Genomic DNA, 57671 nt, shown 5'->3' on the forward strand with positions numbered 1-57671 from the left:
GAAGAAACCTACAACATCGTTGCAGCCCACGGCTACTTCGGTCGGTTAATCTTCCAATACGCATCATTCAACAACAGCCGCAGCTTGCACTTCTTGTTGGGTGCATGGCCAGTCATCGGCATCTGGTTCACCGCGCTGGGGATCAGCACGATGGCATTCAACCTGAACGGATTCAACTTCAACCAGAGTGTAATCGACTCACAAGGTCGTGTAATCAACACCTGGGCAGATGTAATCAACCGCGCCAACCTGGGTATGGAAGTAATGCACGAGCGTAATGCTCACAACTTCCCTCTCGACTTGGCAGCAGGTGAGTCTACTCCAGTTGCTTTGGTTGCTCCTAGCATCAATGGTTAATCGCTAGTTTTTCTAGCTAAATAAAAAACGCTCTTCCGTTAGGGAGGGCGTTTTTTGTTTTAGGAGACAGAGGAAGCAAAGGAAGCGATCGCTCCAAAACCCGATTTCGACTATCATTCACTATCGGCTGTCCCGTCCATATCATCAGAAGAGCTAGATTGGTCGAGAAAGCGATCGCGAGCAACCTCCAAAGATTATGAAGCCGGGAAATCAAAAGCGCGTTTTTGCCTCTAGTACAGTCTTATTTAGCTTTTTACTGGCAAGTACGAGTGTTGCCCAAAATCCAAAACCACCCGCAGCCAGTCCAGTCGCCTCACCTACTGCGAAATCTTCTCCCGCACTAAAGCCTACTGCTACAACGAAACCAGCTACCTCACCCACGCAAACGCCCCCGCCTTCATCCTCATCCAATTTGGGTGCTTCACAAACAACGAACTCCCCTCAATCCACAACACCCACTTGGAACTTTTGGGAAGCAACTGCTGGTAATTGGGTTGCAATTCTTGGCGTGCTATTAGGAGCGACTATAGCTGGGCTTATAGCTATTTACGCTCCGCGAGCTTTGGAGCGGTATAAGCTGCGGTTACAGGCAGAACAAAAAAAGAAAGAAGAAGAAGAACAAGCAACTGCAAAGGTAGCAGCAGAGGCAAAAAGCGTTAAAGCCTACTACGAAAAACTGAAGCACGAACTCTGTCATCTGAGTATTTCCGATTTGCCCAACGTGCCGTCTTCTCTAAACTTGGAGAACATCTATGTGCAATTGCAAGTGCGGGAAGAAAAAACCCTGCGCTATGCCAAAGACGAAGAAATGGCAGCACTGGCTGCGGAAGAACCCAGCGAACAGCTGCGACGCTCCCAGGTACATATAGCAAAACTGGCAGAAGTTGCCCTCTCACCAGAAGATGCCTTGGTGAAATTCCGCCGTATGGTAGTGGTGGGCGATCCGGGGGCTGGCAAAACTACGATGGAGCGGTATTTAGCGCTCCAAATGGTTAAACAAACTGAACCAAAATTGCCCTTTTTGCCTGTTTATGCGGAACTTAAGAAATTTGTAGAAAGCAAGAAAAATGATTTACTGGATTTCATCGCCGCTAACTTGGAGGAGCGCTACGGCTTTAGCAATGCTCGCCCTTACCTAGAGCAACAGCTGAACGATGGCAAAGCCGCGTTGTTGTTAGATGGACTCGACGAGGTGCTGGGTGGCGGAACTCAGGAAGAGGCTCAAGCCGCTTACAAGCGGGTGGCTGATGAAATTAATCGACTAGCGACGCTGTTTTCTGCTGCTCCCATTGCGGTAACTTGCCGAAAAGCTGGCTGGCGCGGAGGATTGAAAGGATTTCAGACGCTGGAAGTTCTGGATTTCAGTTGGGAGCAGATTCAGGAGTTTGTCAATCTTTGGTTTAAATCAAACCCCAATAACGCCAAAGGGCTACGACAAGCACTGGAAAATAACTTGCGAATAGCACTGGAAAATAACTTGCGAATGCAGATGCTGGCAGCGAACCCGCTGATCCTGTCTCTGATTGCAATTGTTTACCAAGAAAAGTTGGAATTGCCAGAGCGTCGCGCTGAGTTATACAAACGTTGCCTAACAGTGTTACTGAAAGAGTGGGATTCCCATCGAGACATCAAGCGATTCAGCCAGTTTAGTACAGATGGCAAACGCGATCTCTTGCAGGGGGTGGCTTGGCATTTCCACAAGTCAGGAAAACGCTACTTCCCAGAAGATGAGTTGCTGGAGTTGATTGCCGATTTCTTGCCAACGATAAATATCCCGCGAGAAGACAACAAAGCCATCTTGGATGAAATTGCTGCTCAACATGGGCTGCTGAAGATGCAAGCGCATGGGTGGTATGGGTTTGTGCATTTGACATTTCAAGAATATTTTGCAGCCCTAGCAGTTAAGGACAAAGGCGCAACTGCGTTGTCAGAGGTTATTGTTCATCGCTACGAACCTTGGTGGGAAGAAGTTATCCTGCTGCTGTCTGAGATGTTAAACGATGCCACACCCCTGCTGCTGGGTATCTTGGGACATTCGACAAGCCTGCTAGAGTTACCAGAAGGGAACTTAGCGGCGAACGATGACCTTTTTGACAGCGATTTGCTCTTAGCAGCATACTGTCTGGCATATACCCGCCGAATTACGATGGTGGGTTTGAAAGAGCGCATCATTGCGGATGCCAAACATCTGCTTCTCACCTCAAGCTACCATCTAGACTGGGAACGGACAGCGAGAGTCTTAGTAGAAATTGGTGGTAATTCCTTGTATGACGAACTGCTAGCGATGCTACTAAAAGATAACGGGGTTGAGCTAGGAAAGCAAATAAACATTGTGATAGCCTTCAGAAAATTTGGCGATCGGAGCGTAGCTGGGCGCTTCCTAGAACTTTTGGACACCAAGGCAGAGCTGCATGGGCAGGTGCTCGGAAAAATCTTATACGCCTTATCTGAACGGAGAGCTATCCACGCTCTTCCTAAGTTGCTGGCTATGTTCAAAGCTGAGACATATCAATGGATTCAGTTAGAGTTAGCTACAACTTTGATTGAGCTAGGCGAAAAATCCGTAGTTCCTGAGCTGATAGATATGCTGATAAACGAGAAATGCTTGGAGCGGCATAAAATTTCCCTCCTTAACTTAGTCGGTAGTTCAGGTGATAAGTCTGTTGCTCCTCAGCTTCTACAAATGCTGCTGGCAGAAACTACAAACACTGAGATAAAGCCAGCGATCGCTCAAGCCTTGAGAGACTTAAAAGATACATCCTTGGTGAGTGACCTGTTGGCATCGCTTACAGATGAAACCATTGACTGGCAGATCAGGTGGTTGTTAACAGAAGCCTTAGAAGGTCTGCACGAAATTGCCAGAGAGCCATTAAGGGCTATGCTGGAAAATCAGAACATCGATCTGCGCGTTCGGGTGGGCATAGCTGCAACCCTTGGAACCTGGAGAGTAAGGGAGAGCATTCCTTATCTGGGTGAGGCAATAGAAAGTAAAGTTGTCCCTCCTAACTGGTGTTTGAGAAACACTAACTGGGTTGGCTATATATGGCAAAGGATAACGCGCACTCTCAAAAGTTTGGGTGACAACTCTGTAGTTCCAATGCTGCTCAAGGCATTGGAACAGATTAGAGCTACCGAGAACGAAGAGGATTTGTCAGATCCCTGGTTTATACGTGATGAAGTAAACAGATCATTCATTCGGACAAGACAATATAGGACATCTGTCTATGAAGCGATGGGCATTATCTATGCTGCCTCTGAGTATGAGCCTAGTGGGATCGCTCAGCAAGTGCTATGGATGTTGCGTCAACCGGAGTGGCACTCATCTCAAGGTGAACTTCTACGCACCCTGCCAAAACTTGCTACCAAGTCGTTGGTGCCTGAATTAGTGTGTCTACTGGAAGAGCGCAGGATGTACAGAACCTTTGCTGTCAAAGGACTTTCTGTAGTCAACGCAATTGGCGAAGTCGCCGATGACTGTAAAACAGTTAGAGCCTTGCTGAAAATTGGATCGTCACTAAACAGCGAAGAGGAAGAGTATTTAGCAGAGCCAATCTACTCAGCACTCTATTCAGTCAGCCGACGAGCTGGAGTGCGTGTGAGTGCTGATGGGCAGATAGAGGAATTAAAAAATTAAGCGTGGTAAAAGCGATCGCATACTTCCCCTCTTACCTCTGCGTTTTTTGCGCCCTTGGCGGTTCGTTTAAATAAGCAACAGTTGCAGCGAGAAGCGCGATCGCTCCCCATCTGAATAGCGATCGCTGTTAAAATCAAAATTTCTAGCCGACTCTGCAAGTATTATGGGCAACACTTTTGGTCATCTATTTCGGATTACCACCTTTGGCGAATCCCACGGCGGCGGTGTCGGGGTTGTTGTTGATGGGTGTCCACCGCAACTGGAAATTTCCGCTGAAGAAATCCAAGTAGAATTAGATCGGCGGCGACCGGGACAAAGTAAGATCGTCACACCTCGCAAGGAAGCTGACACCTGCGAAATTCTGTCTGGCGTGTTTGAAGGGAAAACACTGGGAACGCCAATTGCGATGTTGGTGAGAAACAAGGACACTCGCTCCCAGGATTATGATGAGATGGCGCAAACCTATCGCCCCTCTCATGCCGATGCTACCTACGATGCTAAATATGGGATTCGCAACTGGCAGGGTGGCGGCAGATCCTCGGCGCGTGAGACAATTGGAAGAGTAGCAGCAGGCGCGATCGCTAAAAAAATCCTTAAAACAGTCGCCGGAGTCGAAATTATCGGTTACGTTAAGCGCATCAAAGACTTAGAAGGTGTCATCGATCCCAACAACGTTACCCTAGAACAAGTAGAAAGTAACATTGTCCGCTGTCCTGATGCAGAATGTGCCGAACGAATGATCGAAAAAATTGAGCAGGTCGGGCGTGTTGGCGACTCCATCGGCGGCGTTGTTGAATGTGTTGCCCGTCATCTACCCAAAGGGCTAGGTTCTCCAGTATTTGATAAACTAGAAGCAGACCTGGCTAAGGGTGTCATGTCCTTACCCGCAAGTAAAGGATTTGAAATAGGATCAGGTTTTGCCGGGACATTGCTGACTGGCAGCGAACATAATGATGAATTCTCTATCGCCGAAGACGGGGAAATTCGTACTAGTACGAATCGCTCCGGCGGAATCCAGGGGGGCATCTCTAACGGAGAGAATATCATTCTCCGCGTGGCGTTCAAACCAACAGCGACGATTCGCAAAGAACAGCGCACCGTGACCCGCGATCGCGTTGAGACTAGGCTAGCAGCTAAGGGGCGGCACGATCCTTGCGTTTTGCCCAGAGCGGTGCCTATGGTTGAAGCAATGGTCGCTTTAGTGCTGTGCGATCATCTGCTGCGCCATCAGGGTCAGTGCGGTACTTTAAAGCCTTGAGAGTGAAATGGAAATCAGCCCTTCTTCAGAGTTTGTGGTTCAGTTTTGGGGTGTGCGAGGCAGTATCCCCTCCCCTGGAAAAGATACAGTTCGCTACGGTGGTAATACCTCCTGCGTGGAAATGCGCGTTGGCGGGAAACGCTTGATTTTTGATGGCGGCACCGGATTAAGAATGCTCTCCAAAGATTTGCTCAAAGCTAAGTCAGTGGAAGCTTATATGTTTTTTACACATTACCACTGGGATCATATTCAAGGAGTGCCGTTTTTTGCTCCCGCCTATCTGGAAGGCAATTGCTTCCACATTCACGGGGCAGTCCCACCGGATGCGGACTCAATGAAACAGCATTTCTGCGATCGCGTGCTACACTCAAATTCCCCAGTCCCGCTCCAAGAGTTAGCGGCTGACCTGAAGTTCTACGAATTGGTCTGTGGTGATACTTTCAAGGTGGATGATATCACGATTGAGACTGCCCCGCTCAATCATCCCAACGGGGCAATGGGATATCGAGTGACGTGGCAGGGACACACTGTTTTCTACTGCACGGATACGGAACATTTGCCGGATCGCCCAGATGAAAATGTGCTGCACCTAGCCCGTGAAGCCGATGTCTTGATTTACGATGCGATGTACACCGACGAGGAATATCACAACCCCAAATCTCCGAAAGTCGGCTGGGGACACTCCACTTGGCAAGAAGGAGTGAAAGTAGCCGAGGCTGCTGGTGTCAAGCGTCTCGCTATCTTTCACCATGAACCAAACCATAGCGATGACTTTCTAGATCAGATTGAAACGCAAGTCCAAGAAGTCTCTCCAGGTGGGTTTCTGGCGCGTGAAGGGATGATTGTGCAAGTAAATTAAAGAGTTATGAATTAGGAGGCGAGGAGTTATGAGTTAATAATTCCTTGCCTCCTAAGTTTTTAGCGCGATCGCTCCCAACTTGAAATTTCGACTTAGGATGAAAATTGACTTCTAAGTTCGTAGGAGGTAATCTATGCGATTACAGTATAAAGTCTTGGGAGCGATTCTCACCATCGGGACATTGGCAATGCCCGCCTTGTCGCAAACTGATGCCCAAGTAGGGGCCTTAGTAGAAGCGCTACGCAAGGCAGCACCCCAAACCGGAAAAGTAGACGATGGACTCTACAGCGATTGGCAAATTAAACCAGCCAACATTCCCCGGTGGTCGAAACAATGTATTGGGCGATCGCTCTCCACCGCAGAATTTGAAGCCAGCCCCTCGACAGCAAGGACAATCCTCGTGTGCGTCATGCGCGATATCTTCCGAGAACAGTATCGCGCCAGCGGCAACAATGAATCTCTAGCAGTGCGACGCGCCGCCGCCTGGTGGATGACTGGCGACCCCAACCGTCACAACAGTAAAGACATCGCCCCTTATATCCAGAAAGTTTCGGGTTTCTACCAGCAGCAGCGCTCTAATCCATCCTCTGTGCCGCCTGCTTCTACCCCCTCTAAACCCCCAGCCCAACAATCTCCCTCACCAAGGCCTACACCTTCACCAAGTCCCACACCCTCACCAAGTCCCACACCTTCACCTTCACCAACCCCAAGTCCCACACCTTCACCTTCACCAACCCCAAGTCCCACACCTTCACCTTCACCAACCCCAAGTCCCACACCCTCACCATCGCCAGCCCCAAGTCCCGCACCCTCACCTACCTCTAGCCAGCCATCAGCAAAACCCCCAGCCCCGGCTGCTACTGCCCAACCTGCCCAGGTAACGGACATTCAGATAGGGGCGCTGGTGGAAGCGCTACGACGAGCAGCGCCGCAAACCGCAACCCCTGACGATGGACTCTTCAGCGAGTGGCAAGTTAAGCCAGACAACATCACCCGCTGGTCGAAACAATGTATCAACCGGGAACTGACACCAACGCAATTTGAAGCCAGCCCAGTCACAGCACGGGGCATCCTAGTGTGTGTCATGGGCGATGTGTTGCAAGACGAATATAAGGTTAGTGGCAACAATGAGGCTGTAGCTGTGCAACGTGCTGCTGCTTGGTGGATGACTGGCGACCCCACCCGCTACAGTAGCAACCCTACTGCCCCTTATACGGAACAAGTTCTGGGCTTCTATCAGCAGTTGCGCTCAAATCCATCTGCTACAGCGCCTGCTTCTACTCCGTCAGCCGCAAAACCAACCGTTGAGTTGAAGTTACTTCCGCATCGCTAAAGGAATGAAAAAGTAAAAAGTAAAAATGAGCAATCCTGCAATTTTTACTTTTTACTTTTTCAAACTACAGCGCTTAAAAGATCCTTAAAGTTTGATATCACTTAATTGCCATTTCCAGGCAGGAAGTAACGCAACCGCCATTGTCCTTTTGTACGCACAAAACTAACGCGGTAATCTGTTTCTTGATCGTAGACATAGCGATTGAGAATCCAGCCTTGCTGACCATTTTGCAGCTTCACTGGTGTCCAACCATCGACAACCTTTTCTTTAACTGCCTTCTGCATACCCTCAGGCAAACTGTTAAAGGTGTTGCTGTCAAATGCTACAAATTCGTGAGACACTACCCCAACAATTTTACCACCCGCTCCCGGCTCAGAACGAACATTAACGTCTTGTCCTAATATTGCTAGTTGCCCAACATTGGGTTTATTTGGTCTAATAGACTCCAACGCTTTTTTGACATCTGGACAAATCCAAACATCAGAATCAGGTTCTTTGTTAGCAACTTTAGCCTGATTGTCGATGGCACAATCTAAACCGACTGCCTTATCCATGTACGCCCAAAACTCAGAGTTCTTGTCGTCAATATTGTAAGAATCTAAAGTTAGCGTACCGCCATAATTCCATTCAGTTTCTGGTGTTACAAGGGAGCGAATAAAGCTAGCATCCCGCCGATTAACGGCATCTACAAGACGCAGGCGAAATTGGAAAAATGTACTTTTGTCAGGTTGATTATTTTTAATTACACTTGGTTCTGTGGTTGGTAGATTTGGTTCTGTAGTTGGCGGTGTAGACGGTGAGGGAGATACGACTGTAGTTGGCGGCGTAGGATTCTCGGTTGTCGGTGTTGGGGAAGGTAGAATGTCAGCTGTGGGTAGAGGTGAGTGGCTGTTGCGATAGCCAATTGTTGCTAAAGTAGAACCAGCGATCGCGCCCATTGCGATCGCGCATATTATTATAATGTTATAAAACTTCATTGTTACCCTCCTGTTACTTATCCCAACTTCCTAAAATTCAACCTCTCTGATACCGGGGAATGTGAGTTAGTCTTTTTTTCGCATAACAAAACCTCACCATTTGTTTTTGGTCTGGTAAGTTATTTCTAATGTTTATTCAAGTTCTCAAGAGAATCTAGCTTACAAAATTAAGCGCAATTTTTTATTTGACGCGATTCATAGCTCTTTTACGGCAATAAAACTATTTTATTGCTGGACAATCCAAACAATAAGCTTAGCTTTTAGCTTTGACCATGAATTACTACATTTAAACCAAATAAAACTAGGATTGTTTTAATTTTTATAAGAATTTAGACGTTGCTCTCAGATGCAGGTTCCCCAATGATGGCGTTGACAACATTAGAGTAGCAGCCGAGAAAAATTAGTTAAGATGATGTAGCAAAATAAAGAATAAGGTTTAAGCATATAAACTGGCTACTGGTAGGGTGGGCAATGCCCACTCTACTTGCTAGGTGGTTGAATTAACCCATGAGAATCACGGTATCAATAACGTGAATGACACCGTTATCAGCTTCAATATCTGCTGCTAGAACTGTGGCATTTTTTACCTCAAACCCATCAGAGCAATCAATCCTAATGGGTGAACCTTCAACTGAGGTGACAGAATTAAGTTTTGCTAAATCAGCCTTCATTAACTTGCCGGGGACGACATGATAGGTGAGAATCCTGGTTAACTGGGGAATATTTTGTACTAGGGTTTGTATAGTTCCCGGTGGCAGCTTAGCAAAAGCATCGTCATTGGGTGCAAAGACAGTGAAAGGGCCAGGGCTTTTCAGCGTGTCTACCAACCCAGCAGCTTGGACAGCCGTTACTAGGGTTTTGAAAGAATCGGCGCTAACTGCAATATCAACAATGTCAGCCATGTGTTTCAACTCATCAGTCGTAAAAACTCTAGTAACAGTTTAGAGTGGAGAATGCCCACCCTGACTTGAAAAAGTGTTGAGTGCTGATTTGGAGAGTTATTGAGAGGTGAGAAGAGGAATAGCGATCGCGTCTTTCTGGCAAATCTTAAAGCAGCTTAACGTGGGCGCAAAGACTATCCTGAATCTGGGAAGGCAGTTAAATCAAAGCTACCAGGCATCTCCTGGCAAGATTTTAGCTGCTGCATCGGGTTCCCCATCATGCTTGCAGCAACCCAGATTACTTCCAGCCAAGTGACTCCAGAGGATTAGTATAGAAGCGATCGCTTCACCGTCCGCAGCCCCTATCTAAAATCATCGGAGTCCGAGAAATTCCGATCTCCCAAAATCTAAAATTCAAAATCCTATCCTCAAGCCTCGTACAATTAACATATTGTTTGCTTTGATTCAGGAACTGATTCTATGCCCCAGGCCGTGGGAACGATTGAAACATTGGGTTTTCCGGCTGTACTAGCAGCCGCAGACGCAATGGTTAAAGCTGGCTCAGTCACGCTAGTTTATTATGGACTCGCGGAAAAAGGTAACTTTATAGTTTCCATCCGAGGAAGAATATCCGAGGTAAATATCGCCGTTGCAGCCGGAATTCAAGCAGCCGAAAAAGTCTACGGCGGCGAAGTTATCACCCACTACATCATTCCCAATCCGACTGAAAATATTGAAACTGTGATGCCCATCAACTTTTCGCCGAAAGTTGAACAGTTCCGTATGTTGTAGTTATATAGCAGTCCTAAATGATTCTTGAAGGCAAGATACCCGACTTCTGTAAGAAGTCGGGTATTTGAAGGGCTGGTATCTCACCCCACGAAAGCCAGCGATAATTAAACCCGTTTTTCCAGATACTGACCAATCATCTGCTGTTCGCCAGCACGAGAAATGATGGTTTGGCGGGTGCGATAATTGTCACCAATCAGTTTTAATTCTTCTTCAAACACCGAGCCGTTGTACTCAGTCCGCAAGCACAAAGTTTTAGGATTGGTGAAGGAATACTGGGCTGTCACTGGCTTGGGGGTGGCAAAGCCGCGATCGCGATACAATATTTTTCCCAAAGCACCAAATATTGTTGAACCCTTAGATTCTTTGCGGCCTGTCACTGAGTTTGTACTGTTCCATTCAACGTAAGAACCGCAAATCATTGCCCCTGGATCTTCCATTTCGTGCATCTTGCCTAAACGCACGAGTTCGGGACAACCTTGTTCCAAAAACCGGATGGCGATCATACTTACCATCTCTTTAGTTTCTCCATCCGGTAGCGTGTAGTAGCGTCGTTCAGAACGCCAGTTCCCTTCGGATTCCCGAAAAAAGGCTGTGATTAGGGATTCCTCGGCTGTTTGGGTAAATTGTATCAGTGATGTCACCAGTACCAGTCCTCACCAAAATGAAATGAACGGTTGTGCATAGTGTCTAGTTGAAGATAAGTGATTTGTTGTAGCATTTGCTACCTCTATAACGTACTTACCCTAACTTTTTTCACCCTAGCTAGAGGCATTTGACTTATAGCTCTAGCTACTTTTACTCGCTTTTAGTTGCTAGTCGCTTTTTCTAGTTACACGTAATCTAGGTAACTCAGTTTAGTGGCACCCGATCGCATTCCTTTCTGGCACCGCCCTATGAAGAGACGACCTCTAAGCTAAAAGGCAAGTTTCTGTTAACATTCTTAATATAGCTAAAAATACCTAATCTAAGCTCTACCATCCGGAATAATGTTAAGATTCGATCAGCACTAGCTTGCGAATAGGTATTTGTGTGCTGTGGAGTTGAGTTAATAGGACAACTTTAAGTAGAAGCTTCCAGGCCGCTAGCGAAAACACAGATGGAAACGCCATCTGTATTGCCATTAATATTTTTCCTTGTTGGAAAGAAAAAATGGCACCACGCAGTTCTAAATAAGCTTGTAAATCCTGAAGCTTAGGAATAGAAGACTTGCGCTTTTCACTGACTAACAGATAAAGGAATAAAGTATTGATATCCATCTGTTTTTGGTAAGAGCGGTTTTTGCGGGGATTGAGTAAAGCAACTGTAGCCAAAAGCTTCTGTGTAACCTGCGAAAACACAGTGTCGAAGACAAGTTTAATGGCGCTGAAAATTTTTCGTTGGTTGAAAGCTGCCATTCCACCAAATTTAAAATTAATCGGCAATTCTTGGCTGTAGGCTGGGTTGGGTTGATAATTTTCATGGATGACGTCACCAAGCCTTTCAGAAAATAAAATTTGCTTTTTTAGATTTTTTTGTTGAGAATAAGATTGATTTTTTGATAGTAAGTGATTTCTGGTTAAAAGCTTCCAGGCAAAGGGATTTAAGACCGCCGCGCCAGCAATTTCGCAAGCAGTTAAAATCTTTTTTTGCTTAAGAGCTACCAGACTCCAATGGAGTTTTAGATAAGTTTTAATATTTTGAAATGATGGAAGATTAGCCTGATGTTCTTGACTGACAAGAGCATAGATTTTTTCTTTCATTAAGATATTGATATCTAGCCGCCTTTGCAGGGCAGACTTTTGATTATTTCCTCCAGTCCAAATCGTGCGATAGGCAAGACATTGATTAAGAAAAACGGCATCGCCAAATTGGGCGATTCTAATCCAAGAATCAATATCATCGCAGACATCTAAAGTAGTATCCCAACCCCCGGATTTGAGGAAAGCATCGCGACGAAAGGCAACTTGAATAGGGGTGCCAAAAGGGACAAGTTCCAGCAGCATCCCATAATGAATGTCTTCTTGAGGAATATAAAAAGCTTTTCCTGGGCCAGCTGGTTTGGTTATGCTGATTTCAACTTCATTGACATCAACCTGAGCAGCCTGACAAGAACAGATTACTGCGTTTGGGCACAACGCGATCGCATTGTACATCTCCTCTAAACAATTTGGTGCCAGATAGTCATCATCATCAACTGGCTTAACCCACTCACCTTGGGACAGCTGCACCCCAGCATTCATCGTTGCGGAGTGACCGAGATTCACTGAGTTGCGGTGGTAAACCAGACGTTCGTCACCTGACTCACGCAGCTTTTTCGCCAAACTGCTGACATAAGCTTCGGTTTCATCCGAGGAGCAGTCATCAGCAACAATTACTTCACAGGGTAATGTTTGGGCAAGAGCAGTGTCAATTGCCCGCCGCAGCAAGGAGAGACGGTTATAAGTCGTAATAACGATGCTAAATTTCATCCCAGTTCCACTTGGGATACTTCAGCTAACTTAGCCTGTCTTGATGAAAAAAGAAAACGTGGAAAGTACCAGTTTCTCAAATTTTTCAAGCCCATTTCTTTGTCTCGCTCCCAGACTCGCGCCTGGGAATGCTGTCTCTAGAGGCTTCCGCCTCCAGTTCAGTTAGAAATTATAACCCTTCGATTGATACTGAAAATGACCAAAGCAGAGCCTCTGTTTAGGCGTTCCTAGCTAGAGACTCTTAACGAGGAAGGGTATTATTTACTCGGTGCAAAACATTGGGACGTGAAATTGCCATGCAACCCGTAAGGGACATGATGCTTCAAGTGCAGCCGCGCCACTGGCCCTTTATTCAAGTCGCCAGCATCCAAAATTACTACATCAGAACGGTGATGAGTGGAGTCGTAAACAAAAGCCAGCAGCCAGCCTTCATCTTCAGCTGATGTACCCGGACGGGGAACAAATACAGGTTCGCTGACAAAGCCTTGCGGTGCAACACTCCAGAGTTGACGATTGCCCGTTTCTAAATCAGCCTTGAGAATAGCTTGTAGAGGCGCATTGCCAGTAGCATTATGGGCAGCACCCATATATAGGTAGCGATACGGTCGTCCGACTCGTTCCGGATGAACGCTGGGAAACTCACAGCAACGACCTTCCAAAAGTTTACGCTGTACCGTTTTATCATTCAGATTGAGCGTAAATCGCCACATCTGCCCTGGTGCAAGTTCCTCAAACTTCACCTCACGATAATCGGAATCCGCTTCCACAGACGGAAAAGACTCATAGCAAATCGAGTCAATGCAAATCTTATCGTCTTGCTCAAAAGCATTGGCATGGTGAAAGACAAAACCAGACTGGGTTTCTAAGATTTGCACCTTGCCTTGTTGGGGGTTGCGGGGAATTACTAAAATCTTGGTGGGTTGGTCAGGCTGAAACTGCACACACTCGCCAGCACCGCGAACTCCAAACACAAAAGGTAGGGGATTGAAGCTTACCGGGTTTTGAAAGAACAGGCAGTAGTTAGGCGTAATGGCGAAATCGTGGATAAAGGCGAAGCCAGGAACGCTGTGAGCGTGACGCTGTACAACTTTGCCAGTCGAATCTAACTCATAGATAGTAATAGTAGTGGAAAGACCCGGTTTAATCGCAAAGTTTACCAGTGTTTCGCCGTCAATTCTGGGGTGGGCGGCGAAAGCATCACCGTTGTGTAAAACGCCATCCAGGTAATCTTTCCCAAGCGTTTCTAGAGTTTGGGGATCTAATTGATGGGGTTCAGCGGCTTCCCACAAAGCTAAGAGTTTGTCACCCCAGTAAATTACGTTAGTGTTGGCAATGTTTTTGAGTTTCAGGTCAAAAGCATTTGCCAGCCAACCACCCGGCTTTTGGGTGCCGAAGACACCGCGATAGAGGATCTTACCAGATGCTTGTTCTTCCACATAGCCCTGTGTGCGGACAAAGCGGTTACAAAAATGGGCGCGACCGTTGGAGAAGGCAACTCTACATATCATCCCATCCCCATCAAAGGGGTGATGGATACGTTGCCCGTTTACATCCAGCAATCCAGGGCCATTCCGGAAAAGTGTCCCTTCTAATTCTGCGGGAATCTGTCCTTCAATATCATCAATCCAGTAGTCAAACTCTTGTGGCAAGGATTCATAACCTTTTTGCCACTGTTTAATGTGGTAGGGAAGTTCATCAAGCGCCTCTGTTGGCACTGGAAAACGTTCTTGAGTGGGCAAGTTCTGCATAAAAAAGGCAAAAGGCAAAAGTTAGCTTCTAGGTTGGTTTGAGCGATCGCGTCCAACGAATGTAGGATTAATCTTGGGTAAGGTTCCTCAAACCAACCTACTGAGTTTATTCGGCTGGTTCTTCTACTGTGGGGATGAGTTCGGGCATAAAGTCGGGAATAAAAGGTATGTCCCGATGATGATTGGGAATTGATTGGCTACGCATAACCGATGCTGTTGCAGGTTGCAAGGCTGGCACCTCTCCAGATGCTGGTGCCTCGTGGACTTTTGCTGCTGGTAGCCAACCGATTAGTGGCAGGGGCAGCAGCGTTGATAAATTTGTAATTACTACCAGCTGCCAGAGATTTTCAAAGTTGGTTTCGGTGACACCTAGCCAATAGGTAAGGACTGCTCCTAGTTCGTGGGACAAAAGCCCTGCTAAATTTGTCACCGACATGAGAAGGGCAAATAAGGTGGCTTCTACACCAGGGGGACACAGTCGTGCTGCGAGTACCAACACGGGCATATAAGCAATTTGTCCCATAACTGTCAAAATCAGGCTGTCTCCCAAGCTGAACCAGCGATCATCGATGCCGAGACTGCGGTTAGCATGAGTTACCAAAATCAGCATAGTCATGCCAAGGACGGCTGATATGACAGTTGTCCAGGCGAAAATGGTACGAAAGGGAACGGCTTTGAGAAAGCGTTGGAAAATGAAAACCCCTATTAGGGAGGCGATACTGGTAACTAGGCGCACCCGTCCTAGAAACTCTGGCTCAAATCCTAGTTCGTTAGTGGTGAAGAAGAAGAAGGCGCTATCTGCCGAGGGTGTGGCTTGCCAGAGGAACAGAAAGACGGTTGGTAGCCAGATGGCTTTTTGGCTAACGGCTTGCCGTAGTTGCTTTATCTGGTGCCAGACGGTGGAAGCGTCTCTTGCCTCGCTTACGGGTTCTTCTGCAATTAACCACGCCACTGCTGACACAATTAGGGGGAAACAGCCAGTAATCGCAAATATGGTATGGTTGCCGAAGTGTTGCAGCAGCGAACCGCTGAAGTAAGCTGTTAGCAAGCCTCCGAATGATGATGCTCCCCAGCACAAAGATTGCAGGGAACCAGCTTCGCTCTGAGACTCGGCTCTGGCTCGTTCTACTACTAGGGAGTCTACAATTACGTCACTGACAGCAACCGACAGGGAGGAAAGCGCGATCGCAGCTGTTGCTGCCCAAGCTGTGTGAACTATTGTTGCTAAACTTACCCAGGACATCGTTCCCAATATCCCCGATAAAATTAGGTAAGGTCGCCGCCTATAGCCAAAAATCGGCAAGCCATCCGAAAGAAAACCAAATAACGGCTTTACCACCCACGGGATGGCGGCAATACCCATTAAAGCTGAAACCTGAGCCGGAGAAAGCGCTAGTTCATCTTTGAGAAAAAAGCTGATTGCCAAACGCGCCAGCCCCAAGATTCCCTGCACCAAATACACTACTAAAATCGCAGTTAACTCAGGAGTAGGCTCGTGACCAAAAAACACCTTTTTCAAGAAGGAGTCTTTTTTGTGAGACATACCAGAGGTGGAAAGCTGCATTGATTAAGTTATCTTAAGATATTTCAACATTTATATAATGATAGCTTCCTATCCTGGGGGCTGTAGCGAAGTAGGGAAAGTTATAAGTTGTACGAGTGGGTGAGAAACCCGCCCCTATTGAGTTAAAAGTTATTTTTGGGAGTCCGGGAGTGAAACGAGAAATTCTCCCGATCACCCAATTTCTTGAAGTTTAGGGGCGTCGCCCATCATTCCCCAAATGCCATAATGTGGTGAGCAAAAATAATTCAGATGTAAACGGCTTTTTAGAATCCAAGATATCTGTGCTATCCAAGCTGGCTGATGACGTTAAGAGTATATTTCCAGACATTGGTGGCGTGCGAGTAGTAGCGATCGCGTGCCTTACCGTCAGCAGCGTCATCCTAGGAGTGCGCGAAGCAGGCTGGTTACAACCCGTAGAAATTGCGGCATTTGACAAGCAGATGCGCCTGCGTCCAGATGTAAGCCCCGACCCCCGCCTGCTAATTGTTGGCATTACAGAATCCGACATCCGCGCTCAAAATCAATGGCCTTTAGCTGACCGAGTTTTGGCGCAGCTCTTGACAAAAGTGCAATCATTAGAACCAAAACTCATTGGTCTAGATATACATCGCAGCACCCCCCAAGAGCCAGGAAATGCTGAACTCAGGGCTAGACTCCAAGACCAAAACATTATCGTTATTAAAAAATTTGGTGACACAAATCTCGATTTTGTGCCGCCGCCACCGGGAATCCCCGATAAGCGCGTTGGTTTTAACGACTTTGTACTCGACCCTGATGGTGTCATCCGCCGTAACCTGTTGTTTGTCTCCGACGGTAAAAAAACTTCTTTCTCGTTTTCCCTACGTTTGGCTCTTGCCTATTTAAAGAGTCAAGGCATCTCATCGCAGCAAAGCCAGCAGAATCCTGAATATATGCAGCTAGGGTCATCGGTATTTGTCCCTATAAAGGCAGATTCTGGTGGGTATAAAAAGATTGATGATCGAGGCTACCAAGTTCTGCTCAATTACAGATCGCGGATTATTGCACGGCAAGTTACTCTTACCCAAGTATTGCAAGGGGAAATTGACCCCAGTTGGGTAAAAGATAAGATTGTCCTAATTGGTACAACTGCACCCAGCGCTAAAGACGTTTTCGGCACTCCCTACAGCCCAGCCGAACAGCAGAACGCAAAGATGGCGGGAGTTGTGGTTCATGCGGCGCTGGTGAGCCAGTTTCTCGACGCGGCAACTGGCGCAAGACCCCTATTTGGGTTTTGGTCTGAGAGGAGGGAAGTGCTGTGGATTGTCGGCTGGACGTTGTTCGGTGCTGGCCTGGCTTGGTGGTGCCGTCATCCCCTAGTGTTGATTTTGGGCTGCGGCGTTGGTGTAGGAATTTTGTTAGGTAGCTGCTTTTATTGGTTTAGCCAGATGTCTCTCTGGGTACCTTTTTCGTCTCCAGTGCTAGGATTTATCCTGGCTAGTGGCATAGTTATTACCTACCGCTCTTATGATGCACAGCAACAGCAAAAAATCGTCATGAAGTTGTTGGGGCAGAATACTTCGCCGGAGGTTGCTAAGGCTCTGTGGAGAGGACGCGATCGCCTACTCAAATCCGGTAAACTACCCGGTATCAAGCTAACTGCGACAATGATGTTTGCTGACATCAAAAATTTCAGCACCATCTCTGAACAAATGCCGCCAGAAGCTTTGCTGGAATGGCTAAATGAAATGCTGGATGTGTTCACCCACCAAGTGCTTAGCCACCAGGGGATTATCAACAAGTTTACGGGCGATGGCTTTATGGCTGTGTTTGGAGTGCCAATGAATCGCGTTCACAAAGAGGAGATTGCAGAGGATGCGATTCGGTCGGTAAAATGTGCTTTAGCAATAAGCGATCGCCTAGAAGAACTGAACCAAAATTGGAAATCTCGCGGTTTGCCAGTCATTCAAATGCGACTCGGAATTTATACTGGCCCCGTCGTCGTAGGGAGTCTAGGCGGCAAAGACCGCTTGGAGTACGGTGTCATTGGCGACAGCGTTAATATTGCCTCCCGCCTTGAAAGTTGTGAAAAAGACCGGCAAGAAAGTAACTGCCGCATTCTCATCGGTCACGAAACCTTCGTTCACCTTCACGAACAGTTTCTCGTTGAATCCTGGGGGCCATTGCCACTTAAGGGTAAGCAACAAATGGTTGATGTCTATCGAGTGGTAGGACTCGACAGAGCGGGAGAGTCGGAGAGTGGAAGAAGGAAATAAATATTAACAAAAATATTAATTCCTTCATTGATAAATTTTGTTAGATGGGTTGAGGAACCAAACTCAGCATACAGATTATCTGAAAATTTAACATTAATTCATTAATAATTTTTGCATTAATCTAAGCTGTGTCATAAATCGTTAAGTTTTTACTGCGATATCAGCAGTATGCTTAATTATGAAAAGCCAGTCAGTAAATAAAACGACTGCTATAAATTGCAGTTATCATACCCTCATTAATTACCTAATTAATTGGGCATGAAATCTATAAAAGCAAAGAGATTTTTCTGAAAAAGAGGCACTTCAATGATTGAAAAAATTTTATTAGCCGACTCTGGAACCGGACAATCTAAAGAAATGCTCAAGGCTTTGATGGAACTGCCTTCAATCCAACGAGCCTCAGTCAGCATATTACACGTTGTTCCTTCCCAAGTTACCAGTGAAGCCTTGACCGAAAAATGGGAAGAAGGGGGCAGAGTTCTCGCTACTTCCATGCAGACATTGAACCTCGACCCAAGTCGCGTTTCTACCATGCTACAACAGGGCGACCCAAAGACTACAGTTTGCCAGGTAGCTGAAGACATTAATGCTGATTTAATTATTATGGGTTCGCGAGGGCTGAAGCGCCTGGAGTCCATTTTAGAAAATTCCGTCAGCCAATATGTTTTCCAGTTGTCCTCTCGTCCGATGTTGTTGGTTAAAGACGATATTTACGTCAAAAAAATTAACCGCATCATGGTAGCAATGGATGGCTCTGACTCGGCAAAACAATGCTTAAGTCTGGCTATGTTCCTGTTGCGAGATATTAAGGGAGGAATGCTGATTTTGGCTCACGTCAATAAGGCGCGGACAGCCTTTGCTGAAGAATCACAAGCTAACCCAGAAAAAGATCCCGTCCTTGCACCAGCGATCGCAGAAGCCAAAAAACAAGGCATCGCTTACAAGTGTGTCACGGGTACTGGTAAGCCGGGGCCAGAAATCTGTCGGTTGGCAGAGGAATTGAATATCGATCTACTAATGCTAGGTTCCCCAGACCGTCGTCCCTCCATCGCCAAGGGTTTACCGGATTTGGATCGGCTGCTGGGAACTTCCCTATCCGACTATGTACGGGTTTATGCGAATTGTCCCGTACTCCTAGGGCGCACAGCTACTGCTTAAAGCGCTCGCCTAAAAAATAGCAAAACCCCCCTCTAGCTAAGGCTATGGGGGGATTTTGTTTTACGCAGACTATTAAGGATTCTTGTTGCTTTCGCGGCTAGCAGTTTGGATGTACAGAATCAACAAGAAAACTGTGGGAACCAGCACAAACAGGATGCTGGCGACAAAACCAAGATCGTTAACTTGCATTGAACCCAGCCTTTAATTAACTTCTAAAGCACCACCTTTAAGAATATCTCATTTCAATCCCTAATAGGGATCTTAAGTAAGATAAAACTGCCACTAGATTCAAATACACGCCCTAGCCGACGTGGGTAAACCCAGTTCGCCAGCAACCGACTAAACAAAACGCCAATCTCGCTAGAATCAATATCTGACAGCCCCATAACCTTATTCCTATTTTTGGGACTCGTTTTTGTCTAGACATAGTTAGCTGGTCTTAATAACTTGGTTTTCAACCATTCTATGGTTCGTCAATCCAGGTAGGGAAGTTATTGTCATGTTGAGCCTATTAGCTTTGAAAAGAAAACAGCCTGTAACTTAAGGTTGCCTTTTTGCGATCCGCCCGTAAGTTAACTGACTGGTTTCTCTGGAAATTTTCCAGTGTGATAGGGCGTTTCTGAAAGCAAATGGCTAACCAGGAGTTTGAGAAAGAAGAACGGCAGAAACCATTCCAGACCAAGAGTGGGGGTAACGACGTAGCGATCGCCTAGCAGAGATAATCCGTAAAGCCCCAGAGCAACCGGGCGTTGGAGATACAGAGGCGATCGCAAAATCAAAATTGATGCTGCCAACAGGTAGCCAGATGTACCAAGCCAAAACCCCCAATCTCCTTCCCGAAACAGCACCGCTACGAGTAAAACATGGATGAGATGGAGGGACACAAATGCCAGATGCTGCCGCCAACCCTGTCCAGGGCGATGATACCAGCGTTTACCAGTAGATGTGGCATTGGTCAGGATACCCCCGACTAAATCGAGCGCCAAAAGCGCGATCAGTCCTAATTGCAGGGGTGTCCACTGGGCGGGGAGGGTTAACGCATAGACAGGAGCCGCAACCATCGCTACCAAGGGCGGCACAAATTGCAACAGCAACTCAGCTTTTGTCGCCCCTGGCCCAGTCAAGCGATCCACCAGACCGCCCAAGCCGTTGCGGGGCGAGACATCTCTCCAATCGGAGTCCATAGGACAACCTCATAACACTTGTTATGCTCAAAAAAATAACAACTGTTATGATAATGTGTCAATAGGATTGCCCCCTGTTTCAGTTCCCTTGATTGTCATGTCCCAACGCGATCGCCGTCTTGAAGTCTCTGAAGCCGCCTGGCGGGTCATTGTCCGAGAGGGGTTAGATCGCACCAGTATGCGGGCGATCGCTCAGGAGCTTGGTTGCACCACAGGAGTCGTCACCCACTATTTCCGAGATAAGCAAGAGTTAATTCTCTTTGCTCTCAATCAAGTCACTCAGTCCCTTCTCAAGGCAATGCAGTCCCAGAGAGCGCAGGAGCTTGGAGTTGATCGCCTCCTAAAGATGGTGTCAGCATTTTTGCCCCTTGATGTTGAACGGCAAGCTATTCTCAAGGTCTGGTTAGCCTTTTTGGGATACGCCGTTGGACGAGATTCCCTGATGGCTGAACACCAACGGAGTGCTGCCCAACTCCGTGAGGTAATTATGCAAGAGTTACAAACTCTTCAGTCAGCCAAACTGATTCGAGATGATGTAGACCTTGAGTTAGAAGCCAACGCCCTCTTAGCCCTTGCCAATGGAGTTAGCCTAGACTTCCTCATTCAAGCCAAACATCTCAGCCCGGAGCAACAGCAACAGGTTATCCGACGCTACGTTGATGAGTTGCTGTCTACTCATATCAAGTAATGGTTATGCCGATGCAAAGCAGTATGACATTTAGCAGCATTGTTGCATTATTCAGTGCCATGATTATTCTGGCTTCTATTCCCAGCATCAGTGTATTAGCTGTCACCACAAGAGCGGCTACATCTGGATTTATTCATGGTGTTTTCACAACCGTAGGGATAGTGCTTGGTGACATCATTTTCATAATAATAGCTATTTGGGGGTTGTCGTTTCTTGCTGAAGCGATGGGAAGCTTATTTGTCCTTATAAAATACCTGGGTGCGGCTTATCTTATATTGTTGGGAATAGGGTTATGCAGGTCAAAATCGAAGAATGTTGAGACACAAGAGGTTATAAAATCCTCTTTGCTTTCCAGTTTTCTGACTGGATTGTTGATTACATTGGGCGACCAAAAAGCAACTTTATTTTATCTTGGCTTTTTTCCTGCTTTTCTTGATATTTCTAAAATATCTTATTGGGATACGCTCATCATTATTGCAATTACTACAGTAGCCGTAGGCGGTGTAAAACTTGGTTATGCGTTCCTGGCGGATAGAGCTAGATTTTTTATTAGTTCCAAAATAAGAAAAAGAATAAATATTGCGGCTGGCTGTGTAATGATTGCAGTTGGAGTGTTTTTACTAACAAAAACTTAATTATCGCTGTTCTCTGACTCTGGGTAAGGGACAATTGGTAATTGACCGGTCTAGTGGAATATTGAATAAAATTCTCGAAGTAATAAGCCTTGGAAATTAAAATAATTGGGGAATTGGAAATATTTTTAGCCAAGGGAGAATGAGATTAAAACAAATAAATGGCAAACTAATTAAAGAGAATTTATTTAAAAGGTTTAATTGCCGCAAGTATCCCCAATTTATGGGAAAATTGGCTCAAAGTCCCACAATTTATGGCGTATTTAGTGGTATATCGACCGTCTAAGCGTCTCGATTATCACTTTTGGGATATTTTAGAAATGCCCCTAGTGGTCTTTTCATCATATTTTGAACAGGTGTAGAGACGTTGTATAAAACGTCTCTACATTGCTGTGGAAATTAAGAACAAGCCTATCGTGGCTTTGTTTTCACACTTACTGGGCCATTTACCACCACTTGACAAGCTAAACGGTAGGTTTCTGGTTTTTTCTTCAGTTTCCGGGTTTCAAAATCAGTCCGAGGCGAAAGATTCTCCATACCTTCCTGAATTTCTACAATACACGTAGCGCATTGACCGTAGCCCCCGCAGTTCATCATCTTTCCCCTAAGGGTATAGATATCAATGCCATTCTCTAAGGCTTTTTCTCTTAAGTTAGCCCCATCAGCTGCGATCGCTTCCCGATTTTCGTTGACAAACGTAATATTAGCCATCAGCCCTTTTCACTCACATCGTTCCTATTAAGAAATCTTAAAAAATTTTACGAAGTTAGCAAAGGTGATATGTACTGAAACTGAGAACAACGTTTTGAGACACAGTAGGGGCAATTCATAAATCATCCGATTTAGTTTAGGCTGGCACGGTCGGCAAATCCAGAAATTTTCTTGTAAGCATTGCCCCTACCCTTCTTGTCTCACCCTCTTGCAAACTGCAACAAAACCTAAGCAATGCTAACCACAGAGGCGATTTATCGCCTCTAGAAAAAGTCAGCTCAGAATGACATAATTACCTGGTTTGACAGAATCGGTCTACAAGGGGTTATCAGAAAGTTCACTGCCTGGGAGGTTGCTAATATTGCGTTGGAGAGCTGCCAACGAACGATTGTAATCCAGAACAGCTCTGAGTCGGTTGACTCTAGCGCGGGTCAGCTCAGTTTGAGCGCTAATTACATCAGTCTGGGTACCGACACCCGATCTAAACCGTAACTCAGCCAAACGCAAGCTTTCTTCTGCCTGAGTAACGGCGAAGAAAGCTGTTTGAATGTTCTCCGCATTCGACCTTAAATTGAAATAAGCTCGTTCCACCTCCAAGCGGATTTGGTTGCGTTGGTCGGCAAACTGAGTTTCTGCGATCGCAATATTAGCTCTCTCCTGCTCCGCTCTGGCTCTGGCGGCTCCCCCATCAAAAAAATCCCAGCGAAATCTTGCCCCTAAGGTTAAGCCATCGGCAGGCCCCAATTCATCATTGAACACCCCTAAAACGTCGTAGGTCGCAAACAAACTTACTTGCGGACTTGTGCCAGCCAGGGCAATACGCCGTTGCTGTTCGCTGATGTTCCGCCGAGCCAAGAGCTGTTCCAACTCTGCCCGGTTCTTCAGCGCCAAGATAATACTCTGTTCTAATGTAAGATTCCACTCCCCAGCAAACTCAACTTGGTCTGCCGCGGCCACCTCAGCCCTCTGAGCTAAACTTAACAATTGGGTTAACTGCCTGCGGGCAATACTTTGTTGACTTCTGGTGCGAGTTAGGTCTTGGACGGCATTCGCCAGCTGCACTTGAAACCGCAGTACATCAAAGCGCGTTCCCAGTCCAGCTTGTTCTAGCAACTGAGCATCTTCAAGACTTCTAGCAGCATCTCTCACAGCCGCATTAGAAATCTCAACTTGGGAATCTGCCTCTTGCAAATCGTAGTAGGAATTCGTAACATCCAAACGGACTTGTTCGAGTTGGCGTTCCAAATCTAACTGATCGAAACGCGCCTGTTGTTCTGCTGCTTGGATACGCGCTCCTCGTCTACCAGAGGTAAAGAGGTCATAGCTGACTTCAAACCTGGTGTCAAAGCTTGTCGAGGCAGTATTGTTATCCCCCAGTAATGGCCGTTGTCTGGCATTTGATAGCTCACCACTGGCAGAATCCGATCTGGTGAAATTGGCTTGCACGCCAATGTTGGGATACTCAGCCGCAAGAGCTTCTCGCAGAGCCGCTCGACTGCGCTCTGCGGTCAGAAGTGCAACTTGTAAATCCCGATTGTTACGCCGCGCCAGTACAATAGCCTGTTCCAGCGTTATCCGTTGGAAGTTTTGAATTTGTACTTCCTCTGGTTTGGTGGGAAATAGCAGGGGATTGGCGCTGGGGTTGAGGTATTCGGGGGGTAAAGGAGGGTTCTGAGTTTTGGTTTCTGAGCTTTGTTGAGTTACGACGTTACTCCCGTTCCCCGTTTCCTGGGCCTGTTGGTTCTTCTGAGGAGCAGATGGAGCCATACCCGCGTTGCCAGAATTAAGCATAGGGGAGGTAGGACGAGTTTCTGCTTCGTCCTTGTTTTCCTGTGTGCTGATTTCTGACTTGGCATTTTCAACTTTTTGACTTGGGGGGCTTTCTTGTGCAGCGCTCAGCTTTGCATACGCCAAGGTGAGCGCAAGACCTGCACCCACAGCCATGAAACCAGTTCCTACCCAATGAAACGGATGTCTAGAAGTTGGCATAAGTTTTTGAATTTGGTCTTTTGCTCTTAGAAAAACTTTTCTTCAGCTTCAAGCAACCTTATGCAGAATACCGGGTTGCGATCGCGGTTGGCAAACGAATTTTTATTAATTGCTCCCCATTGCTTGAAAGCGCCGCCCATTCTGCTCGATTCTGATCCATCCTTAATCTAGTGGCGGCTGGGGACTGTGGACTGGGTATCACGAGGAATTGTTTCTCTTTGTCTCCTCCGCCAGCTGTTCGGTTAACCATTGAATTTCGTCTTGAATCACGACTAAACACCTTTGTAAGACTGCTATTTGGTAGGGATCTGCTGGCAGAGGTTCTGTTTGTTGACTTTCCAGGCGCAATCGACAAACCATTAAGCGATGCTCCACCAACTTGATTCGGATTGTGGGTTCTATGTGACTAAAAAAGAAAAACTTGATCGTAAACCGAGAGCGAGCGTTCACCCAGCTTTCATGCGGGTGTTCTAGCATTTGTTGCATCCATAGCTCGCGCCCTTTATCGCTGATGCTATATATTTTGCGAATTGAACCTGCCTCCCCTTCCTCCTCTACGAGTACGCTGATAGCACCCCGCTCCTCCAATCGTCTCAAGAGAGGATATATAGCGCCGTAGTTGGCACTGATGCAACCACTCATAAACAGTTCTAATTGCTGCTTCAGGCGATATCCATGTAGCGGTTCGCGTTGCAGTAAACCTAAAGTAGCCAATTCAAGCATTTTGTATCAAACTGATATAAATATCTGTTGCATCTGTTGCCTTCGATTTTAATATGTATGGTATTGCCTTGCATCTGCATTGAGAATAGAGCGTTTGACCTCTCCCCTACAAGGGGAAGGGAGTTTAAGCATAAGAATCCCTCATTTGAGATGCACACCCTTGCCCCAACCCCTCCCCTCTTAGGGAAAAGGTTGGGGGAAAGGTTTTTTATAAGTGATGGTGTAGGAAGCTTTTCTTGACTGCTGCGATCGCGCAATAAACTATGCACTCGTCAATAAGCAGCCACGCAAGAGCGAAAGTTGTTAAAGTACCGCCAGCCTTGTCAAAGGAAAGGAAACGAAGATGTCCGATCATTCGTCCCCTGAATCTCCAGTTCCACTTAAGACACAAGAAGATACGCTTTTTGAGGAGCAAGCTTCAGAAAACGAGTCCGTTGCAGTTGAGCTTCACCCAGGTCGAACAAAGTATTGGGCCGCGTTGTCAATCGTCTTGTTGATTGTCGGTGGTGGTTTGGGTTGGCATTGGTGGCAAAGCCGTGCCAGTAATGCTCAACCGGCACCGGGAGCAGCAGGTCAACCGCAAGGAATACCTGTCAAATTAGCAACTGTAGAAACAGCCACCCTCCAAGAAGCTTCCGAGTTTGTGGGTTCCCTGCAAGCTGCACGGAGAGTGGTAATCAAGCCGGAAATCGAGGGGCGAGTCAGTCAGATTTTGGTTTCCGAAGGCGATCGCGTTCCCGCCGGAAAGACTTTAGTACAACTTAGCCCGGACAAGAGACAAGCAGAAGCCGCCAGCGTGTTACAGAGTGTCAATGCTGCCCGTGCCACCAGCGCCAATGCTGCCTCCCAAATCAAAGCCTTAGAAGCCGAAAGGGCTTCCACTGTCGCTGAACTGGAACTACAACAGGAAAACTATCGACGCACTTCTACCTTAGTAGGACAAGGTGCATTGGCGAGAGCCGAACTAGATCGAGTTACACGCGATCGCCGTGCTGCCCAAGCCGCCTTAAATGCCATCACCCAACGCATTCAAGCCGCCCAGTCAACCCTTGCCCAAGCCCAAGCAGGTTTACAGCAAGCCCAAGCTAACGTCGATCTTGCCAACGCAGAACTTAAAGATGCCACAATTGTCGCTCCGATCGCTGGCGTTGTCGGAGCTATCCCAGTCAAGTTAGGAGATGTCGTCAGCAGTAGTGATACCCTCACCACTATCATCCAAAATCAATCTTTAGAAATAGAATTGTCTATTCCTTTAGAAAGAGCGCCAGATTTACGCTTAGGGCAGACAGTAGAGGGAACCAATTCCCAAGGAAAATTACTAGGCACAGGTACAGTGAGTTTTATTTCTCCCCAAGTAAATTCCAGTTCTCAAAGCATCCTTATCAAAGCTAGGTTTGACAACTCACAAGGACAACTGCGGGATGGACAATTTATCAAAACCAATCTGATTTGGCAAGAACGTCCGGGAGTTTTAATCCCAATCAACGCCATTTCTCGCTTGGGTGGAGCAACTTTTGTTTTTGTGGCGCAAACACAAAAGCCTCAACCAGGACAACCAGAACAATCAGGACAACCCAAACTTGTCGCTAAGCAAAAGCCGGTGAAATTGGGTCAGATCCAGAAAAATAACTATCAAGTGCTAGAAGGATTAGAACCAGGAGAAAAAGTTATCATCTCAGGCCTTCAGAATTTGTCTGACGGCGCTCCCATTCTTCCTGAGTCTAAGTAATCAGTAATGGGTAATAGGTAATGGGTAGGATAATGGAGAATCTTCTCCACAAATCTCTAATATCTAATACTTAATACCCACTAATTACCAATTACCAATTATCAACAATATGTTTGCAGATTTCTTCATTAAGCGACCAGTCTTTGCTACAGTCTGCGCCATAGTTATTTTGCTAGTGGGAGGAATTAGTATTCCCACTCTACCTATCGCCCAGTTTCCAGAAATTAGCCCGACTCAAATCAACGTTACGGCTAACTACAGCGGAGCTAGTGCTGAAGTCGTAGAAAACGCTGTGACCAACATTTTAGAAAGGCAAATTAATGGAGTCGAGGGATTAAAATATCTGAGTTCGAGCAGCAGTAACGATGGCACCAGTACAATTACAGCTACCTTTGACTCATCCCGGAACAAAGATATCGCCGCAGTCGATATTCAAAATAGAGTTTCCGTCGCCCAACCGCAGCTACCACAAGCCGTACAACAAACTGGGGTCACGGTAACAAAACAGTCCAGCAACATCCTCTTAGCAATTGGTTTGTACGCCGAAAATAAAGAGTACGACAACATATTTTTAAGCAATTACGCAGACCTCTATTTAACAGATTCTCTGAAAAGATTAAAGGGCGTTGGTGACGTGCAAATTTTCGGTGAACGCCGATATTCTATGCGTTTATGGCTAGACCCGAATCGGCTTGCTAGTCGTAGTTTAACGGCTCAAGATGTAGTCAACGCACTCCAAGAACAGAACTTACAAGTCGGTGCTGGGCGAATCGGTCAGGAACCTGCTCCAGAAGGGCAAATGTATCAAATTGACCTGCGTGCAGTCAGCCGGCTGACAGAAGCTTCTGAATTTGAGGAAATTGTCTTAAAAACGGATACTGACGGCACGCTTGTCAAACTTAAGGATGTGGGGAGAGCAGAATTAGGAGCGGAAAATTACAGCTCTTTTCTGCGATTTCGAGGCAATGATGCTGTAGGTTTGGGTATTTTTCAGCTTCCCGGTAGTAATGCTTTGGATGTTGCTAGAGCAGTGAAAGCAGAAATGGCAAAACTGGCTACCCGCTTTCCGCCTGGTTTGCAATATCGGGTGGCGTTTGACACAACTTTGTATGTTGAACAATCGCTCAAAGAAGTAGTTAAAACACTATTTGAAGCGATTGTTTTGGTCGTCTTGGTTATCTTTGTTTTCTTGCAAGATTGGCGAACAACTCTGATTCCCGCGGTGACAATTCCCATTTCCTTGATAGGAACTTTTGCTTTTATCAAGGTATTCGGGTTTTCGATTAATAGCTTGTCTCTGTTTGGTATTACATTAGCTACTGGCTTGGTGGTTGATGATGCGATCGTTGTAGTTGAGGATATCGATCGCTTGATCCAGCAAAAGGGGATGACTCCTCGTGCAGCTGCAAGTGAAGCGATGCGGGAACTTTTTAGCGCCTTAATTGCAACTTCACTGGTGCTAATGGCGGTGTTTGTTCCAGTTGCATTTTTTCCCGGAACAACGGGAGCGCTGTACAAGCAATTTGCCTTAACAATTGCTTTTTCAGTTGGTATTTCTACCTTTATTGCTATTACACTGACTCCATCTCTTTCAGCTTTGTTATTGCGTCAGGGACAAAAGCCTGGAGGATGGCTTGGCTGGATTTTTGACCGAATTAATGGAGCGATCGACTGGACGCGGCGAGGATACAAGCGATCACTTAATTTCCTGACACGCTTTCGAGGCTTTGTAGTTGGGTTGTTTATCGTTTCTTTAGGAATAACTGCTTGGCTTTATCTGAGCGTACCTACAGCGTTTCTTCCCGAAGAAGATCAGGGTTATTTCATCACGCTTGTCCAAGGGCCAGAAGGCGTTTCCCTGCAATATACAGGCGAAGTTATGGACAAGGTAGAAAAAGAAATTCTTAAAAACCCCGAAGTAGTCGGAACTTTCGTAGTAGGTGGCTTTAGTTTTAGCGGTAATACTTCTAACAATGGGATTATATTTACTACTCTCAAACCTTGGGAGGAACGCCATAAAAAAGAGCAGTCAGTGCAGGCGATTATTGGCAGTTTGTTTGGTACGCTATCAGGTATTACCGAAGCAAGAGTCTTACCCGTTAATCCTCCAGCAATTCAAGGTTTGGGCAGTTTTGGCGGCTTCCAATATCAGTTGCAAGACCAACGCGGTAATAGTCCCCTAGAGTCTTTGGTTCAGTCAATGGGTCAACTATTAGGTCGTGCTAACAAGACACCTGGATTGCAACAAGTATTTAGCACTTTCGCAGCAAATACGCCACAGCTACTAATCGAAGTTGACCGCAACAAAGCTAAGGCGTTGCAAGTTTCGGTAGACGATATTTTTAATACACTGCAAACATTCTTGGGTTCGCAATATGTAAATGATTTCAATTTACAGCAGCGAAATTATCGGGTGTACGTGCAAGCAGACAAACAGTTTCGCTCTAACCCGGAAAATATTGGTAATCTGTACGTCCGCTCCCAACAAAATCAGATGATTCCTTTGAGCAATTTGGTAAAAGTTACTCCAACGACTGGAGCGCAAACTATTAATCACTACAATCTATATCGCTCCATTGAAATCACTGGTTCTGCTGCTCCTGGCTATAGCTCAGGACAAGCAATTAAGACAATGGAGCAGGTATCCAAAGAGGTTTTACCAGTTGGTTTAGGTTATGAATGGTCGGGGACTTCACTAGAAGAAATTGAGTCTGGCGGTCAAGCACCAATAATTTTTGGTTTGGGACTTATTTTTGTGTTCTTGGTGCTGGCTGCTCAGTATGAAAATTATGTTGACCCCTTCATTATTCTGCTTTCAGTTCCGCTGGCAATTTTAGGGGCATTGTTAGCTCAATCGATGCGCGGGTTGTCTAATGATGTTTATTGCCAAATTGGTCTAGTAATGTTGATTGGTTTGGCGAGTAAAAATGCAATTTTAATTGTAGAATTTGCCAACCAACTCCGAGAAAGCGGGATGTCAGTAACCAAGGCGGTGGTTGAAGCTTCCCAAGAGCGTTTGCGACCAATTCTGATGACTACTTTCGCCTTTGTCTTGGGTATTGCTCCTCTGGTAAATCCCGAAGGAGCAGGAGCCGCCAGCCGACGTTCTCTGGGAACTGCGATCGCAGGTGGTACCATTGTCTCCACTGTCTTAAGTTTATTCATTGTGCCAGTTCTGTATATCGTAATTGTGACGGCACACGATCACTTGAAGCCTGGCGGTAAAAATAAGAAAACTCCGAAATCGGCTCCTAGTCGAGAGTTGAAAAGTCCTGTTATCCCCCGTTAAATTGAACCTCTCTCTGGAAAAGCTTTCAGCGGAGATTTCCGCAGCTGACAGCTTTTCACTCCCCAACCTCTGCCCACCGTCCCCTTCTTAAGGTTCTCCATGCTAAAGATTACTTAGAGGCAAAATACCCTACACCTGCGATGCTGCCTAGCGATGCTAAAGATTTAGCAATTGTGGGGATGGTGGAACTGGCGACAAACGAACTATTGCCCGCTACGCTCCCATTGTCTCCCGTGATGTTAGGGTTGTCAGCAGGAAATCCAGAAAAAAACGAACAGCCATTGCAGAAAATCTCAATAGTGCTGAAGTTTTTTGAGAGTTTGCTAGACGAGCGCCCATTCTTTGGCAGTGAAAATATAACTCTTGCTGAACCTTTAGTTGGTACTGTTTTACCCTGGTTGTCAAGGGGCGGCGTGTTCTTGAGTGACTATCCCAAATTAAATGCTTGGTGCGATCGCATTCAAGCACTCAATTTGGGCAAGCTACGGAAGCTACCCCAGAGATAATGGAAGCATTTAAGTCTCGCATGGCAGCAGCACAGAACTACTAAAGATTAATGCAGACAATCCCCGCGCTTTTTGCTGCGGGGATTGTTGGCTGCAATATCGAACAATTTCTTGAACCCAATACGGCATTGTTTGTATAGCCACACCCAAATAGGTGTGGCTATACAAACACTTTTGCAAGAAGTCTCTTCTTTGTCTAGGAAGCTACTTTCGCAGTAGAACGGCGGCGACGTCTTCCAGCAAGCTTAGTAGGAGGTTCCTCCGGAGCTTGCAGCAAGAACACTAGCAGAGGGCGGCTCTGGAATTCACGCCGCAGCAGGCGTTGTAGCGCTGATTCCAGTTGAGTTTGGACTCCTGCCCAGTCAACTTCTAGCGGTTCATCTTCCAAGACACGGGCGAATTCTGACCAGCGATCGCTCAAAATTCCTTCTAGAGTTTCGCGTACCAAAGTTTGTAGGCGATCGCGTTCCATCGTTGTCACCACACCGCGCAGGTGAACTTCCGGCTTAGCAGTCAGCTTACCTTCCCAGTCCATCGCCGCAGCGATCGTCACAACACCATCTTCTGCCAATTGCTGCCTTTCTTTCAGCACATTAGCTTTTAGCACGCCAGAATTATCTACTAATTCGATCCCAGACGGAACCTTACCCGCCACTTTGATGCTATCTTCTGACACCTCTACGACATCCCCATTGTCAATAATCACCATATTTTCCGCAGGGATACCCATGCTCTGGGCAGTCTTGGAGTGCTGGATAAGCATCCGATGCTCGCCGTGAACTGGTAAGAAGAACTTCGGACGAGTTAAGGCAATCATCAGCTTTTGGTCTTCCTGACAGCCGTGACCGGAAACGTGAATCCCCTTGTCACGACCATAAACCACATTTGCACCCTGCATCATCAGCTTGTCGATGGTATTTACCACGGCAATTGTATTTCCCGGAATTGGGTTTGCCGAGAATATCACCGTATCGCCCGCACGGATTCTCACTTGTCGGTGTTCGCCGTTAGAAATACGAGTCATTGCTGAAAGAGGTTCACCCTGAGAACCGGTAGTTAAAATCAATACCTTCTCATCTGGCAGTTGGTGAATCGACTGCAAAGGCTGGAACAAATTGTCGGAACATTTGATATATCCTAGATTGCGTGCCTGAGCAATCACATTCAGCATCGAGCGGCCTACCACGGACACCATCCGTCCGTGCTTTTGCGCCAGTTCCAGAACCATATTGATTCGGTGGACTGACGAAGCAAAAGTGGTCAATAGCACCCTTCCCTTTGCCTGAGAAATAAAGCGGTCGAGATTCGGAAAAACTGATCGCTCCGAAGGCGTGAATCCCGGTACTTCCGAGTTAGTCGAGTCGCTAATCAGGCATAAAACGCCTTTCTCGCCGTATTCAGCCAGTCTTTGTAAATCAAAAAACTCTCCATCAACTGGCGTGTGGTCAATCTTGAAGTCACCCGTATGGATAACGACACCAGGGGGCGTGTGGATAGCGACTGTGAAGCTATCAGCAATCGAGTGGGTGTTGCGAATAAATTCGACGAAGAATGAAGCGCCAATTCGCACCATTTCGCGGGGTGCTACCCGTTTTAGGGTCGTCCGATTGGAAACCCCAGCTTCTTCCAATTTACCTTCTAGCAATGCCATTGCTAGACGAGGGCCATAGATGACTGGGATATCAAATTGCTTGAGGTGATATGCTATCCCGCCGATATGGTCTTCGTGACCGTGGGTGACGATCATGCCTTTGATTTTGTGGCGATTTTCCCGCAGATAGGTCATGTCGGGGAGGACGATGTTCACGCCGTGCATGGATTCGCTGGGAAAAGCTAATCCCGCATCCAACAGCACGATTTCATCGTTATATTCAAACACACAGGTATTTTTCCCAATTTCATGCAGTCCGCCGAGGGGAATAACTTTCAGGGCGGGTGCGGATTCGTTCTTAGTCATGTGGTTCCTTGTAATAAATCAAGATCGGTCAATACAAAACAGTTGAAAATTTGCATAAATTACAGCGACTTTGGCAAAGAAAAAGCCCAAAACAGGAATTTTTTGCCTTGTTCTTTTTGCCTAGTATTAGCGACTTTAGCCAGTAAAAATTAAAAAAAGAAGTTTCTTTTTTGCTTTCCTTTTTACTTTTTTTTCCTTTCTACCGTCGCCTCAAATCAAAGTCAGCTGCTTCATTACTGCCTCTAACATTTGCCTATCTGAGTCTGGTAGATGCGAGAGTGGTGGACGAGTCGAGCCAATATCCCAACCTTGCAGTTTTAGCGCCGCTTTGATGGGAATAGGATTAGTCGTACAAAACAAAGCTTTGAATAATGGAAAAAGTTGTAGGTGAATATCGATTGCTACTTTAGTTTGACCGTTTTCAAAGGCTTGAATCATTTGTTGCAGCTGTTTGCCTACTAGATGGCTAGCAACGCTTATTACCCCAGCACCGCCAACTGATAATAAAGGCAAAGTTAGGGAATCATCCCCAGCGTATATCTGAAATTCTGCTGGTATCAGCCGCCGAATCTGACTGGCTGCGTCTAGGTTGCCACTTGCCTCCTTAATTGCCACAATGTTCGGGATTTCTGCCAGACGAGCTACTGTCTCTGGCTGGAGATTCTGACCTGTACGACCAGGTATGTTGTAGAGTATCAGGGGCAGGTCTGGGCAAGATTGGGCGACGCTTGCAAAGTGCTGATACAGTCCCTCTTGGGGGGGCTTGTTGTAGTAGGGTACGACTTGTAAAGATCCATCTACTCTTATTTTAGCGGCTTTTTGAGTAGCTGCGATCGCTTCTTTCGTCGAATTTGACCCGGTACCGGCGATTACCTTAGCTTTTCCGGCTACTGCCTTTTGTACCACCTGAAATAACTCATACTCTTCTTCCCAAGTCAGAGTAGGAGATTCCCCAGTTGTGCCACATATTACCAAGGCATCACTACCATTTTCTGCCAAATGCGCCGCCAGCTCTTCTGCAACGGCGTAATTTACAGCGCCATCTTCCTTAAATGGCGTCACCATCGCGGTGATCACGCGCCCAAAATTTACCACACTCTTTTAACTCCTCTTTCGATTTTGAATTTTGGACTTTGGATTTTGGATTAAGAAGCTACAATCTAAAATCTAAAATCTAAAATCCAAAATTTTGCTGGTATAAGTCCATTACTTATAACTTAATTTCGTCGCAGGCTGGAGCCAGTTCCGTTCTACCAACAATTCCGCAATTTGGATGGCATTAAGCGCTGCACCCTTGCGTATCTGATCTCCACTCAACCACAGTTCCAATCCGCACGCATGAGAAATATCTTGACGAATTCGACCTACTAAAACTTCGTCGCTACCGCTTGCCTCAATTGGCATCGGAAAATAATTTGCCTGCCAGTCTTCCACCAGCTTGACACCCGGAGCAGTCGCTAATATTTCCTTCGCCTTGGCTGGGGGAAATGGTTGCTCAAATTCTAGGTTAATCGCTTCTGAGTGCGCTCTGAGTACGGGAACCCGCACACAAGTCGCACTTACTCGCAGTTCGGATGCGCCGAAAATCTTGCGCGTCTCGTTGAGCATTTTCAGTTCTTCTTCACAATACCCTACTTCAGTCATTGGGGAATTGTGGGGAAACAAATTAAATGCCAGCGTGTAGGGAAAAATCCCCGGTTTTGGCGACTCTCCCTCTAAAATTTCGCGGCTGTGTGTTTTGACTTCTTCCATCGCCCTTGCACCCGCACCGCTTGCCGATTGGTAGGTGGCGACAACAATGCGCTGTACTGGCTGCACTTGATGCAGGGGCCAAACAGCCACTGCCATCAAAATTGTTGTGCAGTTAGGATTAGCAATTATACCCCGATGAGTGGCTGCTGCTTCTGGGTTCACTTCTGGAACCACTAGGGGAACTTCGGGGTTCATGCGAAAGGCACTGGAATTATCAATTACAACTGCCCCAGCGTCTACCGCTTTATGCGCCCAAGCTTTAGAGGTAGAGCCGCCAGCAGAAGCTAGAACTAAATCTACATTATCAAACGAGCGATCGCCTACTGCCTCTACAGGCAAATCTTCGCCCTTGAATGACATGGTTCGACCAGCAGAACGTTCTGAAGCCAACAGCTTCAAGTCTGCTACAGGAAAGTTACGGGCTTCCAGAAGTTCTAATAACTCCGTACCTACTGCACCCGTGGCTCCGAGAATGGCAACGCGATAGGAATCAGACAAAGATGGTTCCTCCTCTTGAATACATATATTTCAAAAACTTTCGGTATCGAGCCTAAGCAATCTGTTAGGTTTTTTTTGTAATATTTGTAATATTTGTGCTTGTGCAAGGACACAGACTCTTACTGCTTCTATTAGAATATCTCAAAGGAATTTTACATATCTAGAACTTCCCTTAACCTAACTTCCGTGCCAAAGAAGGAAAAGCTAGATTCTGGTTGAGTGAAAGCGCGTGCTGTCGATGTACTATCATCAAATATGTCAACAATAGGGATAGTAAGGTTTTATCTACACTGGCTGCAACTGTTGCAAAACTAGGATATCACGGGGTTGAGACGCTAGAGTTCTTCTTTGGCTTTAACCGACCGTCTTCCAAGCCTGCCGTAGAATCGCTATCAACCTTGTGCGCTTTAGTTTCTAGAGAAGTTATCTGATGAAAGTTACCCAGGAAAAGCTCCCCCAGAGCAGGATTGGCTTGGAAATTGAAATTCCACCGGATCAGTCAAAAAATGCCTACGAGCAGGTAGTCCAAAAGCTCGCCCGTACAGTCAATATTCCTGGGTTTCGCAAAGGAAAGGTGCCTCGCCAAATCCTGCTACAGCAATTGGGGCAGACACGGATTAAAGCAACTGCCCTGGAAGAATTGATTCAAAGTAGTCTCCAGCAGGCTCTTAAGCAAGAAGCAATTGAGCCGCTTGGTAACTATCAGCTGCGTTCCGATTTCGATGAGTTAGTGGGTCAGTTCAAACCAGGAGAACCCCTGACGTTTATCGCTGCGGTGGATGTCCAGCCGGAAGTATTGTTAGGCGACTACACCGGTCTTACCGTGAAGGCGGAGGAAGTACCGTATGACCCTAGCACTGTGGAAAAGTTCTTGGAGGAGCGTCGTGCCGAATTAGCCAACTTAATCCCTGTGGAAGGTCGCCCAGCGCAAATGGGAGATGTAGCAGTGGTGGATTATAGTAGCCGTTTGGCGGATGAACCAGAAGGTGAAGAAACTGAAAGTATTGCTGGGGGTCAAGCCGAAGACGCTCAAATTGAGCTAGTTGAAGGCAAGTTTCTCAAAGAATTTGTCGATGGCATTGTGGGCATGAGTTCCGGCGAGACGAAAGAGATATCGGTGAATTTTCCGGAAGATTATCGCCAAGATTTAGCAGGGAAGACAGCTATCTTCAGCATCACGCTCAAAGACCTCAAGGAAAAAGAGTTACCAGCGTTAGATGATGATTTCGCCCAAGAAGTCAGCGAGTTTGAGACTTTAGCCGAGTTACAAGAGTCTTTAGAAAAAAGATTTCGCGACAAGGCTGAGCAAGAAACGAAGGCTAATAAGGAGCAAGCGCTCGTCAGCGAACTGCTCTTAAAAGTTGAAGCTGACCTGCCGGAAACCATGATTCAGCAAGAAGTTGAGACGATGCTGCGTCAAACCATTATGCAAATGGGGCAGATGGGGATTGATGTCAAGTCCATGTTTACGCCGGAGATGGTGAAGCAAATGGGAGCGCGATCGCGTCCTGAAGCCATCGACCGACTAAAACAATCCCTAGCCCTGGAAGAAATTGCCAAACGTGAATCTCTCCAAGCAGAACCAGAAGCCATTACAGCCAGAGTCAATGAGCTGCTAGAGCAGTTTCCAGACGACCAAAACATCGACAGGGAACGGCTGCATACCATTGTCTCAGCCGATTTGCTCAAAGAAAAAGCAATTAGCTGGTTAGAAGAACACGGCACAATTGAACTGGTTCCCCAAGGCACTCTCACGCCAGAGGAAGACCAGGAAACTGAAGCTGAAGTAACTGCTACCGAAGCAACAGAAACTGAAACAGCAGAGGAAACTCAAGCTACAGAAGCAACCACCCAGACGGCACAACCAGATGCCGAATCCTCTCTAGAGTGAATAAACCATAGGGGCAAGCAAAAAACTGCCCCTACACCCTTATCAACAGTCCGTGATGGTCAAAAACAGCGGATTCGGATATAACGGAAGTATAGTGGATCAAGAACCACTCGCCAGTTCACCTGACAGTGCAGGGTTAGACTTCGCTCGTTTATGGTTATATCTCTATCCCGGAATTACGAAATCACAAGCCAAAGAAAACCGGATATTTACTCCGCCTTCGGTTCAAGCAACGTTGTTCCTATGGTGGTGGAACAATCCGGTATGGGGGAACGGGCGTTCGATATTTACTCGCGGCTACTGCGGGAGCGCATCGTTTTCTTAGGGACTCCGGTTGACGATGTGGTGGCTGACTCAATTGTGGCTCAGCTGTTGTTTCTAGACGCAGAAGACCCGGAAAAAGACATTCAGATGTACATCAACTCCCCCGGCGGTTCGGTGACATCTGGTATGGCAATATATGACACAATGCAGCAAATACGGCCTGATGTTGTTACCATATGCTATGGATTAGCAGCCAGCATGGGGGCGTTTTTGTTAGCAGGTGGAGCGCAGGGTAAGCGCATGGCTCTACCCAGTGCCAGGATTATGATTCACCAGCCCCTCGGTGGAGCTCAGGGACAAGCAGTTGATATCGAAATTCAAGCCAAAGAAATTCTTTATCATAAGCAAAAACTGAACGAGTTACTGGCTCACAGCACGGGTCAACCGTTTGAGAAAATATCGGAAGATACCGAGCGCGATTTCTTTATGTCATCGGCTGAGGCCAAAGATTACGGTCTCATCGATCAGGTCATCTCCAGGCAGAACCTTCCCCACGCGGAAGCAGCTGTCACTTCACTGAGATAAGAGGCAAGTATGTCTAAGTACGACTCCCATCTGAAATGTTCGTTTTGTGGCAAGTCCCAAGAACAGGTACGCAAATTAATTGCCGGGCCGGGAGTCTACATTTGCGATGAATGCGTTGACCTGTGTAATGAAATTTTAGATGAGGAGCTACTGGACTCTGGGACTCCAGCACCTCAGCCGGTTCCCCGTGCCGAACCTCCCCAGAAGCGCCGCGTCCGTTCCTCTAGTCTCTCTCTGAGCCAAATTCCCAAGCCGAGAGAACTGAAAAAGTATCTCGATGAACACGTAATTGGTCAAGACGAAGCCAAGAAGGTGCTTTCGGTAGCGGTATACAACCACTACAAGCGCCTGAGTTTTATCCAATCTAAAAATAATGGCAAAGCGGGGCATGACGATCAGGTAGAACTGCAAAAATCGAACATTCTCCTGATTGGCCCCACAGGTTGCGGGAAAACACTTCTGGCACAAACGCTGGCAAGCATTCTGGATGTACCCTTTGCTGTAGCAGATGCTACCACTCTGACGGAAGCAGGGTATGTCGGAGAAGATGTGGAAAATATCCTGCTGCGACTGTTGCAGGTGGCAGACTTGGATGTGGAAGAGGCGCAGCGGGGAATCATCTACATAGATGAAATTGACAAAATCGCCCGCAAGAGCGAAAATCCCTCAATTACGCGGGATGTCTCTGGTGAAGGCGTACAGCAAGCTTTGCTGAAGATGCTGGAGGGGACGATCGCCAACGTGCCGCCTCAAGGCGGACGGAAGCATCCCTATCAGGACTGCATCCAAATTGACACGAGCAACATCATGTTTATCTGTGGTGGTGCCTTCGTTGGTCTGGAGAAAGTTGTAGAGCAGAGAATTGGCAAAAAGTCAATAGGCTTTGTTCAAGGTGGTGAAGGGCAGCCGAGAGAAAAGCGCACAGCGGATATTGTGCGGCACTTGGAGCCGGACGACTTGGTGAAATTTGGGATGATTCCAGAGTTTATCGGTCGAGTGCCAGTGGTGGCGGTCGTCGATCCGCTGGATGAAGAAGCGCTGATGGCAATTTTGACTGAGCCTCGGAATGCGTTGGCGAAGCAGTACCAGAAGTTGCTGAAGATGGACAACGTGCAGCTAGACTTTAAGCCGGATGCGCTGCGGGCGATCGCGCAAGAAGCGTATCGGCGGAAAACTGGCGCACGGGCGCTGCGAGGAATTGTTGAAGAATTAATGCTGGATGTGATGTATGAGTTGCCGTCCCGCAAGGATGTGACTCGATGTACCATTACGCGAGAGATGGTAGAGAAGCGTTCTACTGCGGAATTGATCGTGCATCCTTCCTCTATGCCCAAGCCTGAATCTGCATAATTTGTAGCAGTGGTACAAAAAAGCTGAAAATATATAAACCCGTTTTCTCTGGAAAGCGGGTTTTTTACATAATAGTAGGGTAAACACCAATATTTTCTCTTATAAGGCAGACCTAGCCCCCTAGACCCTTCCCTAGTAGGGACGGCGATAGAATAACAAATCAAAGCCCTCTCCTTTTAGGAGAGGGGTTGGGGAGAGGTTAAGAGAGATGTATTGGGATGGGTAGTACCCTAGATACTCAAAACTCAAAAGTCATAAAATGCCTCAAATTCAAGTTCGCGGCACTTCGCATTACTACGAATGGATCAAGACACCGAAAGATGGTGAAAAAAAGCCAGTAATGGTCTTCATGCACGGCTGGGGTGGATCTTCTCGTTACTGGGAAACCCCTGCTAAAGCCCTTTCTGAGACTTTTGACTGCTTGCTTTATGATATGCGAGGATTTGGGCGATCGCGTAAACTTTCGCCTGTGGGGAACGGTAGCGTTCTAGCAGAAGAATCCTCGCCACTGGCAGAAGAACCAGCTACAGCGGAAGAGTTGACCTATGAAATGGAGGAATACGCTGACGACTTAGCAGGGTTATTAGATGCCTTACAGTGCGATCGCGTGTATGTTAATGCCCACTCGATGGGAGCATCTGTCGCCGTCTTTTTTCTCAACCGCTACCCAGAGCTAGTAGAAAAAGCAATTTTAACCTGTAGCGGCGTTTTTGAATACGACGAAAAAGCATTTAAAGCCTTTCACAAATTTGGCGGCTACGTCGTCAAATTCCGTCCCCGTTGGCTGTATCAACTTCCCCTCGTTGACCGAATGTTTATGAAGCGATTCGTGCATCGTCCCCTACCCAGTGCAATCAGTCGTGCTTTCTTAGACGATTTTCTCATGGCAGATTACCAAGCTGCTGTAGGCACTATGATTACCTCGGTTAGCGAAAAAGCAGCCCAAGTGATGCCTAATGAGTTCGCCAAGCTTACCGTTCCAACACTTATAGTTGCTGGCGAATACGATATCATTATCCCCGCCGCGATGGGGCGCGTCGCCGCAGGATTGAGTGACAAGGTGGAGTATGTCGAGATTCCCGATACTGCTCACTTTCCGATGCTGGAAGCACCAGAAGCTTATCTTAAGGTAGTGAGAGAGTTTTTGGGACGGGACTAACTCCAGAATTTTTAGACTCAAAGAGCGTGTCAACTTTAGGTTGTCTTCTAACAGTGTATAAACGGTGAAGGTGTGATGACCTTCACCAAGAACTAGCGTTGATTTGCGACAGCAAAATGGGGCATTGCACTAAGTATGTTAAGACAATCTAAGGGAAAGTTTTTGTTCAAATCTGAATCATTGCTTGAAGAATTCATTTGGTTGCATCTCAGTTCTTTGCTTAATTTAACTAAAGTTAAGAAACAACACATTATCAACAAACAAAATAGAGCGGATATTTTAGGGGTAAATTCTTTAGGGAACCTGGCAATTTTAGAGCTTAAAAAAGGAGGTGATAAAGGGAGTATAGACCAACTTATACGGTACAAAAATAACTTAATTAACGACCGTCCGCAAACTTCTGAATTCTCTAAGGTAGATTTCAATAAAGATTTTCTTCTAATCGCTGTAGCGTCTTACTTTTCAGATTCTACTATAACCTACGCTGAAACTAAGATACCAGGCTGTTTGCTCTTAACTTATCAAGTCAAAAAAAACTTTAAACGGCGAATACCATTTAATATTGATAAATATTGATAACACTGTATTTTCTCAAGTAAAAATTGAGGTGTTTGAGGATTCCCTCTTTGGTTCTATGCCGTCATTTATTCAGGCATACTTGTTGGAAAAACCTCAAATCAGAGAGAATGTATTGAAACTAATTCAAACAATACAATCTTACAGTTCAGATATACGATTTGACAGCTACACAAGTTATTCGCAAGATAATGTCTCAAAACAAATTGTATTTGCTAAATACGATAAACAAGGACAAGTGCCAAAAGACAAAATTTGTGCTGTTTTTAGTTATGATTATGGGCTAAATTATACTACGGGAAAGCTATCTCTACAGGTTTACTTACCAATTGTTGAAATCAACCCCCGGACATACAAACGAACCAAGAAAGTAGATGGTATATATGTGGAAACTAATGATTTTGTGAAGATGACTGAACTAAGGGATTTAAATTATACATTTTATAAGAATTTGGGTTTACCGTTACGGTATCCGTTAAAAACCCCAGAGATAGATGAGACATTCTACAGTTTTGAAGACTATTATATCAACTACCGGAAGTATATGAAGTCTCGCCAGAAGTTAAGACCAGTTAAACACTCTGATTTTACTTCTGTAGAAGAAGTAGTGAAAATGGCTTTAGAAGATTGGTCTGTAAGATAAGGTAGGAATTGAATATGTCAAGTGAAACTGTGACACTTCAAATTCAAGAAATTCTCTGTTAGCGTTTGGTTAATACTGCTTGTCCTACTGGGCGATCGCTCCCTTTTCCTTCGCTGTTTTGCTACTGGGCGATCGCTATTATACTCAGGCAGATTTTTCCCTCAGCAACACAACCAAGGCAACGCCTGTAATTCCAGCGACTACAACCCATGCTAAGGTCAAACCGATTAATTCGCTAAAGAATAGGCGGGTAGTCTGGCGCAAAATTCCACCTACAGTCCAGCCGATAGGCAGTCCTATCGCCCAGCCTACAGCATTTGCCAAGATCCACGTCCAAGCTTTTTTGACTTGCTGCCTGAGTACCAACCATTGCCCCAGCCCAAGCATTGCGCCTACAATTGTCCCATTCAAGACACCGAAGATTATTCTAGGTTCAGAAAGCAACGTTCCGGGGGCAACCCAGCCTATGGCACCCATACCACTACCCCCGATTAAACCCCAACTGAATATACTCACTAATATCCACCACCAAGCGATCGCAAGATGCTGTCTGAGAACCAACGCTTGAGAAATTGCGATCGCGCTTGCACCTATTGCGCCCTCTACAAGCCTAATATCGGTTCTATCGCCAATTTCCACCCACAGCAAACTAACGAAAAAACCGACACAAGTGACTAACATCCATTGCAGCCAGAAAAAGCATCCAATTTTAGATTTTGGCTTTTTGATTTTAGATCGAGAAGTATTTTCAGCAGTAGGGAACAATCAACGTAAGAGCCAAACGGTATTAAGACCCACTTATACTATCCGGTTGGAGGCGACTTCGGCAAAACTTTTGGTTGCGTAGCGCTTGCGGGAAAAAGCGAACGGAAAGCTTCTCGGCGTTTTTTGGGTGACTCTGGAGACATATAACTCCATAAACTTTCCCAGTAGAAAAAGGATACCCCATTAAAACCGCGATCGCGCACCACCTGAACCTGCCCCTGAATTTGCTTCATGTCCACAGGACGACCCCATAACCCTGATAATATCCCCACACCGACGGGAATCTGACCGCGAGCCATCTGCACTGCTGGTTGAGACAATTCCGCAGCAAAAGTTTTCAAGTCATCGCGATACACCTGTAAAACTAACTCATTCACCAAACCACGCTTTATCCAAGTCTGCCAATCTTGGAGATAGGATCTATAGGCAAAATTGTAAGGGTTAGGAGACAAGGACACTAGACAGTAAGGATTAACGGATTTTACAGCTTGGAAAACTCGTTGCATAAAATCAGTAATTTTGTCTGCTCTCCAGCGTATCCACTCGGAATCTTTCGGATTAGTCGGGGGACTTTTTCCCTGATGTTCTTGTTGGTATAGTCTGATTGTGTAGGGGTCGTAGCCAAGCTCAACAGGTAAGCCAAAATGATCGTCTAATTGAATCCCAGCCACATCATATTTTTCGACAACTTCAACAATTAAATCGAGAATAAACTGCTGTACTTCCGGGTGCAGAGGATTGAGCCAAACTACTTTTCGAGTCAACTGTTTGCGGATGAATTCTTGAATTTTTCGAGAGGAAGGTTCAACATCTGGCTTTGCAGGCTTAAGCAAGTTTGGTTCTAAAATATCTGGCGTCAGCATCTTTGTACCGTCCCCACGAAGTGAGATCCAGTCGGGGTGACGCTTCGCCAGATTTGAGCCAGCCGGAGCCATGAAGCCATACTCAAACCAAGGAATCACCCTAAGCCGCTGTCGATTTCCTTGCTTGACTATCTGCGCCAAAACATCGTTTCCTAGCCGTAGAATCTTCAGTCCTCTGTCTTGAGAACGACCAGTTACCCGTTTGGCTACAGAACTGGGATAGAAGGTATTTCCTCGGTTCCAGACTACCGGATAGACTGTGTTGAAGTTTAGTTGAGATAGCTGGTCTAATGCTCTGTTGATTCCCCAAGGCGTATATAGCACGCCACTGGCAACATTGGTCAGCCAAACGCCTCTTAACTCCGTAGAAGCTGAAATCGTTGGGGGATTTGCTTTAAACTGGGGAGGATAAATTGACAATGCGATCGCTACTGCCAAGCATAGCCAAGAAATGAACCAGGTTGGATTCCGGTTCTGTTTGCCTTTTTTGCCTTTGTGACGCTTTCTAGTCACTCAGCGAAAGCTTCCATAAACTCGTAGCTGGAAAATAAGCGTAAGTATTCCCACTGGTCTGAAAAATTTAGCAGCAACTTTGCGATCGCTATCTTATCAGCTATCGGGTTGTTGAGCTACCTTCCTCACCGCTTCGATGTCCAACTCTAAAACCTCAGCTATTTGTTCTACACTCAACCCCTGCTGTAACAAGCGAGGCACTGTTTCTAGCTTGCCTTCTAGTTTGCCTTCTAGTTTACCTTCTAGCTTGCCCTCTTCCTTAGCTTCTTGATAGACTCTGGTTTGTTTTAGATCACTTAATCCAAACATTGCTTCTAACTCCTGACGGCTTAATTGAGTAAATTTGTAGACCAATATCGTCTCAATCAATTCTAAAACCTTTCGCTTAAGTGCTTCATCCTCAAGCTCTTGTTGTGCCTTCTGAATTAACTGTCTAGCCAGCGTCTGGGCTGTATATTCATTCTCAACTACTAGCCGCACCATCCCCAAACCTACTGATGGATTTGCGGTTTCCTCCAATTCATCCAAATACACCCACTGTACTTGCTGACTTAGCAGCAGTCGCTGATATTCTATTGGCACTGCTTGGTCGATACTTCTTCGGCAAAACACTGCCACTGCACGCCAATCTTTTTTAGGTTTATTTTGACCGAGATAAAGGAAAATTTCGGTAAATAATCGATAGTAAAAGATATCGTCTGGTTGAAACTGGACTTCAACAAAGTAGATGGGTTTACGGCTTTGCTTAGAGGGAACAAATACTCCATCAATACGTTTAGCTGTTTCTTTGACTTCCACTGACTTGAATTCATAAGCGTTACCCTCAGTTGATGATTGACCAATGAGTTCAAAAAAGATGCCAGGGAAGGTCTGAAACATCTGATAGAAAATGCTGTCTGTTTTCATGTACAGGCTGTAGAAAAATCAAAAACCCGTGTTCTTCAAGAACACGGGTTTTCAAGCTTAAAAATCAGCGTAACAGACTATCAACCGCTCAGCAAAGCTTCGACAAACTCGTAGCTGGAAAATGGACGTAAATCTTCTACGCCTTCACCAGCACCAATGAAGCGAATTGGCAAGCCTAGCTGCTGCACTACAGCTAGAGCTACGCCTCCTTTAGCAGTTCCATCAAGTTTTGTCAATACTACGCCGCTAAGTTTTGCTGCCTGTGAGAATACTTCTGCCTGACGCAAGCCATTTTGTCCGAGAGTAGCATCTAGAACGAGGAGGGCTTCTATTTGGGCGTTGGGGGCTTTTTTATCGACAATCCGGCGAATTTTGCCCAGTTCTTCCATCAGATTTTTCTTGTTCTGGAGACGACCTGCTGTGTCGATGAGGAGTAATTCTGTACCTCGTGCCTGTGCTGCCGTAATGGCATCAAACACCACTGCCGCCGGATCGGTGTTCTGTCCGGGGTTGGCAATCACTTCTACAGCGCTACGCTGTCCCCAAATCTTCACCTGTTCGACTGCGGCGGCGCGGAAGGTATCGGCAGCGCCAATTAAGCATTTATAGCCAGATTTCTGGGCTAAATGGGCAATTTTGCCAATAGTCGTCGTTTTACCCGCACCATTGACTCCAGTCATCAGCCAGATATTCAGGGTGTCTTTTGTTGGGACAAAGGTGGGGCTGTAGGATTCTTGAATAGGTTTGTCGAGTAAGTCGCGCAGGATTTTCTTCAGGTAAGCGATCGCTTGATCTGGAGGCAGCACTTCCTCTCGCAGCCTATCTTGTAGCGTTTTTATGATATAGTCTGTCGCTTCTATGCCGACATCTGCCTGCAACAGCAGCGCCTCAATCTCCATCACCGCGTCTTGATTCAACGGCCCTTGACCGACGATGGCTTTGAGCTGGTTAATCAAGCTGCGACGGGTTTTGTCCAGACCTTGGCGCAGTCGCTTTAGCCAAGTGATTTCTTCAATTGAGACATCTTCTGCACGCCGCCCTTGAGTTGCCAGCACTTGGGCTGACCACATGAAACCCTCATCAAAAGCAAGTCCTGGCACTTCCTCGGTCACTGCTGTTGCCGCAGGCTGTACTGGTGCCTGTACCCGTTCTGGTTCGGGCGCTTCTATTGCGGTTGCTTTTAGCCGTTCTAGTCGTGCTTGTCGGTCTTCTTTTGCCCAGAATGGTACGGGGGTGGGGGGTGCTTCCTCTGTCTGTGTTTCAACACTATCAGCCGCTATAACTACGCCTGTTTCGGCGATCGCACTCTCTGTTTCTGATTCCGGTGCTTCTGGTGCTATAACTACGCCTGTTTCGGCGATCGCACTCTCTGTTTCTGGTGCGGGTGCTTCTGGTTCTATAACTACGCCTGTTTCCGCGATCGCTTCTACCTCTTGTGCCGATTCAGGTGTTGTTTCTTCCTCTACCTCGGCGCTAGTATGATTTATTTGCTCGGCAGATGGTTCTGACGCGATCGCTTCTGGAGTTGCGGATGCAGCAACCTCATCTTCCACCTCAAGACTAGCGGTTTCTGCGGCAGTGTCTATTGAAGTGTCTGGTGATTCAGAAACCTCTACCGTGTCTGGAACATCCGCAGATGGTTCTTCTTGTCCAGCATCAGGAGCAGCTTCTGGCTCAGCTTGTTCCTGCTTTTGCTGAATGTTTTTATAGGCTGCTTTGGCGTATCTGAGAAGATCCTCAGATACACCTGGTGACTGCTCCTGTGTTGATTCTGACGTTTCAGGTTCAGCGGACGGCTGAATTTGATCGCTTTGTTGCTGTTCAACCTGGGAGTCAGCCTCAGAATTACTAAACTGGCGACGGAACCAATTAAAAACCATTGCACCTACTTAAACATTGCAGCAATCTTATTTTTAACCAGATGGTCGCAATTAAATACAACTTGTCGCTTTGCGGACTGGGTAAAGATGGATATCCAGTCCCCAATCCCTAATTCTCCGAACCAGTTAAATTTATTTGCACCGACCTGCTTACTAAACTATAGAAAAATTTTCTGTTAATTTTCTCTTCAGGTGCGCGATTTAGTCTTAAGCTTCTCAGTTACCCGACGCAGGACACCGTTAATAAACTTACGCCCTTCCTCATCGCTGTATTTTTTAGCTAGTTCTACAGCTTCATTAATAGCAGGGCTATCGGGGACTCCTAAAAACATAATTTCTCCTACGGCGATCCGTAAGATATCCCGGTCAATTTTAGGCAAGCGGTTTAACTGCCAATCTACCATTGCCTCGGTTAGGAGGTCATCAATTTCTGTCCGCTTGCTGTTGACTGTGCTGAGAATTTCTAATGCGTAGGCGCGAACTTCATGTTGATTTGCCATTTGAACGAATTCAGGCAACTCTACAGCAGTTCCTAAGCGGTTGATTGCTGCTTGGGTTAGCTCAATAGCATCGCTCAACATTGCTTTGGCACTGCTGACATCGCTAGCGCGGGTTTCGCTAGTCAGGAGGCGATCGCTTCCGCGTTGGACTTCTGCTGCTGCTACCTCTAAAGTTTCTCGAACTTCACTTGTCAGGGTGCGGATCGCAGCCATTATTAAATTGGACATTTGCTGCGATGCCACTTTTTCTTTATTCCCGCTCAGCTGGCTAAGGCTTAGGAGAGCTAATTCACGGGCAGTTCTGCGAGGTTGCATATAAAAGGCAAAAGTTAAAAAGCAAAAATCAAAATCCAAAAAGGTTAGAAGAAATGACAAAAGCCAAAAGTTAAAAAGGAAAAAGTTAAAAACTTATATTTTTGCCTTTTTCCTAATTTTTGCCTTTTGCTTTTTAGTCTTCTTCGGTTGGTACAACCTGCCACCTGCTCTCAGAACTAACTGGTTCCAGCTTCCGCTCGTTGGCATCGGCGGGGGGCATCAAGGGTATGGGGTTGGGACTAACGATTCCTCCGGAAACCACCACTTTAAAGGCATCTTCAATTGACATTGAGACGTTTAATACTTCGTCTTCTGGGACAATGGCATACCAGCCTGTGGTGGGGTTAGGCGTAGTGGGAACAAAAACGCTGAGCATAGAACGCTCCATTTGGCACTGGATTTCGCTGCTCATGGTACCTGTGACGAAAGCGATCGCCCAAATTCCTCGCCGAGGATACTCTACCAAAACGACCCGCCGAAACTTGCCGTTGGTGTCTCTTAAAATTGTCTCCAATAGCTGTTTGAGCGTTTTATAAACCGACCCCGCTAACGGAATCGCCTGCAAAAGTTGCTCCCCAAAATCCAGCAACCACCTCCCAGCAATGTTGCGTGCCATTAAGCCTATCAGCAAAATGCACAGCAGCGGCACTGTTAGCCCCACCACCAAATTCAGCAGATTTACCACGATGGGGTTCATCCCATCAAATGGATTCACCTGCTTGGGAACGCGGGTCAGAAAATTGATCACCCAGTTGGCAATAGTTATTGTCAGCCATATCGTAGTAGCCAAGGGAATGACTACTAAGAGACCTGCAATCAGGTCATTTTTTAAGTCCTGCTTGAGGCGTTGGATCACAGATTGCCCACTCTCTCCTTACAACTAGCGGTGCAGATTCGTACAAAATGCCAACTTTACCAATGGTTGCTCTTTGAGCAAAAACAACTTCGTCGTAGTATCCACACCATAGAAATAGGCTCAGGACTGAAACCTTACTTTTCCATCAGCTCCTTTTTTGGGGCAGCCTGGGAAAGGCAATTTTCCATTCCTATCTCTATTTGTAAGACTTGTAAAGAATTGTTGCAAGTCCTTGGCAGCTGGTATCACACTTTACACTTTAGCATTTCTATGAGATCCAGCCCTGAGCTAAGAGGAAGAACTGAGTGTCGTCGCATCAACGGTTGTCTCATCGGCTTGCCCCTGTTGAGCTGAGTCATCAACAACGGGCAAGGGCATATGCTTTAGTTCCCACACCTTGAGCAGGATCAAATACTCATAGAATGCCTGCAAGGTACACCAGGTAAACCCCGCTCTCCCATCCAGAAAACCACCCAAGAAGAAATACATATACAAGAAGCGCACTAGCGGACGCAAGGGCAAGCGCAAAGATAAATCTTTCAAGGCGCGGCGTCTTTGCACTTCCGAGCGACCGAAGAACAATTCTCGCCAATTGACTGACCCTTGCTGTAGCTGGCGTAGGGTTTCCTCCGCTTCATCGGTGGAATAGCGATTATGCTTGTCAATCCAGCGACTCAATCCCTTACCAGAGGTGTAGTGGGGATAAGTTTCTTTCAGAAAGTTGGTGGCTCCTTCGCAGACTTCCCGCTCAGTATGTCCATAGTCAGTAAACCAAACTTTTCCGCGCTGCAACAGACGCAGCTGGTAGCGGGGATACTGGGTGCTGTGACGAATCCAGCTACCCATGAACATGACGCGCTCTGCCGCGTAGTAGCCAACATACTCAGAGGTTTTGATGGCTTCCAAACACTCTTGAAACAGCTCTGGTGTCATCCGCTCATCGGCTTCTAGGATGTAAATCCAATCGTGTTTGGCTGGTACTTCTTCGAGCATCCAGGTTCTTTGTCGGCCGTGACTTTCAAAGCGGTGTTGCACCACGCGGATGTCATAGCGATTGGCAATTTCTACAGTGCGATCGCTACTGTAGGAATCGACCACAACCACATCATCAGATAGCAGTGCCGACTCAATACAAGCTGCAATATCCAGCTCTTCGTTATAGGTCAGTATGTAAATTGAGAACATTTTCCCGCCGATCGTGATGGAAAATAATCAATCTCTTTCAGGAATTAAGAATTAAAAACTGGGGAATTTTTAATTCTTAATTCCCTACCTTAACGTGCCTGAGCTTTACGACGACCTCCCCCGATGCCGCCTGTCAATCCCAGTGCGGCAATTGCCAGGTAGCCTATGGCTAAGAGCAAACTGCTCAGTCCATTCTTTATACTCGATCTTAAAAACTGACTTTCGGCTTGTTTTTGTGCTTCTTGTTTGCCGCCACGAAGTTGAGTTTTAGCAGCATCGACTTGTTGGTTTAGAGCTTTTGGATCTTGCTTTAATCTTTGCAATTGGTCTTTAAGAGACTGTAATCTCGCCAGCTGTTCCCCTTGCACTTGACCGCTCTTGATCGCCTGATCTAGCTCGGTAAGCTTCTTTTCATCTTGAAGCAGGGAGCTAACCTGTTGCGATTGGCTAGCAATCTGAGTTTCTACTTGAGTGGCTCTTTGGTTAATTTGTGCAACAGCTTGATTGTTCAACAGACGCAGGCTGTTGATGTTGAGGATGGGAACTGGCAGTAGGAATGCCAAACCCAACAACCCAGCTAGTGCAAGCGCTCCGATTCTCACTATGTCTTCCCAACCTTTGCGGGCCGCGCCAGAGTTACTGTCTACCCAAAATCCAGCAAATAGAAAGGCCAGACCAACCATCGGAATAACTCCTTGGTTAATTAGCTGGAATGTAACGTTCTGTTGCCACTGTAGGAAACCTAGCTGTACCTGTTCTGGAACAGCGTTACTGGGAGTCGCAGGCGGAATCAGAAGCACCGCATAATCAATGAGCGAGGAGAGAATCAGTATCAGCCCGACTACCTTGAGAATGTTGGAAGTAATAGAGGAAGGTTGACGGCTATTAGTTGCTTTCATGGCTTTTGTCTTGGGTTAGCGATCGTCCACATCAAACTTAACTGATTAACATACTGAGTGTCTTATCTGTCTTCCGGTCATTTAAGCACCCATTGCAGCAGCCCTATTAACCCCTTGGTTTCCCGGATGACAAGAGAGGGCTTTTACCCCGTTGTTGTCGATATGCGATGATTATCTAGAGGTTAAAACCTCCGATAATCAAAAGTTTTGTCACAAACTCTATATTTTACCTCAACTGCGTATACAACTACTAAATAAATTATAATCTGCAACTGAATCGATATAATTTTGATAAAAATCGGAATATTATATATTTCAATATGGTTCCCTTAAGAATAGTTTTACATAGGGACTGAGTAACCTCACCTAACAAATGCTATAGGAATGTTAGATGAGGTTCTGAGATTCCAATAAATCGTAACGTTTGGACTTTCAGTTTTAAGTAAACGGTATTGCTGCTAAATATTTATCTGGTAAAAATATTTAGTATTACCAATAAAGAAGGAATTTTTATAAATTATTATCAGCCAAAGATGATATTTATTTATCAATCAAGCTGTTCATAGTTCAGTAGATAACTGTTTATTAAAGGGCAAGATAAAAAAGGAATTTATTTCTTTCCCAATCCCCAATCCCCAATCCCCAATCCCTATTTTATAGAAGCGATCGCTTGTTTTGGTTGAATCCGATAAACCATAATCGGCGTATCCAGCCCTTTGAGACTCATTGTGTTACCGACTCGCGGGAAATCCTTGACAACATTGGCAACATCAGAGTCCATCAGAACATTCTCAGTACAGGCGATGTCATTACCAAGGCTTTTTGCTTCAACTCGCGCTGCTGTATTCACCGTGGTGCCGAAGTAGTCAAGACGCTCATTTAAGTTGACACTGATACAAGGCCCAACATCTATGCCAATCTTAAGAATCAGCTGGTCTTCTGCTGCAAGTTGCAACCGTAGATTCAAAGCTTGCATCTGGTGGTTCATAGCGATCGCAGCTTGCATGGCATCACTTGGCACAGTAAATGCTGCCATCACCGCATCCCCAATCGTTTTGACGACGACACCATTGTGAGCATCTACCACATGAAACAACAGATCGAAGTGTTGCCGTACTAAATTATAAGCTCGCGAATCTCCTCGCCGCGCATACAGTGCCGTCGAACCAGCCAAATCGGTAAATAAAATTGCCACCCGCTGAATCACCAAACTTTCATTAGGCAGTATCGTCTCGCGAGGAAACAAATCGCGGAAGGTTTGTAGAGTCAGCAATTGGTGTCCCGAAACCACGCCATATTCCGCATCAATTTTGGCACGAAAAGCCGGATCGTCAAATGCTTTTTCCAGGGGGCGCAATTTCTCATCAATACTAAAGGTAACTCGCACCTGCTCGTCAGCATCAGTAGCGTATACACTGTCACAAGCTGTACATAGATGGTTTGTCCGCAAATCGGATAAACTTTTTGGTTTGAAGTCGATGCCGCGACAAGCCGGACATTGAATGTCCCAGTTGAGAGTTAAAATACCCTCCTTGAGAGCAATGACTAAAACCCGCAAAGTCTCCCGCTCGCTCAACTGCAATTTTTCAGCAATCCGTTTGGGGTTAGCATGATATAATTCGCGGCGATCGCTTTGTTGTAAAAATGCCCTCAGCCGCTGCTGTACCTCTGGTTTAATGCTATACCTTTCCAAGGCAGCTACAGCTAGAGCAATATTATTCTGGTGTCTATGAAAAAAGTTAAACATTTGGTGTCGCTAGATATATTAAAGATTTTAGTAGTGTGCGACCCTTGAGTATATTTTATATATAACCGTTACTGACTATTTGGTTTTATCGACCTGAATTTCTGCTGAGAGTTAGCTAAGTGTCAGATTAAAATATAAGTAAGTATGCCCCTGGTTTTTGTTAACAAAAAATCACCAATTATCATGATGTATTTTATCAGTATAAAGAGGTAATCGTGCAAATTCCCCGCCTGCATCCAGACACAATTGAGGAAGTAAAACAACGGGTTGACATCGTTGAAGTCATCTCGGAACACGTTGTATTACGCAAGCGGGGCAAAGACTATGTAGGTTTATGTCCTTTCCATGAGGAAAAATCTCCCAGTTTTACCGTCAGCCCGACTAAGCAGATGTACTACTGCTTTGGCTGTCAAGCCGGGGGAAATGCGATTACTTTTTTGAAGGAACACTCTAAACGTTCCTTTGGTGAAGTGGTGCTGGATTTGGCGCGGCGCTACCAAGTTCCGGTGCAAATGCTGGAGGCGGAACAGCGCGAGGAATTACAGCGGCAAATAACGCTGCGAGAGCAGCTGTATGAGATTTTGGCAGTGGGGGCAAGCTTTTTTCAACACGCGCTGCGGCAACCCCAAGGGGAGGCGGCTTTGGAATATTTGTACTCCAAGCGGCAACTCTCCGAAGAAACTATTCAAAAGTTCCAGCTTGGTTATGCTCCGGCGGGTTGGGAAACTCTCTATGGCTACTTGGTGGAACAGAAAAGCTACCCGGTGCAGCTGGTAGAACAAGCGGGTTTGATTAAGCTGCGGGATGGCGGTGGCGGTTATTATGATAGATTTCGCGATCGCTTGATGATTCCCATCCACGACTCTCAAGGACGAGTAATTGCCTTTGGCGGCAGAACTCTGGGGGACGATCAGCCGAAATATCTCAACTCTCCGGAAACCGAATTATTTAATAAAGGCAAAATTCTGTTTGCTTTGGATAAAGCCCGTGAAGCTATTGGCAAGCAGGATCGGGCTGTGGTAGTGGAAGGATATTTTGATGCGATCGCTCTCCACTCCCACGGAATTGAAAACGTTGTCGCCTCTCTAGGTACGGCGCTGGGCTTAGATCAAGTCAAACAGCTACTACGTTACACCGAATCTAAGCAAATCGTACTCAACTTTGATGCCGATGCCGCCGGAACTAAGGCAGCTCAAAGAGCAATTGGAGAAATTGCCAATCTCGCCTATCAAGGACAAGTAAATCTGCGAGTTCTCAACTTGCCTGATGGAAAAGATGCTGACGAATTTCTCCTTAAAGGTGGCGCTGAAAAATATCGGGAATTGCTGCTTGATGCTCCTCTCTGGCTTGATTGGCAAATCCAGCAAATCTTAGTAGGAAAAAATCTTAAACAGGCGGATCAATTTCAGCAAGTTACGGCAGAAATGGTGAAATTACTAAATAACATCACCAATGACGATCAGATTACCTATTATATTAATCACTGTGGAGAAATTCTCAGCCAAGGAGATTCTCGGCGGGTGGGACTATTAACAGACAATCTCCTAAACAAAATTGTCCGTCACTGGGAAGAACTTCTAAACCAGGACAATTCTCTAAAAGTGCCGCTGTTAGTAAATAATCTTCTTAAGCAAAATAAGCGATTTAAGACTCGTCCTTCTGTTAATAGAAATAAAGGTCAAAAAGAATTACCTGTTACTTCTGAAAGCACTCTTTTAGAAAGAGCCGAGGCTTTACTGTTGCGCTTTTATCTGCATTGCCCAGAATATCGACAGTTGATTAGCGATACTTTAGAAGAACAAGATTTATTATTTAGCCTTCCTCACCACCGACTTTTGTGGCTAAGAATTTCATCTTTACAGGAAACATCACCAGATTTACTATCTGCGCTACAAAACCTGTATGTTGATTTTCCTGAAGAAATGGCTCAAGTGTCTGGACTATTTTATCTAGACGAAAATGCCGAACTCGATATTCTCCGCGCTCCGGAATTGATCAAAGCAGGCGCTGCTTGTATGGAACGGGTAATGTGTGAAAACCTTTATCGTCACTTTTTAGAACTATGGAAAAATCTTGATAGTTCGCTGGATTTGAATAAACGGCAATACTACTGTCAGGAATTTTACCGAGCAAAACAGCGAATTAAAGAGTTAGATCAACAGCTGCAATTTTTATATTTTTATCGCTAAGTATTCCTTAGTCATTACGTTTTCGTTCCCAGGCGGTCGTCTGGGAACGAGTAAAATACTGGCTAATGATTAAGGGCAAAATAGAGTGGCACGAGTTTCGCGTCCTGTCGTCGGGTTGGTGCCTTTAGCTGTTTTACACAACTGTTTTTGCACATCCTGACGAAACAAGACATCTGTAAAATCTGCTCCATCAATGATGGCACCTTCAAACTTGGAGTTAAAGGCAAACGCTCCCTCCAAAATAGCGTTAGTTAAGTTAGCGTTGGTGAAACGAGCAGTGTCTAGGGTAGCGTTTCTGAGATCGGCTCCCTCTAAATTGGCACTTTCAAGATTAGCGCCAAAGAAGCTGACACCCCGCAAATCTGTATGACTCAGGTTACTGCTGCGAAGATTGGCTTTAGTAAAGCTGGAGTCCGTAAGCACTTTACCTGAGAAATCTGCACCGATCAAGAATTCCTTGTTGTAGTCTTCAGCTAGGGCAGGAGTTGCGATCGCGCCGAAAGCTGTTAAAGATGCGATCGCTACCAGCAACAAACCCAGTAAAATTGTCGAAATCCGATTGTTTAGCCTAAAATTCATGCTGCTTCCAGAGGAAGATGGAAAACCGTCGTCTATCTCATTATCCCAATATCGGTGTTTTAGGAGAAGACCTGGTTGCTCAATGGTTACATTCACAAGGTTTCTTAATTCTGCATCGTCGCTGGCGTTGTCGCTGGGGAGAGATAGACATAATTGCGCGACAATGCTCGACTGGGGACAAGGAAGCTTTCCCGAAGTCTAGCCAATCCCCAATCCCCAATTCCCTTGAGCCAGTCTTAGCATTTGTCGAGGTTAAAACTCGCAGTCGGGGAAATTGGGATGCGGATGGAATGCTGGCAATTACAGCGAAAAAACAAGCAAAACTCTGGCTCACAGCGGAGCTTTTTCTAGCGGATAACCCAGATTTAGCAAATCTTTCTTGCCGTTTTGATGTCGCTCTTGTCAGATGTGTGCGATCGCGTCTTTCTCAACCTCCCTCGGTTGCTTCACCAAAACCTGGGGAGATGACGCTCTTAGGATACCATCTGAGCGTACAAGACTACATCCAGTCTGCTTTTGATTAAATATTAGCAATACCCACCAGTCCCTCGCTTTGCCGGGCATTCACCCTACATTTAATGGCTAATTACTCTTAAATAATTAGCCATTAGCCAAAGAATAATTAAGCTAAAGTTTCGGGGCAATATCCCAGCCCTCTAGTGAACTGTTGCCGGAATGCTTCAATATCGCTGCGATCCGGGGTACCATGAGAAACTACAGCTACTTGATAGCGTCGCATAACTTCTATTGGGGACTGTCCCGTTTCCAGGCTCCAAAGGGCCATTTGGAGGCGAATTGCAGGCTCGTAGGGAATTCCCAGCTCGTTCATAAATGCCCTAAAGTCGCCATCTTGCTGAGGGGTTAGTGGGCTGTAGGTTTTGATCTTGATTACCCAGCCATCAATCTGATGAATTACAGTCATTAAACGCACGGGCAGTTGGGGCATTCCGTGTAGATATTCAACCACCCGTAGGGTAAGGCTGGCATTCGCCAGAAAGTAAACGTATTCCATGAGGTTTCTTGGTGAGGAGTGCCAAGCTGTTGCTATACCTCTAATTCTCACCTTATAAAGCTTTTTGCAACAGGGGAAAAGCCCCCGATCTTATCTGGGGGATATTACCCAATTACTTTAGTTACATTGAGCAATAAATTATCCGTAGACTAACGGGGATAAACCGGATGACTAAACTTGATGGAGACACTGAAATTACAGATACCCAGTCGGGAAACTGTGAGTCGGGAAACTGTGAAGCTGTTGCTGGACTAGGGGAACTCAAGCTGAACAATGAAGTTGAGTCACCCAGCGAGAATAATATAGATCGGTTGTTATCCAGTTATGGCTATGAACTCCCAGCAGAGATGATTGCACAGAACCCGGCGGTGCCGAGGGATAGTGCGCGTATGTTGGTAGTAGATTCCCCAAATCGCCATTTTCACGCCATTTTTCGTGATTTACCGGATTTACTCAAGCCGGGAGATTTACTTGTATTAAATAATACTCGTGTTATTCCCGCTCGCCTCCGTGGTCGTAAATCTACGGGCGCACCAGTTGAGGTGTTGCTGCTGGAGGAACGGCAAAATAACTGCTGGTTAGCTTTGGTGAAACCAGGGCGGCGGTTACAACCGGGGGCGAAGATTTTTTTTGAACCTCAGGGATTGGGGACTGGGGACAAGGGACTGGGGACTGGGGACAAGGAAGCTTTCCCGAAGTCTACCCAATTCCCAATCCCCAATTCCCAATCCCCAATCCCTAATCCGTTGAGTGCAACTGTGGTGGAAAGGGATGAGGCGACTGGGGGGCGTTTGTTGCAGTTTGATGTTCCTTTGGGGGTGTCTTTTTGGGAGATGTTGGAAGAATACGGTGAAATGCCCCTACCACCTTACATTACAGCTTCCCAATCTCAGCCGGAGGAGTATCAAACTGTTTACGCTCAACGCCAAGGCGCGATCGCAGCCCCAACAGCTGGGCTACACTTTACCCCAGAGTTACTCAATCGCTTGCACGAACGAGGGATTAAGCAAGCTTCGGTGACGCTGCACGTCGGAGTTGGTACGTTTCGCCCCGTGGAAGTGGAGGATATTACTACCCACAAAATGCACGGGGAATGGGTGGAAGTACCCGCGTCAACTGTAGAACAAATTCGGGAAACCCAGGCGCAAGGCGGTAGGATTATTGCCGTAGGGACAACGGTGGTGCGAAGTCTAGAGTCAGCCGCCGCTAATGGGGAATTGCAGCCATATTCCGGTAAAACAGAATTGTTCATTTACCCCGGCTATCAGTGGCGGGTAGTAGACGGGCTGATTACCAATTTCCATTTGCCTTGTTCGAGTTTGCTGATGTTGGTTGGCGCTTTGATTGGGCGTGGGCGGTTGCTGGATTTGTACCAAGTCGCAATAAAGCATCAATATCGCTTCTATTCTTTTGGTGATGCAATGCTAATTTTGCCTGAAGGAGTAGGGGCTGGGGACTAGGGACTAGGGACTAGGGACTAGGGACTAGGGACTAGGGACTATAGCAATCCTAAATGATTCGTGAACTTGTGTAGGGACGAGGCAGTGCCGTGTCCCTTCCCTATACCAGGGCGAATACTCGTTCACAACTTAAATAGGATTGCTATAGGTAAGACTTTTTCCTCTTCCCCAATCGCCAATCCCCAATCGCCAATCCCCAATCCCCATTTACAATTACTATTACTATTACTTAAGAGATAGTGGTGCGGGGTTCCCAAATATGCTGAAAAACCACAAATCAATTTATTTGCTTGCGGCTGCTTTGATCGCTTTTGGTTGGACAACTGCCGATAATGCCTGTGCCGGAGAACGACGGTACAAACAACAAAAAACGACATCATTTACATCCCCCGTAGGGAATAAACAGATGGTCGAGGGTTTATACACTCAAGATTTGGAAGCAGCTTCTTACTTCCAACAAGGAGTGACCCGGTATAACCGCCAAGACTTTCGGGGTGCAGAACTAGCCCTTCGGAAATCGCTGGAGTTTGACCCTAGCATTGCAATGGCTTATTATCTGTTGGGCAATTCCTTAGCTCAACAAGGTCAGTTTGATCGGGCAACTAACGAGTATCTACAAGCTATTCGCCTCAAC

The 57671-nt window shown here is 46.2% G+C and carries 48 protein-coding genes and 3 pseudogenes (1 of these 51 running past the window's edge); 24 read left to right on the plus strand and 27 right to left on the minus strand.

Annotated features, from left to right (window positions below; genetic code table 11):
• Together H6F63_RS01985 and H6F63_RS01990 are read left to right on the plus strand one after the other, a co-directional pair.
• Nucleotides 1-357 (plus strand): annotated as a pseudogene (locus H6F63_RS01985) (photosystem II q(b) protein); the annotation flags it as partial.
• Between the two features lie 196 nt (nucleotides 358-553).
• Nucleotides 554-3991 carry an NACHT domain-containing protein gene (locus tag H6F63_RS01990; RefSeq protein ID WP_190634441.1) on the plus strand — a complete coding sequence of 1146 codons (3438 nt, stop codon included), beginning with the start codon at nucleotides 554-556 and terminating at the stop codon, nucleotides 3989-3991.
• Here the strand turns inward: H6F63_RS01990 and H6F63_RS01995 are convergent.
• The gene (locus tag H6F63_RS01995; protein ID WP_190634443.1) at nucleotides 3988-4149 is read right to left on the minus strand and encodes a hypothetical protein; all 162 of its coding nucleotides are present in this window, start codon (nucleotides 4147-4149) and stop codon (nucleotides 3988-3990) included. The two genes, H6F63_RS01990 and H6F63_RS01995, sit on opposite strands and share 4 nt — an antisense overlap.
• A 5-nt stretch (nucleotides 4150-4154) precedes the next feature.
• On the opposite strand from H6F63_RS01995, the gene aroC reads away from it, so the two are divergent.
• From aroC to H6F63_RS02010, 3 genes are all read left to right on the plus strand, one after another.
• The gene (gene aroC, locus H6F63_RS02000) at nucleotides 4155-5249 is read left to right on the plus strand and encodes a chorismate synthase (protein ID WP_190634445.1); all 1095 of its coding nucleotides are present in this window, start codon (nucleotides 4155-4157) and stop codon (nucleotides 5247-5249) included.
• A gap of 7 nt (nucleotides 5250-5256) precedes the next feature.
• Nucleotides 5257-6108 carry an MBL fold metallo-hydrolase gene (locus tag H6F63_RS02005; RefSeq protein ID WP_190419723.1) on the plus strand — a complete coding sequence of 284 codons (852 nt, stop codon included), beginning with the start codon at nucleotides 5257-5259 and terminating at the stop codon, nucleotides 6106-6108.
• A gap of 133 nt (nucleotides 6109-6241) precedes the next feature.
• Nucleotides 6242-7441, plus strand: coding sequence for a hypothetical protein (locus H6F63_RS02010; RefSeq protein ID WP_190634446.1), 1200 nt, complete (start codon nucleotides 6242-6244; stop codon nucleotides 7439-7441).
• A 101-nt stretch (nucleotides 7442-7542) separates the two neighbouring features.
• Here H6F63_RS02010 and H6F63_RS02015 read toward each other — a convergent pair whose 3' ends face one another.
• Both H6F63_RS02015 and H6F63_RS02020 read right to left on the minus strand, forming a co-directional pair.
• The gene (locus H6F63_RS02015; protein ID WP_190634448.1) at nucleotides 7543-8418 is read right to left on the minus strand and encodes an SH3 domain-containing protein; all 876 of its coding nucleotides are present in this window, start codon (nucleotides 8416-8418) and stop codon (nucleotides 7543-7545) included.
• 500 nt (nucleotides 8419-8918) lie between these two features.
• Complete coding sequence (locus tag H6F63_RS02020; protein WP_190419719.1) at nucleotides 8919-9320, minus strand: fasciclin domain-containing protein; 402 nt, start codon at nucleotides 9318-9320, stop codon at nucleotides 8919-8921.
• 106 nt (nucleotides 9321-9426) lie between these two features.
• On the opposite strand from H6F63_RS02020, the gene H6F63_RS02025 reads away from it, so the two are divergent.
• Together H6F63_RS02025 and H6F63_RS02030 are read left to right on the plus strand one after the other, a co-directional pair.
• Nucleotides 9427-9615 (plus strand): hypothetical protein, encoded by a 189-nt coding sequence (locus H6F63_RS02025; protein WP_190634450.1) that lies wholly within the window; start codon nucleotides 9427-9429, stop codon nucleotides 9613-9615.
• Between the two features lie 164 nt (nucleotides 9616-9779).
• Nucleotides 9780-10091, plus strand: a complete 312-nt coding sequence (locus H6F63_RS02030; protein WP_190441090.1) for a carbon dioxide-concentrating mechanism protein CcmK — start codon at nucleotides 9780-9782, stop codon at nucleotides 10089-10091.
• Between the two features lie 104 nt (nucleotides 10092-10195).
• On the opposite strand, the gene H6F63_RS02035 is transcribed toward H6F63_RS02030, so the two are convergent.
• From H6F63_RS02035 to H6F63_RS02050, 4 genes and pseudogenes are all read right to left on the minus strand, one after another.
• Nucleotides 10196-10732, minus strand: coding sequence for a phycobiliprotein lyase (locus H6F63_RS02035; protein ID WP_190634452.1), 537 nt, complete (start codon nucleotides 10730-10732; stop codon nucleotides 10196-10198).
• A gap of 915 nt (nucleotides 10733-11647) precedes the next feature.
• Nucleotides 11648-12538 (minus strand): annotated as a pseudogene (locus tag H6F63_RS30835) (glycosyltransferase family 2 protein); the annotation flags it as partial.
• Between the two features lie 257 nt (nucleotides 12539-12795).
• Nucleotides 12796-14286 carry a carotenoid oxygenase family protein gene (locus H6F63_RS02045; protein ID WP_190634456.1) on the minus strand — a complete coding sequence of 497 codons (1491 nt, stop codon included), beginning with the start codon at nucleotides 14284-14286 and terminating at the stop codon, nucleotides 12796-12798.
• Nucleotides 14287-14392: 106 nt separating this feature from the next.
• Complete coding sequence (locus H6F63_RS02050; protein ID WP_190634457.1) at nucleotides 14393-15850, minus strand: folate/biopterin family MFS transporter; 1458 nt, start codon at nucleotides 15848-15850, stop codon at nucleotides 14393-14395.
• A 230-nt stretch (nucleotides 15851-16080) separates the two neighbouring features.
• On the opposite strand from H6F63_RS02050, the gene H6F63_RS02055 reads away from it, so the two are divergent.
• Together H6F63_RS02055 and H6F63_RS02060 are read left to right on the plus strand one after the other, a co-directional pair.
• Entirely contained in the window at nucleotides 16081-18084 is a 2004-nt protein-coding gene (locus H6F63_RS02055; protein WP_347276758.1) for an adenylate/guanylate cyclase domain-containing protein, read from the plus strand.
• Between the two features lie 306 nt (nucleotides 18085-18390).
• On the plus strand, nucleotides 18391-19242 hold the full coding sequence (locus H6F63_RS02060; RefSeq protein ID WP_190634460.1) for a universal stress protein: 852 nt from the start codon (nucleotides 18391-18393) through the stop codon (nucleotides 19240-19242).
• A 72-nt stretch (nucleotides 19243-19314) separates the two neighbouring features.
• Here H6F63_RS02060 and psbM read toward each other — a convergent pair whose 3' ends face one another.
• The 3 genes and pseudogenes from psbM to H6F63_RS02070 all read right to left on the minus strand — a co-directional run bounded on the left by psbM (nucleotide 19315) and on the right by H6F63_RS02070 (nucleotide 20426).
• Nucleotides 19315-19431: a photosystem II reaction center protein PsbM gene (psbM, locus tag H6F63_RS02065; RefSeq protein WP_190414683.1), complete on the minus strand. Its 117-nt coding sequence runs from the start codon at nucleotides 19429-19431 to the stop codon at nucleotides 19315-19317.
• Between the two features lie 77 nt (nucleotides 19432-19508).
• Nucleotides 19509-19631, minus strand: a pseudogene (locus tag H6F63_RS30840) (Uma2 family endonuclease); the annotation flags it as partial.
• A 183-nt stretch (nucleotides 19632-19814) separates the two neighbouring features.
• Nucleotides 19815-20426, minus strand: a complete 612-nt coding sequence (locus H6F63_RS02070; protein ID WP_190634462.1) for a hypothetical protein — start codon at nucleotides 20424-20426, stop codon at nucleotides 19815-19817.
• 97 nt (nucleotides 20427-20523) lie between these two features.
• On the opposite strand from H6F63_RS02070, the gene H6F63_RS02075 reads away from it, so the two are divergent.
• Together H6F63_RS02075 and H6F63_RS02080 are read left to right on the plus strand one after the other, a co-directional pair.
• Nucleotides 20524-21114: a TetR/AcrR family transcriptional regulator gene (locus tag H6F63_RS02075; RefSeq protein WP_190634511.1), complete on the plus strand. Its 591-nt coding sequence runs from the start codon at nucleotides 20524-20526 to the stop codon at nucleotides 21112-21114.
• A gap of 23 nt (nucleotides 21115-21137) precedes the next feature.
• Nucleotides 21138-21749, plus strand: a complete 612-nt coding sequence (locus H6F63_RS02080) for a LysE family translocator (protein ID WP_242019475.1) — start codon at nucleotides 21138-21140, stop codon at nucleotides 21747-21749.
• A 408-nt stretch (nucleotides 21750-22157) separates the two neighbouring features.
• On the opposite strand, the gene H6F63_RS02085 is transcribed toward H6F63_RS02080, so the two are convergent.
• The 3 genes from H6F63_RS02085 to H6F63_RS02095 form a co-directional block, all read right to left on the minus strand.
• A complete protein-coding gene (locus H6F63_RS02085; protein ID WP_190425669.1) occupies nucleotides 22158-22457 on the minus strand; it encodes a 2Fe-2S iron-sulfur cluster-binding protein in 300 nt (99 codons plus the stop codon).
• Between the two features lie 315 nt (nucleotides 22458-22772).
• Nucleotides 22773-24446, minus strand: coding sequence for a TolC family protein (locus tag H6F63_RS02090; protein ID WP_190634465.1), 1674 nt, complete (start codon nucleotides 24444-24446; stop codon nucleotides 22773-22775).
• Between the two features lie 198 nt (nucleotides 24447-24644).
• The gene (locus tag H6F63_RS02095) at nucleotides 24645-25169 is read right to left on the minus strand and encodes a PadR family transcriptional regulator (RefSeq protein WP_190634467.1); all 525 of its coding nucleotides are present in this window, start codon (nucleotides 25167-25169) and stop codon (nucleotides 24645-24647) included.
• 343 nt (nucleotides 25170-25512) lie between these two features.
• Here H6F63_RS02095 and H6F63_RS02100 point away from each other — a divergent pair, with 343 nt between their 5' ends.
• The 3 genes from H6F63_RS02100 to H6F63_RS02110 all read left to right on the plus strand — a co-directional run bounded on the left by H6F63_RS02100 (nucleotide 25513) and on the right by H6F63_RS02110 (nucleotide 30693).
• On the plus strand, nucleotides 25513-26898 hold the full coding sequence (locus tag H6F63_RS02100) for an efflux RND transporter periplasmic adaptor subunit (protein ID WP_190634469.1): 1386 nt from the start codon (nucleotides 25513-25515) through the stop codon (nucleotides 26896-26898).
• A gap of 109 nt (nucleotides 26899-27007) precedes the next feature.
• Nucleotides 27008-30187 carry an efflux RND transporter permease subunit gene (locus tag H6F63_RS02105; RefSeq protein WP_190634470.1) on the plus strand — a complete coding sequence of 1060 codons (3180 nt, stop codon included), beginning with the start codon at nucleotides 27008-27010 and terminating at the stop codon, nucleotides 30185-30187.
• A 140-nt stretch (nucleotides 30188-30327) separates the two neighbouring features.
• Nucleotides 30328-30693 (plus strand): glutathione S-transferase C-terminal domain-containing protein, encoded by a 366-nt coding sequence (locus H6F63_RS02110; RefSeq protein ID WP_199297551.1) that lies wholly within the window; start codon nucleotides 30328-30330, stop codon nucleotides 30691-30693.
• A gap of 196 nt (nucleotides 30694-30889) precedes the next feature.
• Here H6F63_RS02110 and H6F63_RS02115 read toward each other — a convergent pair whose 3' ends face one another.
• The 3 genes from H6F63_RS02115 to H6F63_RS02125 all read right to left on the minus strand — a co-directional run bounded on the left by H6F63_RS02115 (nucleotide 30890) and on the right by H6F63_RS02125 (nucleotide 34900).
• The gene (locus H6F63_RS02115; protein ID WP_190634472.1) at nucleotides 30890-32650 is read right to left on the minus strand and encodes a ribonuclease J; all 1761 of its coding nucleotides are present in this window, start codon (nucleotides 32648-32650) and stop codon (nucleotides 30890-30892) included.
• A 210-nt stretch (nucleotides 32651-32860) separates the two neighbouring features.
• On the minus strand, nucleotides 32861-33745 hold the full coding sequence (dapA, locus tag H6F63_RS02120) for a 4-hydroxy-tetrahydrodipicolinate synthase (RefSeq protein WP_190425649.1): 885 nt from the start codon (nucleotides 33743-33745) through the stop codon (nucleotides 32861-32863).
• Nucleotides 33746-33856: 111 nt separating this feature from the next.
• Nucleotides 33857-34900, minus strand: a complete 1044-nt coding sequence (locus H6F63_RS02125; protein ID WP_190634473.1) for an aspartate-semialdehyde dehydrogenase — start codon at nucleotides 34898-34900, stop codon at nucleotides 33857-33859.
• A gap of 430 nt (nucleotides 34901-35330) precedes the next feature.
• On the opposite strand from H6F63_RS02125, the gene tig reads away from it, so the two are divergent.
• The 6 genes from tig (at nucleotide 35331) to H6F63_RS02155 (ending at nucleotide 41368) form a co-directional block, all read left to right on the plus strand.
• Entirely contained in the window at nucleotides 35331-36791 is a 1461-nt protein-coding gene (gene tig / locus H6F63_RS02130; protein WP_190634475.1) for a trigger factor, read from the plus strand.
• Between the two features lie 153 nt (nucleotides 36792-36944).
• Entirely contained in the window at nucleotides 36945-37640 is a 696-nt protein-coding gene (gene clpP / locus H6F63_RS02135) for an ATP-dependent Clp endopeptidase proteolytic subunit ClpP (protein ID WP_190425640.1), read from the plus strand.
• A gap of 9 nt (nucleotides 37641-37649) precedes the next feature.
• On the plus strand, nucleotides 37650-38990 hold the full coding sequence (gene clpX / locus H6F63_RS02140; protein ID WP_190425637.1) for an ATP-dependent protease ATP-binding subunit ClpX: 1341 nt from the start codon (nucleotides 37650-37652) through the stop codon (nucleotides 38988-38990).
• Between the two features lie 259 nt (nucleotides 38991-39249).
• Nucleotides 39250-40149 (plus strand): alpha/beta hydrolase, encoded by a 900-nt coding sequence (locus H6F63_RS02145; RefSeq protein WP_190634477.1) that lies wholly within the window; start codon nucleotides 39250-39252, stop codon nucleotides 40147-40149.
• Nucleotides 40150-40284: 135 nt separating this feature from the next.
• A complete protein-coding gene (locus H6F63_RS02150; RefSeq protein ID WP_190634479.1) occupies nucleotides 40285-40725 on the plus strand; it encodes a hypothetical protein in 441 nt (146 codons plus the stop codon).
• Nucleotides 40712-41368, plus strand: coding sequence for a hypothetical protein (locus H6F63_RS02155; RefSeq protein WP_190634481.1), 657 nt, complete (start codon nucleotides 40712-40714; stop codon nucleotides 41366-41368). The genes H6F63_RS02150 and H6F63_RS02155 overlap by 14 nt, the downstream gene beginning before the upstream one ends.
• Before the next feature lie 144 nt (nucleotides 41369-41512).
• Here H6F63_RS02155 and H6F63_RS02160 read toward each other — a convergent pair whose 3' ends face one another.
• From H6F63_RS02160 to H6F63_RS02200, 9 genes are all read right to left on the minus strand, one after another.
• Nucleotides 41513-42049, minus strand: a complete 537-nt coding sequence (locus tag H6F63_RS02160) for a hypothetical protein (protein WP_199297553.1) — start codon at nucleotides 42047-42049, stop codon at nucleotides 41513-41515.
• Nucleotides 42050-42171: 122 nt separating this feature from the next.
• Entirely contained in the window at nucleotides 42172-43509 is a 1338-nt protein-coding gene (locus H6F63_RS02165) for a glycoside hydrolase family 10 protein (protein WP_347276759.1), read from the minus strand.
• 96 nt (nucleotides 43510-43605) lie between these two features.
• Nucleotides 43606-44415 (minus strand): Rpn family recombination-promoting nuclease/putative transposase, encoded by an 810-nt coding sequence (locus H6F63_RS02170; RefSeq protein WP_190634483.1) that lies wholly within the window; start codon nucleotides 44413-44415, stop codon nucleotides 43606-43608.
• 80 nt (nucleotides 44416-44495) lie between these two features.
• Nucleotides 44496-46295 (minus strand): signal recognition particle-docking protein FtsY, encoded by a 1800-nt coding sequence (gene ftsY / locus H6F63_RS02175; RefSeq protein WP_190634486.1) that lies wholly within the window; start codon nucleotides 46293-46295, stop codon nucleotides 44496-44498.
• A gap of 188 nt (nucleotides 46296-46483) precedes the next feature.
• Nucleotides 46484-47110, minus strand: a complete 627-nt coding sequence (gene nusB, locus H6F63_RS02180; protein ID WP_190425629.1) for a transcription antitermination factor NusB — start codon at nucleotides 47108-47110, stop codon at nucleotides 46484-46486.
• A gap of 133 nt (nucleotides 47111-47243) precedes the next feature.
• Nucleotides 47244-47966, minus strand: coding sequence for a DUF502 domain-containing protein (locus tag H6F63_RS02185; protein WP_190425625.1), 723 nt, complete (start codon nucleotides 47964-47966; stop codon nucleotides 47244-47246).
• A gap of 288 nt (nucleotides 47967-48254) precedes the next feature.
• The gene (locus H6F63_RS02190) at nucleotides 48255-49151 is read right to left on the minus strand and encodes a glycosyltransferase family 2 protein (RefSeq protein WP_190634488.1); all 897 of its coding nucleotides are present in this window, start codon (nucleotides 49149-49151) and stop codon (nucleotides 48255-48257) included.
• Between the two features lie 89 nt (nucleotides 49152-49240).
• Nucleotides 49241-50050 (minus strand): HpsJ family protein, encoded by an 810-nt coding sequence (locus H6F63_RS02195; RefSeq protein ID WP_199297555.1) that lies wholly within the window; start codon nucleotides 50048-50050, stop codon nucleotides 49241-49243.
• 649 nt (nucleotides 50051-50699) lie between these two features.
• Nucleotides 50700-51797: an adenylate/guanylate cyclase domain-containing protein gene (locus H6F63_RS02200; protein WP_190634490.1), complete on the minus strand. Its 1098-nt coding sequence runs from the start codon at nucleotides 51795-51797 to the stop codon at nucleotides 50700-50702.
• 215 nt (nucleotides 51798-52012) lie between these two features.
• On the opposite strand from H6F63_RS02200, the gene dnaG reads away from it, so the two are divergent.
• Nucleotides 52013-53986: a DNA primase gene (gene dnaG, locus H6F63_RS02205; RefSeq protein WP_190634493.1), complete on the plus strand. Its 1974-nt coding sequence runs from the start codon at nucleotides 52013-52015 to the stop codon at nucleotides 53984-53986.
• A gap of 69 nt (nucleotides 53987-54055) precedes the next feature.
• Here dnaG and H6F63_RS02210 read toward each other — a convergent pair whose 3' ends face one another.
• Nucleotides 54056-54565 carry a pentapeptide repeat-containing protein gene (locus tag H6F63_RS02210; protein ID WP_190425613.1) on the minus strand — a complete coding sequence of 170 codons (510 nt, stop codon included), beginning with the start codon at nucleotides 54563-54565 and terminating at the stop codon, nucleotides 54056-54058.
• Nucleotides 54566-54582: 17 nt separating this feature from the next.
• Here H6F63_RS02210 and H6F63_RS02215 point away from each other — a divergent pair, with 17 nt between their 5' ends.
• Nucleotides 54583-55089 (plus strand): YraN family protein, encoded by a 507-nt coding sequence (locus tag H6F63_RS02215; protein WP_190634495.1) that lies wholly within the window; start codon nucleotides 54583-54585, stop codon nucleotides 55087-55089.
• 98 nt (nucleotides 55090-55187) lie between these two features.
• Here H6F63_RS02215 and H6F63_RS02220 read toward each other — a convergent pair whose 3' ends face one another.
• The gene (locus tag H6F63_RS02220) at nucleotides 55188-55577 is read right to left on the minus strand and encodes a hypothetical protein (protein ID WP_190425610.1); all 390 of its coding nucleotides are present in this window, start codon (nucleotides 55575-55577) and stop codon (nucleotides 55188-55190) included.
• 167 nt (nucleotides 55578-55744) lie between these two features.
• Here H6F63_RS02220 and queA point away from each other — a divergent pair, with 167 nt between their 5' ends.
• Nucleotides 55745-57037 carry a tRNA preQ1(34) S-adenosylmethionine ribosyltransferase-isomerase QueA gene (gene queA / locus H6F63_RS02225; RefSeq protein ID WP_190634497.1) on the plus strand — a complete coding sequence of 431 codons (1293 nt, stop codon included), beginning with the start codon at nucleotides 55745-55747 and terminating at the stop codon, nucleotides 57035-57037.
• Nucleotides 57038-57296: 259 nt separating this feature from the next.
• Nucleotides 57297-57671 carry the 5' portion of a tetratricopeptide repeat protein gene (locus H6F63_RS02230; RefSeq protein ID WP_190634500.1) on the plus strand. It continues 885 nt past the right edge of the window, so 375 of the gene's 1260 nt are visible here — the first part of the coding sequence; its start codon is at nucleotides 57297-57299; its stop codon lies off the right edge, out of view.

It is taken from the genome of Trichocoleus sp. FACHB-40, from assembly GCF_014695915.1.
Classification (GTDB): domain Bacteria; phylum Cyanobacteriota; class Cyanobacteriia; order Cyanobacteriales; family FACHB-T130; genus Funiculus; species Funiculus sociatus.

Coding starts and splice junctions, on each gene's coding strand:
- psbM (WP_190414683.1), bottom strand. CDS start 19,431: ATGCAAGTTAACGATCTTGGTTTTGTCGCCAGCATCCTGTTTGTGCTG.
- H6F63_RS02105 (WP_190634470.1), top strand. CDS start 27,008: ATGTTTGCAGATTTCTTCATTAAGCGACCAGTCTTTGCTACAGTCTGC.
- H6F63_RS02100 (WP_190634469.1), top strand. CDS start 25,513: ATGTCCGATCATTCGTCCCCTGAATCTCCAGTTCCACTTAAGACACAA.
- H6F63_RS02085 (WP_190425669.1), bottom strand. CDS start 22,457: ATGGCTAATATTACGTTTGTCAACGAAAATCGGGAAGCGATCGCAGCT.
- queA (WP_190634497.1), top strand. CDS start 55,745: ATGACTAAACTTGATGGAGACACTGAAATTACAGATACCCAGTCGGGA.
- H6F63_RS02090 (WP_190634465.1), bottom strand. CDS start 24,446: ATGCCAACTTCTAGACATCCGTTTCATTGGGTAGGAACTGGTTTCATG.
- H6F63_RS02020 (WP_190419719.1), bottom strand. CDS start 9,320: ATGGCTGACATTGTTGATATTGCAGTTAGCGCCGATTCTTTCAAAACC.
- H6F63_RS02210 (WP_190425613.1), bottom strand. CDS start 54,565: ATGAATTTTAGGCTAAACAATCGGATTTCGACAATTTTACTGGGTTTG.
- tig (WP_190634475.1), top strand. CDS start 35,331: ATGAAAGTTACCCAGGAAAAGCTCCCCCAGAGCAGGATTGGCTTGGAA.
- H6F63_RS02075 (WP_190634511.1), top strand. CDS start 20,524: ATGTCCCAACGCGATCGCCGTCTTGAAGTCTCTGAAGCCGCCTGGCGG.
- H6F63_RS02060 (WP_190634460.1), top strand. CDS start 18,391: ATGATTGAAAAAATTTTATTAGCCGACTCTGGAACCGGACAATCTAAA.
- H6F63_RS02220 (WP_190425610.1), bottom strand. CDS start 55,577: ATGGAATACGTTTACTTTCTGGCGAATGCCAGCCTTACCCTACGGGTG.
- H6F63_RS02080 (WP_242019475.1), top strand. CDS start 21,138: ATGACATTTAGCAGCATTGTTGCATTATTCAGTGCCATGATTATTCTG.
- H6F63_RS01990 (WP_190634441.1), top strand. CDS start 554: ATGAAGCCGGGAAATCAAAAGCGCGTTTTTGCCTCTAGTACAGTCTTA.
- clpX (WP_190425637.1), top strand. CDS start 37,650: ATGTCTAAGTACGACTCCCATCTGAAATGTTCGTTTTGTGGCAAGTCC.
- H6F63_RS02110 (WP_199297551.1), top strand. CDS start 30,328: ATGCTGCCTAGCGATGCTAAAGATTTAGCAATTGTGGGGATGGTGGAA.
- H6F63_RS02200 (WP_190634490.1), bottom strand. CDS start 51,797: ATGTTTAACTTTTTTCATAGACACCAGAATAATATTGCTCTAGCTGTA.
- H6F63_RS02215 (WP_190634495.1), top strand. CDS start 54,583: ATGGAAAACCGTCGTCTATCTCATTATCCCAATATCGGTGTTTTAGGA.
- H6F63_RS02115 (WP_190634472.1), bottom strand. CDS start 32,650: ATGACTAAGAACGAATCCGCACCCGCCCTGAAAGTTATTCCCCTCGGC.
- aroC (WP_190634445.1), top strand. CDS start 4,155: ATGGGCAACACTTTTGGTCATCTATTTCGGATTACCACCTTTGGCGAA.
- H6F63_RS02010 (WP_190634446.1), top strand. CDS start 6,242: ATGCGATTACAGTATAAAGTCTTGGGAGCGATTCTCACCATCGGGACA.
- H6F63_RS02050 (WP_190634457.1), bottom strand. CDS start 15,850: ATGCAGCTTTCCACCTCTGGTATGTCTCACAAAAAAGACTCCTTCTTG.
- H6F63_RS02145 (WP_190634477.1), top strand. CDS start 39,250: ATGCCTCAAATTCAAGTTCGCGGCACTTCGCATTACTACGAATGGATC.
- H6F63_RS02005 (WP_190419723.1), top strand. CDS start 5,257: ATGGAAATCAGCCCTTCTTCAGAGTTTGTGGTTCAGTTTTGGGGTGTG.
- H6F63_RS02190 (WP_190634488.1), bottom strand. CDS start 49,151: ATGTTCTCAATTTACATACTGACCTATAACGAAGAGCTGGATATTGCA.
- H6F63_RS02195 (WP_199297555.1), bottom strand. CDS start 50,050: ATGAAAGCAACTAATAGCCGTCAACCTTCCTCTATTACTTCCAACATT.
- H6F63_RS02160 (WP_199297553.1), bottom strand. CDS start 42,049: ATGTTAGTCACTTGTGTCGGTTTTTTCGTTAGTTTGCTGTGGGTGGAA.
- H6F63_RS02045 (WP_190634456.1), bottom strand. CDS start 14,286: ATGCAGAACTTGCCCACTCAAGAACGTTTTCCAGTGCCAACAGAGGCG.
- H6F63_RS02070 (WP_190634462.1), bottom strand. CDS start 20,426: ATGGACTCCGATTGGAGAGATGTCTCGCCCCGCAACGGCTTGGGCGGT.
- H6F63_RS02030 (WP_190441090.1), top strand. CDS start 9,780: ATGCCCCAGGCCGTGGGAACGATTGAAACATTGGGTTTTCCGGCTGTA.
- H6F63_RS02095 (WP_190634467.1), bottom strand. CDS start 25,169: ATGCTTGAATTGGCTACTTTAGGTTTACTGCAACGCGAACCGCTACAT.
- clpP (WP_190425640.1), top strand. CDS start 36,945: ATGGTTATATCTCTATCCCGGAATTACGAAATCACAAGCCAAAGAAAA.
- H6F63_RS02170 (WP_190634483.1), bottom strand. CDS start 44,415: ATGAAAACAGACAGCATTTTCTATCAGATGTTTCAGACCTTCCCTGGC.
- nusB (WP_190425629.1), bottom strand. CDS start 47,110: ATGCAACCTCGCAGAACTGCCCGTGAATTAGCTCTCCTAAGCCTTAGC.
- H6F63_RS02150 (WP_190634479.1), top strand. CDS start 40,285: ATGTTAAGACAATCTAAGGGAAAGTTTTTGTTCAAATCTGAATCATTG.
- ftsY (WP_190634486.1), bottom strand. CDS start 46,295: ATGGTTTTTAATTGGTTCCGTCGCCAGTTTAGTAATTCTGAGGCTGAC.
- H6F63_RS02015 (WP_190634448.1), bottom strand. CDS start 8,418: ATGAAGTTTTATAACATTATAATAATATGCGCGATCGCAATGGGCGCG.